The organism is Chryseobacterium capnotolerans (assembly GCF_021278965.1).
GTDB classification, from domain to species: Bacteria; Bacteroidota; Bacteroidia; order Flavobacteriales; family Weeksellaceae; genus Chryseobacterium; species Chryseobacterium capnotolerans.
Genome location: NZ_CP065589.1, coordinates 4,730,062 through 4,787,732, shown reverse-complemented (window position 1 = coordinate 4,787,732; position 57,671 = coordinate 4,730,062). Strand labels below are relative to the sequence as shown.

49 protein-coding genes and 2 pseudogenes (2 of these 51 only partly in view) are annotated in these 57,671 nt (G+C 34.0%); 21 read left to right on the top strand and 30 right to left on the bottom strand.

Annotated elements, in window-relative coordinates:
- Together H5J24_RS22905 and H5J24_RS22900 are read left to right on the top strand one after the other, a co-directional pair.
- Positions 1 to 253, top strand: partial view of a hypothetical protein gene (locus tag H5J24_RS22905; RefSeq protein WP_068941004.1) — the 3' portion only. It extends 134 nt beyond the left edge of the window; the window shows 253 of its 387 coding nt (coding positions 135–387); the start codon falls outside the window, past its left edge; it ends in the stop codon at positions 251 to 253.
- A gap of 512 nt (positions 254 to 765) precedes the next feature.
- On the top strand, positions 766 to 1,635 hold the full coding sequence (locus tag H5J24_RS22900; RefSeq protein WP_068941000.1) for an ATP-grasp domain-containing protein: 870 nt from the start codon (positions 766 to 768) through the stop codon (positions 1,633 to 1,635).
- Between the two features lie 63 nt (positions 1,636 to 1,698).
- Here H5J24_RS22900 and H5J24_RS22895 read toward each other — a convergent pair whose 3' ends face one another.
- From H5J24_RS22895 to H5J24_RS22885, 3 genes are all read right to left on the bottom strand, one after another.
- Positions 1,699 to 2,160, bottom strand: coding sequence for a hypothetical protein (locus H5J24_RS22895; RefSeq protein WP_068940998.1), 462 nt, complete (start codon positions 2,158 to 2,160; stop codon positions 1,699 to 1,701).
- Between the two features lie 217 nt (positions 2,161 to 2,377).
- A complete protein-coding gene (locus H5J24_RS22890; protein ID WP_232815896.1) occupies positions 2,378 to 2,878 on the bottom strand; it encodes a hypothetical protein in 501 nt (166 codons plus the stop codon).
- Between the two features lie 52 nt (positions 2,879 to 2,930).
- Positions 2,931 to 3,203 (bottom strand): universal stress protein, encoded by a 273-nt coding sequence (locus H5J24_RS22885; protein ID WP_232815895.1) that lies wholly within the window; start codon positions 3,201 to 3,203, stop codon positions 2,931 to 2,933.
- A gap of 229 nt (positions 3,204 to 3,432) precedes the next feature.
- Here H5J24_RS22885 and H5J24_RS22880 point away from each other — a divergent pair, with 229 nt between their 5' ends.
- Positions 3,433 to 4,551: a sensor histidine kinase gene (locus tag H5J24_RS22880; RefSeq protein WP_068940987.1), complete on the top strand. Its 1,119-nt coding sequence runs from the start codon at positions 3,433 to 3,435 to the stop codon at positions 4,549 to 4,551.
- Complete coding sequence (locus H5J24_RS22875; protein WP_068940985.1) at positions 4,548 to 5,312, top strand: LytR/AlgR family response regulator transcription factor; 765 nt, start codon at positions 4,548 to 4,550, stop codon at positions 5,310 to 5,312. The genes H5J24_RS22880 and H5J24_RS22875 overlap by 4 nt, the downstream gene beginning before the upstream one ends.
- 235 nt (positions 5,313 to 5,547) lie before the next feature.
- Here the strand turns inward: H5J24_RS22875 and H5J24_RS22870 are convergent, their stop codons facing one another.
- The gene (locus H5J24_RS22870; protein ID WP_068940983.1) at positions 5,548 to 6,138 is read right to left on the bottom strand and encodes a porin family protein; all 591 of its coding nucleotides are present in this window, start codon (positions 6,136 to 6,138) and stop codon (positions 5,548 to 5,550) included.
- A gap of 305 nt (positions 6,139 to 6,443) precedes the next feature.
- On the opposite strand from H5J24_RS22870, the gene H5J24_RS22865 reads away from it, so the two are divergent.
- The 7 genes from H5J24_RS22865 (at position 6,444) to H5J24_RS22835 (ending at position 16,074) form a co-directional block, all read left to right on the top strand.
- Complete coding sequence (locus H5J24_RS22865) at positions 6,444 to 7,562, top strand: efflux RND transporter periplasmic adaptor subunit (protein ID WP_068940981.1); 1,119 nt, start codon at positions 6,444 to 6,446, stop codon at positions 7,560 to 7,562.
- A 29-nt stretch (positions 7,563 to 7,591) separates the two neighbouring features.
- The gene (locus H5J24_RS22860; RefSeq protein WP_068940979.1) at positions 7,592 to 10,750 is read left to right on the top strand and encodes an efflux RND transporter permease subunit; all 3,159 of its coding nucleotides are present in this window, start codon (positions 7,592 to 7,594) and stop codon (positions 10,748 to 10,750) included.
- The gene (locus H5J24_RS22855) at positions 10,737 to 12,152 is read left to right on the top strand and encodes an efflux transporter outer membrane subunit (RefSeq protein WP_068940977.1); all 1,416 of its coding nucleotides are present in this window, start codon (positions 10,737 to 10,739) and stop codon (positions 12,150 to 12,152) included. Before H5J24_RS22860 ends, H5J24_RS22855 begins: the two co-directional genes overlap by 14 nt.
- A 283-nt stretch (positions 12,153 to 12,435) precedes the next feature.
- On the top strand, positions 12,436 to 13,011 hold the full coding sequence (locus H5J24_RS22850; RefSeq protein WP_068940974.1) for a DUF4840 domain-containing protein: 576 nt from the start codon (positions 12,436 to 12,438) through the stop codon (positions 13,009 to 13,011).
- A gap of 94 nt (positions 13,012 to 13,105) precedes the next feature.
- Positions 13,106 to 13,672, top strand: coding sequence for an RNA polymerase sigma factor (locus H5J24_RS22845; RefSeq protein WP_068940972.1), 567 nt, complete (start codon positions 13,106 to 13,108; stop codon positions 13,670 to 13,672).
- A gap of 39 nt (positions 13,673 to 13,711) precedes the next feature.
- The gene (locus H5J24_RS22840; RefSeq protein WP_232815894.1) at positions 13,712 to 15,067 is read left to right on the top strand and encodes an outer membrane beta-barrel protein; all 1,356 of its coding nucleotides are present in this window, start codon (positions 13,712 to 13,714) and stop codon (positions 15,065 to 15,067) included.
- Between the two features lie 44 nt (positions 15,068 to 15,111).
- A complete protein-coding gene (locus H5J24_RS22835; RefSeq protein ID WP_068940968.1) occupies positions 15,112 to 16,074 on the top strand; it encodes a T9SS type A sorting domain-containing protein in 963 nt (320 codons plus the stop codon).
- A gap of 153 nt (positions 16,075 to 16,227) precedes the next feature.
- On the opposite strand, the gene H5J24_RS22830 is transcribed toward H5J24_RS22835, so the two are convergent.
- From H5J24_RS22830 to H5J24_RS22790, 10 genes are all read right to left on the bottom strand, one after another.
- On the bottom strand, positions 16,228 to 16,635 hold the full coding sequence (locus H5J24_RS22830) for a Crp/Fnr family transcriptional regulator (protein ID WP_232815893.1): 408 nt from the start codon (positions 16,633 to 16,635) through the stop codon (positions 16,228 to 16,230).
- On the bottom strand, positions 16,556 to 16,894 hold the full coding sequence (locus H5J24_RS22825; RefSeq protein WP_232815892.1) for a universal stress protein: 339 nt from the start codon (positions 16,892 to 16,894) through the stop codon (positions 16,556 to 16,558). Before H5J24_RS22825 ends, H5J24_RS22830 begins: the two co-directional genes overlap by 80 nt.
- A 173-nt stretch (positions 16,895 to 17,067) precedes the next feature.
- A complete protein-coding gene (locus H5J24_RS22820; RefSeq protein WP_068940962.1) occupies positions 17,068 to 17,829 on the bottom strand; it encodes a siderophore-interacting protein in 762 nt (253 codons plus the stop codon).
- 12 nt (positions 17,830 to 17,841) lie between these two features.
- Positions 17,842 to 18,003, bottom strand: coding sequence for a 3,4-dihydroxy-2-butanone-4-phosphate synthase (locus H5J24_RS26290; RefSeq protein ID WP_390881144.1), 162 nt, complete (start codon positions 18,001 to 18,003; stop codon positions 17,842 to 17,844).
- Positions 17,984 to 18,217: a 3,4-dihydroxy-2-butanone-4-phosphate synthase gene (locus H5J24_RS26285; RefSeq protein ID WP_068940960.1), complete on the bottom strand. Its 234-nt coding sequence runs from the start codon at positions 18,215 to 18,217 to the stop codon at positions 17,984 to 17,986. The genes H5J24_RS26290 and H5J24_RS26285 overlap by 20 nt, the downstream gene beginning before the upstream one ends.
- A gap of 223 nt (positions 18,218 to 18,440) precedes the next feature.
- Positions 18,441 to 19,982, bottom strand: a complete 1,542-nt coding sequence (locus tag H5J24_RS22810) for a Na+/H+ antiporter (protein WP_232815891.1) — start codon at positions 19,980 to 19,982, stop codon at positions 18,441 to 18,443.
- 269 nt (positions 19,983 to 20,251) lie between these two features.
- Entirely contained in the window at positions 20,252 to 21,091 is an 840-nt protein-coding gene (locus H5J24_RS22805) for an aspartyl protease family protein (protein ID WP_167386961.1), read from the bottom strand.
- Between the two features lie 22 nt (positions 21,092 to 21,113).
- Complete coding sequence (locus H5J24_RS22800) at positions 21,114 to 22,784, bottom strand: ABC transporter ATP-binding protein (RefSeq protein WP_068940956.1); 1,671 nt, start codon at positions 22,782 to 22,784, stop codon at positions 21,114 to 21,116.
- A gap of 48 nt (positions 22,785 to 22,832) precedes the next feature.
- Complete coding sequence (locus H5J24_RS22795; protein WP_167386960.1) at positions 22,833 to 23,885, bottom strand: SagB/ThcOx family dehydrogenase; 1,053 nt, start codon at positions 23,883 to 23,885, stop codon at positions 22,833 to 22,835.
- A gap of 2,081 nt (positions 23,886 to 25,966) precedes the next feature.
- Complete coding sequence (locus H5J24_RS22790; protein WP_082811033.1) at positions 25,967 to 28,330, bottom strand: outer membrane beta-barrel family protein; 2,364 nt, start codon at positions 28,328 to 28,330, stop codon at positions 25,967 to 25,969.
- A gap of 471 nt (positions 28,331 to 28,801) precedes the next feature.
- On the opposite strand from H5J24_RS22790, the gene H5J24_RS22785 reads away from it, so the two are divergent.
- From H5J24_RS22785 to H5J24_RS22775, 3 genes and pseudogenes are all read left to right on the top strand, one after another.
- Positions 28,802 to 29,770 carry a hypothetical protein gene (locus H5J24_RS22785; RefSeq protein ID WP_232815890.1) on the top strand — a complete coding sequence of 323 codons (969 nt, stop codon included), beginning with the start codon at positions 28,802 to 28,804 and terminating at the stop codon, positions 29,768 to 29,770.
- Between the two features lie 104 nt (positions 29,771 to 29,874).
- Complete coding sequence (locus tag H5J24_RS22780; protein ID WP_068940883.1) at positions 29,875 to 31,677, top strand: glycosyl hydrolase family 28-related protein; 1,803 nt, start codon at positions 29,875 to 29,877, stop codon at positions 31,675 to 31,677.
- Between the two features lie 194 nt (positions 31,678 to 31,871).
- Positions 31,872 to 32,747, top strand: a pseudogene (locus H5J24_RS22775) (YifB family Mg chelatase-like AAA ATPase); the annotation flags it as partial.
- Positions 32,748 to 32,934: 187 nt separating this feature from the next.
- Here H5J24_RS22775 and H5J24_RS22770 read toward each other — a convergent pair.
- Genes H5J24_RS22770 through H5J24_RS22750 form a run of 5 tightly spaced genes read right to left on the bottom strand, consistent with a single transcriptional unit; the run spans position 32,935 to position 38,279 of the window.
- Positions 32,935 to 33,846, bottom strand: a complete 912-nt coding sequence (locus H5J24_RS22770; protein ID WP_089690371.1) for a hypothetical protein — start codon at positions 33,844 to 33,846, stop codon at positions 32,935 to 32,937.
- Between the two features lies 1 nt (position 33,847).
- On the bottom strand, positions 33,848 to 35,629 hold the full coding sequence (locus tag H5J24_RS22765; protein WP_232815889.1) for an ORC-CDC6 family AAA ATPase: 1,782 nt from the start codon (positions 35,627 to 35,629) through the stop codon (positions 33,848 to 33,850).
- Entirely contained in the window at positions 35,626 to 36,816 is a 1,191-nt protein-coding gene (locus H5J24_RS22760) for a metallophosphoesterase family protein (protein WP_089690369.1), read from the bottom strand. Before H5J24_RS22760 ends, H5J24_RS22765 begins: the two co-directional genes overlap by 4 nt.
- A gap of 3 nt (positions 36,817 to 36,819) precedes the next feature.
- The gene (locus H5J24_RS22755; RefSeq protein ID WP_089690368.1) at positions 36,820 to 37,656 is read right to left on the bottom strand and encodes a DNA adenine methylase; all 837 of its coding nucleotides are present in this window, start codon (positions 37,654 to 37,656) and stop codon (positions 36,820 to 36,822) included.
- Positions 37,657 to 37,715: 59 nt separating this feature from the next.
- Complete coding sequence (locus tag H5J24_RS22750; protein WP_089690367.1) at positions 37,716 to 38,279, bottom strand: recombinase family protein; 564 nt, start codon at positions 38,277 to 38,279, stop codon at positions 37,716 to 37,718.
- A 194-nt stretch (positions 38,280 to 38,473) separates the two neighbouring features.
- Between H5J24_RS22750 and H5J24_RS22745 the strand changes: the two genes are divergently transcribed.
- Positions 38,474 to 39,322 (top strand): nucleotidyl transferase AbiEii/AbiGii toxin family protein, encoded by an 849-nt coding sequence (locus tag H5J24_RS22745; protein WP_232815888.1) that lies wholly within the window; start codon positions 38,474 to 38,476, stop codon positions 39,320 to 39,322.
- Here H5J24_RS22745 and H5J24_RS22740 read toward each other — a convergent pair.
- Both H5J24_RS22740 and H5J24_RS22735 read right to left on the bottom strand, forming a co-directional pair.
- Complete coding sequence (locus H5J24_RS22740) at positions 39,303 to 40,031, bottom strand: type IV toxin-antitoxin system AbiEi family antitoxin domain-containing protein (RefSeq protein ID WP_232815887.1); 729 nt, start codon at positions 40,029 to 40,031, stop codon at positions 39,303 to 39,305. The two genes, H5J24_RS22745 and H5J24_RS22740, sit on opposite strands and share 20 nt — an antisense overlap.
- The gene (locus H5J24_RS22735) at positions 40,009 to 40,158 is read right to left on the bottom strand and encodes a hypothetical protein (RefSeq protein ID WP_232815886.1); all 150 of its coding nucleotides are present in this window, start codon (positions 40,156 to 40,158) and stop codon (positions 40,009 to 40,011) included. The genes H5J24_RS22740 and H5J24_RS22735 overlap by 23 nt, the downstream gene beginning before the upstream one ends.
- Before the next feature lie 490 nt (positions 40,159 to 40,648).
- Here H5J24_RS22735 and H5J24_RS22730 point away from each other — a divergent pair, with 490 nt between their 5' ends.
- Complete coding sequence (locus tag H5J24_RS22730; RefSeq protein WP_232815885.1) at positions 40,649 to 42,373, top strand: hypothetical protein; 1,725 nt, start codon at positions 40,649 to 40,651, stop codon at positions 42,371 to 42,373.
- A 563-nt stretch (positions 42,374 to 42,936) separates the two neighbouring features.
- Here H5J24_RS22730 and H5J24_RS26280 read toward each other — a convergent pair.
- The 4 genes from H5J24_RS26280 to H5J24_RS22715 are packed head-to-tail and all read right to left on the bottom strand — an operon-like array spanning position 42,937 to position 46,492.
- Entirely contained in the window at positions 42,937 to 43,335 is a 399-nt protein-coding gene (locus H5J24_RS26280) for a TniQ family protein (RefSeq protein WP_429831923.1), read from the bottom strand.
- On the bottom strand, positions 43,335 to 44,219 hold the full coding sequence (locus H5J24_RS22725; protein WP_232815884.1) for a TniB family NTP-binding protein: 885 nt from the start codon (positions 44,217 to 44,219) through the stop codon (positions 43,335 to 43,337). The genes H5J24_RS26280 and H5J24_RS22725 overlap by 1 nt, the downstream gene beginning before the upstream one ends.
- Positions 44,194 to 46,023, bottom strand: coding sequence for a Mu transposase C-terminal domain-containing protein (locus tag H5J24_RS22720; protein WP_232815883.1), 1,830 nt, complete (start codon positions 46,021 to 46,023; stop codon positions 44,194 to 44,196). Before H5J24_RS22720 ends, H5J24_RS22725 begins: the two co-directional genes overlap by 26 nt.
- Positions 46,016 to 46,492, bottom strand: a complete 477-nt coding sequence (locus tag H5J24_RS22715; protein ID WP_232815882.1) for a hypothetical protein — start codon at positions 46,490 to 46,492, stop codon at positions 46,016 to 46,018. Before H5J24_RS22715 ends, H5J24_RS22720 begins: the two co-directional genes overlap by 8 nt.
- Before the next feature lie 277 nt (positions 46,493 to 46,769).
- On the opposite strand from H5J24_RS22715, the pseudogene H5J24_RS22710 reads away from it, so the two are divergent.
- The 3 genes and pseudogenes from H5J24_RS22710 to H5J24_RS22700 form a co-directional block, all read left to right on the top strand.
- Positions 46,770 to 47,447 (top strand): annotated as a pseudogene (locus H5J24_RS22710) (ATP-binding protein); the annotation flags it as partial.
- 581 nt (positions 47,448 to 48,028) lie between these two features.
- Complete coding sequence (locus H5J24_RS22705) at positions 48,029 to 49,618, top strand: non-ribosomal peptide synthetase (RefSeq protein ID WP_228407583.1); 1,590 nt, start codon at positions 48,029 to 48,031, stop codon at positions 49,616 to 49,618.
- Positions 49,619 to 49,713: 95 nt separating this feature from the next.
- Positions 49,714 to 51,144, top strand: a complete 1,431-nt coding sequence (locus tag H5J24_RS22700; protein ID WP_232815881.1) for a thioester reductase domain-containing protein — start codon at positions 49,714 to 49,716, stop codon at positions 51,142 to 51,144.
- Positions 51,145 to 51,231: 87 nt separating this feature from the next.
- Here the strand turns inward: H5J24_RS22700 and H5J24_RS22695 are convergent, their stop codons facing one another.
- Entirely contained in the window at positions 51,232 to 52,455 is a 1,224-nt protein-coding gene (locus tag H5J24_RS22695) for a spondin domain-containing protein (RefSeq protein WP_068940879.1), read from the bottom strand.
- Positions 52,456 to 52,640: 185 nt separating this feature from the next.
- On the opposite strand from H5J24_RS22695, the gene H5J24_RS22690 reads away from it, so the two are divergent.
- Complete coding sequence (locus H5J24_RS22690; protein ID WP_068940876.1) at positions 52,641 to 52,922, top strand: hypothetical protein; 282 nt, start codon at positions 52,641 to 52,643, stop codon at positions 52,920 to 52,922.
- A gap of 17 nt (positions 52,923 to 52,939) precedes the next feature.
- Here the strand turns inward: H5J24_RS22690 and H5J24_RS22685 are convergent, their stop codons facing one another.
- Both H5J24_RS22685 and H5J24_RS22680 read right to left on the bottom strand, forming a co-directional pair.
- Positions 52,940 to 53,416 (bottom strand): YdeI/OmpD-associated family protein, encoded by a 477-nt coding sequence (locus H5J24_RS22685; protein WP_068940874.1) that lies wholly within the window; start codon positions 53,414 to 53,416, stop codon positions 52,940 to 52,942.
- 76 nt (positions 53,417 to 53,492) lie between these two features.
- A complete protein-coding gene (locus H5J24_RS22680) occupies positions 53,493 to 55,700 on the bottom strand; it encodes a S46 family peptidase (RefSeq protein WP_068940872.1) in 2,208 nt (735 codons plus the stop codon).
- 86 nt (positions 55,701 to 55,786) lie between these two features.
- Between H5J24_RS22680 and H5J24_RS22675 the strand changes: the two genes are divergently transcribed.
- A complete protein-coding gene (locus tag H5J24_RS22675; RefSeq protein WP_068940947.1) occupies positions 55,787 to 56,221 on the top strand; it encodes an META domain-containing protein in 435 nt (144 codons plus the stop codon).
- Between the two features lie 108 nt (positions 56,222 to 56,329).
- Here the strand turns inward: H5J24_RS22675 and H5J24_RS22670 are convergent, their stop codons facing one another.
- Complete coding sequence (locus H5J24_RS22670; RefSeq protein WP_068940870.1) at positions 56,330 to 56,740, bottom strand: hypothetical protein; 411 nt, start codon at positions 56,738 to 56,740, stop codon at positions 56,330 to 56,332.
- A gap of 6 nt (positions 56,741 to 56,746) precedes the next feature.
- Positions 56,747 to 57,671, bottom strand: partial view of a beta strand repeat-containing protein gene (locus H5J24_RS22665; RefSeq protein WP_068940868.1) — the 3' end only. 1,625 nt of this gene lie beyond the right edge of the window; the window shows 925 of its 2,550 coding nt (coding positions 1,626–2,550); its start codon lies beyond the right edge, outside the window; it ends in the stop codon at positions 56,747 to 56,749.

Genomic DNA, 57,671 nt, shown 5'->3' with positions numbered 1-57,671 from the left:
AGGAAAATTTCAAGATGAATATTTGGATATTGACTTGGATAATTCTTCTCAAATATCCTTTGATCTTTTACAAAAAGACGCAGATCCACAATCTTGGAAAAAGCTCTTAAAAGAAATTATTCATAAAATTACTAATAATGTATATCCGGATGAAGATTATTTCTTTGATTTTCAAGGAGATGTTGTGTATGAAATTAGAGAGGATGGCATTGTTAAGAAAAACAAGGTTGATGAATTCCTAATAGGAGTATAAGTTGTCAAAATATTATAAAAAAACGTTGTTATCGATGTTAACAGATAAAGAAATGCTAACCATAACAGAACGTTTTATAAAAAAAATAGTAGATAAAAGTATTAAGCCAATGCTATATGGTGATGATATTATCAAAAAGCCCTATGGGAATATTTATCATTTTAATTCTAAGAAATATATTTTAACTGGAGACTTTAAATATGCATTAATGGGAGGGAGGTTCATTTCTTGTTGAAAAAGCAGAAGGTAGAGTTGTTAATCTTGTAACTTTAGGTGAATTGGAAGATCAGTTAGAAGCATATAAAAATAATGCATTGGGACCATGTATGACAAATTATTGGTACCCAGACGAAGATAGATTTGATTATAAGTAATTAAACTATGCTATAAAAAATTGTAAGTCCATGAACCCTAAATTAACTGTATCCCAATAAAATCCCAAGATCTGTATCTACAACTATCTCCCTATTCTTCGCAACTTTACGATAAGATAAAATCATAATAACAGAAGCATGAAAATCACAGTAGTAGGCTATAAAAAAGAAGCGAGACTTTCACAGGGAGTGGCGAATGATGAAGATACAGAACTCATCAGCTTTTTAAAAGATAAAGGATTGGATGTAATCCCAACCATTTGGAACGATGAAAACGTAGATTGGAGCAGTTTTGATGTCGCGGTTATTAAATCTCCCTGGGATTATCATAATCACTTGAATGAATTCCTGAATTGGCTTGATCATCTTGAACAGCTGGGAGTTAAAGTTTTAAATCCTGTAGAAATCATCAAGTGGAATTCTGATAAGCATTACCTGAAAGATATTGCCGATAAGCAGCTTCCGGTCATCGCTTCAGAATATGTGGAAAAAGGATCTTCTTTTAGTCATCAGTTCTTTGATCTTTTTAATGCAGATAAACTTGTAGTGAAGCCTTGTGTGAGTGCTGGTGCACAGAATACAGTAACAATAAGCAGAGATAATTTTGATGAACGTTCTAAAGAGATAGACCAATTTCTGAAAGAGCAGGATTATATGGTACAGCCTTTTGTAGAAGAAATCAAAAACGGGGAATGGTCATTCCTGTTTTTCAACGGAAAATACAGTCATTGTTCATTAAAAATACCTAAACAGGGAGATTTCAGGGTACAGCATTATCATGGTGGAAGCATCAGCTTTCCCACGCCGAATCCATTGCATATAGAGCAGGCCGCGGTGTATTTAAAAAGCTTACCTCAATCTACACTGTATGCGAGAGTAGATGGTGTATTAATCAATAATTCATTTCATTTAATGGAACTGGAGCTTATTGAACCCTATTTATTTCTCAATGGCAGCAATGAGTTACAAGAAAACTATTATCAGGCATTAATAACTCAGCTTTCCTGATAGTTTTTATATTATTATATTAAGGATGGCCTTCTACGTCGACAGCGTAGAAGGCTTTTTTAGTTATTTTATAACCTCATATTTTGAAACCGGAATAATTGCTGTATTTTCTGGTGGATCAGTCGTATTGGAGAAAGTTAGTCCTTGTGGGTTGGCTTTCAGTATAAATCCTCCGTCTGAAAAGCTTCCGTCAGGATTATTATTTTCTATCCTATATACAATATTTCCAGACGTCAACTCTTCATTCATCTCACATTTAATTTCCTTAATCTTATAATTGGTGACCTTTTTATCTTGTTTATTGGGCATTTGAATAGTCGTTCTGATAGAGGAATTTGCCGGATCGATAATAATTTCAGTTTGAACAGGCTGTTCATAATGATCGAAGGTTAATATAATTTTATCAGAAGTAAGTTTCAGCTTTTGCAGGCATTGTTTACTGATCTTTTGTGCAGTCAAAGGAATGCTTCCGATGAACAGCAGACAGATAGTAGGGAGTCTGTAATAAAAAGAATTAGATTTCATAATACTTTGTTTTACAATAAAAGTACAATTTATATCAAAATAAAAGTGGTCGTTTTAATCCGGATGTGATCTTTCTATTTGATTTGCAGAGAGTATGGGGTAGAAATCAAAATAAGACCGAAGAAAGCTCCGGTCTTATTAAACAAGATTAAGTGTAAAATTTAACCTTAAAAGGCAAAAAAGGATAATTCAAATGTTGATTTTTATTGATTGAGCCTTAATCTATGTTTAGGGGGATTGATAGTAATGGAACTTTATTTTTATAGGCCATGATGGCTGTTTTACTTCGATGGAAAAGAGATTCCACAAGATTATACCGATAAGGAACCATCGTCAGCAGATCTGCATTAGCTAGTTTTACTTCTTCCTCAATCGCTTTGGTGATTTCAATAGACTGAATCATCTTAAAGCTGTATTTAATATCATCTAGGTCATAGCCGGAATTCAGATCAATGTCATGAATAACCTCCGTAAAATCTTCTACACGCTCACCTACATTAAATACCTCAATCTCAGCATTGAACTCATTAATAAAAGAATAAATGTCATTCATTGCAGACCATGTTATGGATTTATGGGTATCATAGGCAAAGAGAACTTTTCGAATGCCTGTATACTCTATATGCCCCGGAATAATTAATATCGGCTTTTTAATCCTGTGAATAGCCTTGATGACATTATTTCCCAAAAGTCTTTGCTCAAGAGTCTTTTCTGCCATTCCCATCACGATAAAGTCAGCATTAGTAGTCTGTATACTGTTGTTAAGTTCCTCAATGAAGCTCCCCAGAAGCCAGGTGGTATGCTGTTTTTATAGCATATAAACTACCGATTTCCGAAGCTTTATCTGTAAGTTTCTTTTGGTTTTTAAGGGTCTGTTCATAGAAAAAATCAGCAGAAGCCTGAGCATTCAGAGCATGAATAGAAACGCTTTGCAGATTGAACAGAATAATATGATATTGGTTTTCTCTTGCCATAGAAGCCGCATAATGAATTGCATTTTCAGCTTCCTGGGAAAAATCTGTGCAGACAATTATTGTTTTCATTGTACCGGTTTTAATACTACAAAATTAGAGAAGAGATGGAAGCGATGTATTAAAAATATTGTGATGTTGTATAAAATGATGATGAAATGTATTTTTCAGGTGATGAAACGTCATCTTCATTTGAACTCGTCTATTTTACGTTTCAGGTATGGTTTTGGCGGTCTCGTTGAAAATAGAGAAAACTCTTCTGAAATCTATTTTTATATTTACATTCACAAAGTCCCGGATAATGAATAGGATTGCAACCATCAGAAAAAATTTAAGACGAAGTAAAAAGTTCCTTTCCACAATGAAAAGGAGGCTGGTAATCTGGGCTGTAGCGGTGATTGCTTTTTGTGGCTTCTCTTATCTGATTGATCCATTTGATCCGGTTTGGCAGGAATATTTGAACACTCCGCTAAAGATGATTATTGAAGACGCTTCATGGGTGTTTCTTTTTTCAGTTATCATATCGGAGGTAAGTATCCTTATTGATGCGTCGCTCAATAAACTGCTTCCCTGGAAAGACAGAACGATCAAGCGATTGTTGATACAGGGATTTCTTCAGATTGTAGGTAGTGTCCTGATTGTGATGATCATTAATGCCATTGTAGACTGTACCTCAGACAACTTACCTGAAATGGACTCCCGGAAAGAATATACCTTATTAGGACAATGGGTAGCCACAAATATTGTAATATCTCTTATTATAAGTGGTTTTAATACGGTAGATTACCTGCTTCAAAACTGGAAAAGAACTGCTGTGGAAGCAGCGCAGCATAAATTAAGAGCTTCTAAGCATAAGCAAGCAGCTATGGCCGCTGAACTTCAGGCCCTTAAACTGCAGATAGATCCACATTTTATCTTTAATAACCTAAGTGTACTTTCAGAGCTTATTCTGGAAGATCAGCAGCTGGGATATGAGTATTCAGAAAAATTTGCCCGGGTATATCGATATCTGCTGGTCAATTCCAAGAAAGATATCATTGCTGTAGAAGAAGAATTGAAGTTTCTGGACTCTTATATTTTTCTGATTGAAAAAAGAATTGGGGAAGGTGTTGTATTTAAAATTGATATCCAGGAAGAGTACAGATCCATGTACACGCTTCCATTATCTCTGCAATTGTTGGTAGAAAACGCAATCAAGCATAACCAGACCTCAAAGGCTAATCCATTGGAAATTCATGTGTATACAAACTCGGAAAAAGAGCTGGTGGTTGCCAATACCTTTTTACCGTTACTCAATAAGCCGGATTCTTCAGGAGTGGGGCTTACCAATATTATTGCCAGATATGAGATTCTGGGCTATACAAAACCGATTATAGAAAAAACAGAAGATAAATTTATTGTAAAACTCCCGTTGATATGAAGATTAATAAAATTTTAATAGTCGAGGATGAAAGACCTAATGCAGACCGGTTAAAAAGGCTATTGCTAAAGCTAAGACCACACATTGAAATTCTTTCCGTAGAAGATTCAATAACTTCTACGGTGAATTGGCTGGAAAATAATGTCGTTCCGGATATCATTATGATGGATATTCGTCTGGCAGATGGTCTAAGCTTTGAAATTTTTAATAAACATGAAGTTAAAAGTGCTGTGATTTTTACAACAGCATATGATGAATATGCAGTACAGGCCTTCAAATATAACAGTGTAGACTACCTTCTGAAACCCATAGAAGAAGAAGAACTGGACGCCGCATTAAAACGGTATGAAACCTTTATGGAAGCGGTTCCTGTTGTAGGATCAGCCATTGAAGGGTTGCTCAATTATATCCAGCCTAAAGACTACAGAAAACGATTTCTTATCGTTCATCGTGACGGATATAAAACCGTATTGTCAGAAGACATTTTATACTTTTACACGGAATTGGGAATCAGTAAAGCTATGCTGAATACCGGAGTTGTAGAAAATATTCCACAAACACTTGAAGAACTTGAGAAACAATTGGATCCAAAGTTTTTCTTCCGTGCTAACAGGCAGTTTATCATTCACATAGATTCTGTAAAACAGATCTTTAATCATTTCAACGGAAAGCTCAAACTGGAATTGAGAAAACAGCCTGAAATGGAGGTGATCGTAAGTCGTGAAAAGGCTTCCATTTTCAAGTCCTGGATGGATTATTAGTGAGAGGAAGCTGGAGGCTGGAAGAGGGAAGTTCTTGAATGGATAAGACAAATGAAGATCATTTTTAATTAATGCTTTTTAGAAAGGCTTTAAAATCCTTTTATACCTGTCAGAAGTTGTATGCACTATAGTAACTTCCTGCCTCCCTCTTCCAGCTTCCAACTCTCTCATTACAAAATCCCCTCACGAATTGCTCATGAAGGGACCATATGAAGAAAAAGCTATAAATTAAAGATTATAAAGGAATAGCATATCCCAGAGAGATCGCAAAACCTCTGTTTTTCACATCTACCCCTTTCTCATCAGAGATATTATTTAATCCTAAATTATATCTGCCATCTATAATCACTTTTCCTGGCCCGGCAGGAATGGCTGCTCCGGCACCCATCTGCATTCCAAAATCTATTGATTTGGTTTTACCATATGCTGCTTTCATTTTATCATTTTTTCCCATAAGAAACCCAATAGAAGGACCTGCATTTACATACAATGGACCGAAACTGTATTTTGCTAATACCGGAATTTCTAAATAATTAAAATTGTACGTTTCGCTTCCAATGCTATTTTTAAACTTTGTTCCTTTGCTTATGAAATTAACCTCGGGCTGCACAGAAAAGTTTTTGATACCTGTTTGAATATTTACCCCTAAGCCAGCTTGAAAGGACGTCTTTGATTTCTCACCATTCACATTTTTAATGGATTGATTGGCAATATTGATTCCGGCTTTTGGAATTAGCTCTATTCCTGATTCCTTTTTCGGTGTGGTAGTTTGAGCCTGTACTCCTAATCCTAATACGATCGCTGTGATTGCTAAAAACTTTTTCATTTAATAAAAATTTAAATTATTGACTTATTTTTTGATGTTTTGATACTGCGAAATTAGAAGAGGAAATAGCCTGATCTTAGAATTTTAAAAGCGAAACGTATAAATTAAAACCCCAACCGTATTTTTGAAATACTAAAGCGAAAAAGCCCTTTTTTACCGATCTGAATCACCGAAATACCCCCTTTTCTTTTCATTTTTGGTATGATACGTTTCATCTGCGATTAACTACGCTTCACCAGATTTTTGCACATATATCCTTATTATATGAACTTATTTTGCTGTTGTAAAATTTAAAAACAAATGTTATGAACTATAGAAAAGGATACCTGGCACTTTCACTTATGGCTGCCGCAGTACTGTACTCTTGCGGATCAGGAAATGCTCAGGAAAATGCACAGCAGATGCAGGCCCTTCCTACCGATTTCATCCAGGTGAAATCAGGAAATGAAGACGTCACGACGGGATATCCGGGAAGCATGGAAGGACAGGATAATGTGGAAATAAAAGCACAGGTGACAGGATATCTGGAAGCGGTATACATCAAAGAAGGACAGTTTGTTAGCAAAGGCCAAATATTGTTCAGAATTAATCCATCAGTATATAATGAGCAGGTGAATACCAATGAAGCAGCATTAAAGTCTGCCTTGGCAGCCCAGGAAACCGCAAGACTGGAAGTTGAAAAACTAAAACCTCTTGTAGAAGGAAAAGTAGTTTCTGATATGCAGTTGAAAACCGCACAAGCAAGTCTTAAAGCAGCATCAGCACAGGTGGCTCAGGCACAATCTTCCTTAGGTTCTTCAAAGATCAATGCTAATTTTACCTACATTAAAGCTCCTGTGAGTGGCTATATAGGAAGAATCCCGAACAGGGTAGGAAACCTCATCAGTCCGTCTGATTCTTCACCATTAACAACACTTTCTAATATAAGCAGTGTAAATGTTTACTTCTCTATGAATGAAGCTGACTTTATTGCCCATAGCAGGGCCGCAGCTTCAGGGGAAAATACTGAAAACGTAGAACTTATTTTAGCAGATGGCTCTAAGTATGGCTTCAAAGGTAGATTGGAAAACGCCAGTGGAAACTTTGATAGAAATACCGGAAGTATTCAGATGAAAGCAGTTTTCCAGAATCCGGATAAATTATTAAGATCAGGAGGAACAGGAAGGGTGTTGATCCACAATGCATTAGATGGTGTAGTAAAGCTTCCGAAAACTTCTGTAAAAGATATTCAGGATAGATTCTTTGTCTATAAACTTGAAGGAAAAGATAAAGTGAAAATGACGCAGATTGAAGTATCAGGAAGTACTTCTCAGGATTACTTTGTGAAGAATGGAGTGAATGCAGGAGACAAGATCGCTATCAACAGGATAGATGCCCTTACAGATGGAGCGCTGGTTGTGGCTAAAGTAGCTCCTTCGAAATAATTTTATAATCATTCTTAGAAAATTCGAAAATGTTAAAAAAGATAATAGACCGTCCGGTACTGGCGACGGTAATATCCCTTATCATTGTCATTTTAGGGATCATAGGATTAAACCAGCTGGCAGTGACCCGGTTCCCGGATATTTCTCCGCCTACTATTACGGTTTCCGGATCCTACCCGGGAGGAAATAGCGAAACGGTGATTCGTTCCGTAGTAACGCCGCTGGAAGAGCAAATCAACGGGGTGGAAGACATGAGTTACATGAAATCCACGGCAAGTAATGACGGGACATTTACCATCTCAGTGATATTTAAACAGGGAGTAAATGCCGATCAGGCTGCGGTGAATGTACAGAACAGAGTACAGCAGGCCACACCAATATTGCCTCAGGAAGTGATAAGAATGGGTCTTACCACTTCAAAACAGCAGAACAGTATGGTTTTGATTTTCAATATCTATACTGAAGATAATAAGCAATATGATGAAACCTTTCTTCAGAACTATGCTAATATCAACCTTATTCCACAGGTAAAAAGGGTAAAAGGGGTTGGACAGGCACAGATCTTCGGAATTAAAGATTATTCCATGAGAATCTGGCTGAATCCTCAGAAAATGGCCTCTTATGGATTGGAACCTTCTGATGTTTCCAACGCGATTGCTGACCACAGTTTAGAATCTGCTCCCGGTAAATTAGGAGAAGAATCTAATGCTGCATTAGAATATGTAATCCGATATAAAGGGAAAAAGAACAAGCCTGAACAATACGAAAATATAGTCGTTAAAAATGACGGAGCCAATGTGATCAGGCTTAAAGATGTTGCCAGAATAGAATTTGGATCCATCAATAACAGCGGCGATAACCTTTCTAATGGTAAAAATGCGGTTACTGTGGCCATTATGCAGACTACAGGATCCAATGCCAATGAAATTGAAATAGGAGTCAATAAAGCGATTGATCAGCTTTCAAAATCTTTCCCTCCAGGGATCAAATACACTAAAGTGATGAGTACCAAGGAAAGATTGGATGAAGCGACAGGACAGGTGAAATCTACTCTGATAGAAGCATTTATCCTTGTATTTATTGTAGTGTTTATCTTCTTACAGGATTTCAGATCTACCATTATTCCGGCCATTGCAGTTCCGGTAGCGATTATTGGTACTTTCTTCTTCCTTTTAGTATTAGGATTTACCATTAATGTACTGACGCTATTTGCCCTTGTATTGGCAATCGGTATTGTCGTGGATGATGCCATTGTAGTAGTGGAAGCAGTTCACAGTAATATGGAGGGTACAAATCTTTCAGGGAGAGATGCAACGCACAAAGCGATGGGTGAAATTACAGGAGCTGTTATTTCCATTACATTGGTGATGTCTGCGGTGTTTATTCCGATTGGGTTTATGTCAGGTTCTGCAGGATTATTCTATAAGCAGTTTGCCTATACATTAGCCATTGCGATTATCATTTCTGCAGTAAATGCTCTTACTTTAACACCAGCTTTATGTGCGGTATTTTTGAAAAATCACCATGCAGAAGAAGGCGGAAAGAAAAAAGGATTCGGACAGAGATTTGCCGTTGCCTTTAATGCAGGGTTCAATAATATGACGGAACGGTATGCGAAAGGAGTAAGATTTTTAATTGGACGTAAATGGATTGCAGCGGGATTGGTAGCCGGAATTGTAGGGCTTTCAGCATGGCTGATGACCAGTACAACCAAGAGCTTTGTTCCGATGGAAGATGACGGATTCTTCATCTATTCATTAAGTATGCCTCCAGGAACCGGATTAACTAAAACCACAGAAGTTTCCAATAAGATCAATGCGATCTTAAAAACAGTAGATGCTGTTCAGGAAAATACATCCATTACAGGATTTAACCTGTTAAGCAACAGTGCCGGACCGGCCTATGCAATGGGATTTGTGAAACTAAAACCTAAGAAAGAAAGAGGAGCGGTTCAGGATATTGACGAGATCATGAATATGGTTAACGGAAAGCTGTCTGTGATCAAAGAAGGAAGTGTAATGAGTTTCAGAATGCCTCCGGTAGAAGGATATGGAGTAACAAATGACGCTGAGATTGTCCTTCAGGACCGTATGGCCAGAGATCCACAGGTTCTTAAAGCAAAAGCAGATGATGTGATTGGGCAGTTGATGCAGGTTCCGGAAGTGGCGTATGCCTATACCATGTTCAGAGCAGATTATCCACAGCTGGAGCTTGAAGTGAATGAAGATAAAGCCAAGCAGTTAGGGGTTAGTATTTCCAATTTATTAAACTCTATACAGACCTATTTCTCAGGAGATCAGTCTCAGAATTTCTCGAGATTCGGAAAATTCTACAGAGTGAATATTAAAGCAGACGGTGTTTTCAGAATGGATGAGCAGGCGTTCAATGATATTTTTGTGAAAAATAATAAAGGAGAAATGGTTCCCGCCAATACCCTAATCACTTTAAAAAAAGTATATGGTCCGGAATCTGTTCAGCGATATAATCTTTATAATTCATTGAACATTAATGTGGTACCAAAACCGGGAATCAGTAACGGAGCCTTAATGGATAAAATTGAGCCAACCTTAAATAAGCTTCCTTCTGACTATAGTTATGAATGGACAGGATTAAGCCTGGAAGAAAAATCAGCAGGAAGCCAAACCGTTGTGATCCTTGGATTATGTTTACTGTTCGTGTATCTGCTTCTTGCAGCACAATATGAAAGTTATATTCTTCCATTGGCGGTCATGCTTTCCATTCCAACGGGAATTGTAGGAGCATTCTTAGGAATCAAAGCAATTGGGCTGGATAACAATATCTATGTACAGGTAGGATTGATTATGCTTATCGGTCTTTTGGCGAAAAACGCGATCCTTATTGTAGAATTCGCGGTCCAGAGGCGAAAATCAGGACTTTCTATTCTGGATTCGGCACTGGAAGGAGCAAAGGCGAGATTGCGTCCGATCATTATGACCTCATTAGCCTTTATTGTAGGGATGATTCCGCTGATGATTTCTACAGGAGGAATGGCTTCAGGAAATAAATCCATCAGTGTAAGTGCTGCCATAGGAATGTTGAGTGGAGTTGTATTAGGAGTATTCGTAATTCCTGTTCTGTATATGTTCTTCCAATATCTGGATGAGAAATTTTCATCCAAAAAGAAGTATCCTGTAATCCAAAATCAATTGACAAATGAGAATATTTAATATAAAGAATTTCCTTATTTCAGGCGCAATGGCATCAATACTGGTGTCCTGCGCCGTGGGGAAACCTTATGCAAGAACAGATCTTCAGATGCCGGAAATTTACAAAGAATCTGTGCAGGTAACAGGAGATACCGTAGTGCTTCCATGGAAGACGTTCTTTAAGGATCCTAAGCTGATCGGCTTAATAGACAAAGCACTGGCTAGGAATAATGAAGTAAATGTTGCACTGAAAAATATAGAACAGCTTGATTTGATGTACAAGCAAGCTAAGTTATCCCTTCTTCCAACACTCGATCTTAGTGCCGGAGCAAACAGAAGCTGGGCTTCCAAAAATACGCTTAACGGATCATTGAATGAGCAGTTTGTAGGAACCACCCATATGGATGACTTCAGTGCCAATCTGAGACTTTCATGGGAAGTTGATATCTGGGGGAAAGCGAAGATGCAGAAAGAATCGGCAGCAGCAGAATACTTTGCCCAGAAAGAAAATTTAAATGCTGTAAAAAGCAGAATCATTGTTCAGGTAGCCCAGGCTTATTATAATTTGATAAGTTTAGATGAGCAGATGAAAATTGCAGAACAGAATATTGAGCTAAGCAATAATACTCTTAAAATGATGGATCTTCAGTTTAAGGCAGGGCAGATCAATTCATTGGCGGTACAGCAGTCGGAAGCACAGAAGAAAACGGCTGAACTCCTGATTCCTCTGGCCAAGCAGAATATATCCATTCAGGAAAATGCTTTGAGTATCCTTTGTGGTGAATATCCGGCGAAGATTGAAAGATCTGGAGACCTGAAAATGATGATTCCAGGAAATAAACTTTCAGAAGGACTTCCGGCACAGTTGTTAAGCCGAAGACCGGATCTTAAGATGGCGGAGTTCAATGTTATCAGTCTGAATTCAAAAACAGGATTGGCAAAAGCGGCGATGTATCCAAGTATCAGCCTGAGTCCGCAGATTGGAGTAAATTCAAATAAATTCAGTTCATGGTTTGATGTTCCGGGTTCTATTACTAAAGCAGTGGCAGCAAACCTGGCGGCACCTATTTTTCAGAAGAAACAATTGAAAACAGCTTATGAAACGGCATTAATTGAGCAGGAAAAAGCAGCAATCAATTTTAAACAGTCGGTGATGACAGCGGTTGGTGAAGTTTCTGATGCCATGGCTAAAACTCAAGGGACTTCTGAGAGGCTGCAGCTTTTAGAGCAGAGAACCGCCATTCTTGATAAAGGAATTGGGGATGCTTTGAAACTGTATAAAAGTGGAATGGCAACTTATCTTGAGGTGATTACAGCCCAGAATAATAAGCTTCAGAATGATCTGGAAGCAATCAACGTAACGTTGGAAAGATTAAATGCTGAGGTAGATCTATATCGTGCACTAGGTGGAGGTATAGAGTAGATGCAGATGAAAAGAGAAGAAAGGAAGTTATATAATGTAGCTTCCTTTTTTTGTTATATACGTAAATGCTTGATTAAATATCTATATGATGGCCTTATAAATTTCAGAACAATAATCATTTTTATTGAAGAAAAATTATTTGGATTAAAATTTTAGTTCATTAAATCAATGAGTTATGAGAATTTTTTATTTTTTTTTGAATAATGCATGCAAGATTTTCGGAAAATGAGATTTATATCAATGAGTACTCAAAATAATTAATGTTTAATGAAAAAATAATGCAATGAAAAAATTTACAGTATCTCAATTTTTAACAGCTATTCTAATTGTATTAACAGGGGTTACTTTGTATTCGTGTAGTGTGGACAGTCCGGAAATTATCCCGGTAAAACTGGAAGATATAAATGGAAATTATAAAGGAAGACTCATTACTATACAGGGAGAAAGCAAAACGGAAAAAATAAAGAATTTTAAAGCAAAAAAAGATACGATTATGTTTTCAGAATTTCCAGTGGAAGAGATTGTGAAAACAGTAGTAAAAGACCCGGTAAAAGCAGAAGAGGCTATTAAAGCATTAGGAAAGGTAAAGTATGAAATTAAATATACCGCTTCTATCAATACAGTGAACAATGTAATCGAGCTATCTCTAGCTCCCAAACCTATGGAGCTGCTGATTCCTGTAGATGGGAAGACTAAAAAGACAGAAGTGACATTGAATGCTAAGCAGAAAGGGTTTTATGTAGGGATGGATGGTTCATTGCGATTTGCTTTGACTGCTGAGAAAATTACCGTAGACGGTACAGTACTTGCCCCTTATGAAGCGATTAATTATAATTTTCCGTTCTGTGTAAAATATTAATTAATGGTTATTACTATAAATAGATTGTATTTATACGATGCAATCTATTTTTGCTTTAAAATTTTAATCAATATATCGTATACTGGAGCAGTACATGGGAGAAAGTAAAGAACAGATTTTGGTAAACCGCCTTCTGGAGAAGGAGGAAGCCGCCTGGAAAGAGCTTTTTGGAGCTTATTCAGGGAATCTGACCTATGTGTGTTCACGATATATTGCAGAAAAAGAAGATGTGCATGATGTACTTCAGAATAGTTTTGTTAAGATGTTTCGTTCTATAGAAGCATTTGAATACAGGGGAGAAGGCTCTCTTAGAGCATGGATTACCCGTATTACAGTAAATGAGTCTCTGAAGTATATCAGGCAGAAGGGAGACTTTAAGTCTTCCGTTGAAGTAGAAGATCTGCCCGATCTTCCGAATGAAGAAGAACCTGATTTTGAGGAGATCCCGAAAGAAGATATTATGAGATTAATTCAGTCTCTTCCAGATGGGTATAGAACTGTTTTTAACTTATATGTCTTCGAAAAGAAAAGTCATAAGGAAATTGCATCACTGCTGGGTATTGGAGAAAATTCTTCAGCATCACAGTTTCATCGTGCAAAAGGGCTGCTGGTTCAGAAAATAAAGGAATTTAAAATGTCAAAAAAAGCACAGTATGAATAACGAATGGCTCGATAACCTGCAGAAGCAGAATGGAGAACCATGAAGATGAGGTTCCGGGAAGGATTGTGGGATGACATCAGGGATGAATTATTCTCAGGAGGCAGGGAAAATAAACCTATTACGGGCTTTATTCCTTCAATTGATACTGAAAATAGAGAAGAAAAGGTAAAAGATATAAATGCGGGAAGCAAATCCTGGTTGTACCGTATTGGTGGTATTGCTGCGGCGGCTGTTTTGATCTTTATGATGATGAAAATAGTGCCGGAAGAGAATCAGAATAAGCATTCACAGAATCCGTTAGATTTTAACAAAAATACAGATACAAATCTGCCTTTGAACAATATAGAACAAGAAAAGAGTGGAAAGATTTGGAAAAACTCAAAGGCAGATATTTCTTTAGAACAGAATGATTTTAATACAATAGGTCATTTTGCTAAAAATATAAAACAGGCAAAGTCTGAAAAGACAGGGGGAAAAGAATCCGGAAATGATGAAAAAGTTCAGGATGTTATGCAAGCAGATCAATTAGAGCAGCCGATCTTGATTCCAGATGAAAGTAAAACCAAAGAAAAGCCTTTGGTGAATGATAAAGTAAAGAATGAAGAAGGGGAGAAGAAAGTAAATGAAGTGGAACAAGAGCTGCCGGAAAAATATGCGGATAATACTAAGACGAAGCATATAAAGTCTAAATCGGAAAAGAAATGGATGCTAAGTATGCTTACGGGGAATGCCTCTTCCAATTCTGCAGAACAACAATTCCATGGTTACGCGTCTGTGAGTGGCAAGCCGTTGAATTTTGAACAGGTATGGAGCGCTTCCGAATATATAAATGATCCTCTGACGCAAATATTATTAGCTAATCAAAGTAAGCCGGTAGAAGCAAGGATCAGGCATAAAGTACCGGTAACATTTGGACTGTCGGTATACTATAATCTAGGCAAAAGATGGGGCGTAGGAACAGGAATAAATTATACAAAACTTGCTTCTGAGCTTCATTCAGGAAGTGATGATAATTATATTAAAGGAGAGCAGAAGGTTCACTATGTCGGAATTCCTGTTCAGGTTAACTATAATGTTATACAGAAAGGAAGATTTACAGGATATATTACAGGAGGAGCTTTGGTAGAAAAGCCCATATCAGGAAGTATTACAACGAGTTATGTAGTAAATGATGAAGTAAAAGAAATTTCAGAGGAAAAATTGGATCATAAACCACTGTCGTTTTCAGTAAATACGGCAGTAGGACTTCAGATGAAGTTGGTCAATAGGTTAGGGGTTTATGCGGAACCGGGAATTGGATATCATTTTAAGGATGAAAACTCTCCTAACACGATTTATAAGGAAAACCCCCTGCATTTTAATGTAAAATTCGGGATCAGATTGTTGATTGATTAATGCTGATGACTTTACAATAGAAATCAACTTAAATGTCAATATATATGAAAACAAAACTGATTTTTTTAACATTTTTATTGTTTAGCCTTCTGAATATAAAAGCGCAGTGTAATCCTGTCATTACCAGCCCAAGATTAGGGGCAATGTTCGCAGATAAGATCCTGTTCTGTGAAAATGAAGATGAAATACTGTCCACTACAGAAACTTATTCTACTTATCAGTGGTATAAACAGGAATGGACCTGGCAAAGCCCTAATAATAATCCTTGGGAAGCAATTCCAGGGGCTACCTCACAACAATTGACCATTAATGGAAATGACCAGTTGTATTATTTTAAGGTAGCCGTTACACAAGGTGATTGTGCCGCGGAAAGTGGTGCAGTGATGGCAGATGGATATGTGTATGGCTTACCTGCGATGATGTCCACTTTTGTTCCGGGAACTTATGAGATTGTAGATGGTGGAATAGTGCATGTATGCAATGAGGCTCCAGTGAAGTTTGATAATGTATTTCCCGTAGTATATGGTCCTCATACATGGTTCAAATGTGTTCCGACAACTACGGCTCCTTTTACCGGGGATCCTTGCGTGATTCCTAATGTGACGGGAGATACCTATACTGCTTCTGAACCAGGAGAATATGGTTTCTATGCCTGTACGGAATATTGTCCTACTCAGTGCCAAATGTTAGACCCCTTTGCTTTCGTAAAACTAGAGTATAGTAATTGGAAGTTTTGTGGAAACTTAGGAACAGGAGAAGTGAAGCATAAAGAAAATACATTAAATATCTACCCGAATCCTACGGCACAATTCCTTTATATCGGAAAAGAATCTGAGGAGTATAAAGAAGTTACTATTATGGATATGTCCGGAAAACTGGTTCTTCAGAAAAAGGACCATCAATACAAACAAGGTATTGATGTAAGCCATTTAGTTCCCGGAAATTATATCATCGTTTCCAAAAGCACCAAAGGAGAGGTCTATAGAAATAAATTTATAAAGAAATAAAGGATTAAATAATCTTTTCGTTAGTTTTTAATAGTGGTTAAATCGGCACAATCTGTTTTGTGCCGATTTTATTTTGTAACATTTTATATTGATATACAAAACCAGACCCAATGATGAGTCTGGTAAAAAAATAAAGATGTTAGTTGGTTATTTTTATTTGTAGAGTCTTCCTTTCAGTCTGCTTAAAGATTCCTGCGAAATGCCCAGATAATTGGCCACCATTCTGTTAGAAAGCCTTTGTACTACGGCTGGATTCTGTTCCAGAAGCTGTTTATATCTTTCCGTGGCATCCATGGTTAAAAAGCTCATCAGATGCCGGGTATTATTCACATAAGCGTTTTCCAGATAGTAGATGTAAAACTTTTCCCAACCCGGAACCCTGCTTAAAAGGCTTTGAAAATCTCTGAAATAAATATAAAGAAGCTCAGAACTTTCCAACGCCTGAATATACTCTTCAGAGCCTTCACCGGTAATATAAGATTTAGTGTTTTTCGTGGTTGTAGGGAAGGACCAATACCGGAGTAGTAGAGTGGCGGATGATGTATTCTGCGGTACTGCCACTGATGAGATGATCTAATCCGGTTCTTCCATGGGTGCCTACAATTAATAGGTCTGCACTGTTGTCAGCCATAAACTGAATGATTTGTTCCTGCGGATCACCATTAAGAATTGTCGTTGAATGTTCTACCAAACTAAATTTTTCGGTAACCTGTTTAATTTTAGCCATTTGCTTTTCCATCGAGTCATCATCTTCTATCGAAGTATTGGCTAGTGAGGCATTCAGAATAGCTGTATTATTCCTTACGAGTAGCAGCTTCACTGTAGCATTTAAAAAAACGGCCAGTTCAAAGCCCCAGGAAGCAATTCGTGGAGAAAAATACTTTCATCCAGGGCGATGACAATAGATTGAATGTTCATAGTTTATATTTAAATCGTGTTGCAAAATTCCATTATCGAATGAATAAAAACTTTGACGTGGGTTAAAAAACGATCCTATGATGATTGTTTTTTATGTAATCCAGCTTGGTCTTCCGATTCACCAGCCTTCCAGTAAGATACAGCATGCAGAGCGCGGGAATCAAGAGTTGCATCAGCTTTGAAATAATCACGAAGTTCTTTTACCGTAGAATATTCCGCAGCGACATACACATATTTTCTTTGCTCATCTTCAGGAAATTTAAACTGTTTGGCCGCTTCTGCAAGTTGGCTTCCTTTTTCCGGTGTCGGATTGTAAAGCCATTCAATATCTACATTGGCTGCAGAGCAGGAAAGTATTTCATCGTCTTTTCCGAATGTTTCCATCAATACTTTAACATTTACTCCTTCAGGCAGCTGTTCTACAATTGCGCAGATAACAGGTAGGGCAGTGGCATCACCTACCAACAGATAAGCATCTGCTTCAGGAACTAAAGGTCTTGTACTTTCTTTCATTCCTATGCCTAAAAAATCTCCTTCCTGTACGTTTAACGCCCATGCTGATGCAGGTCCGTTGTCCCCGTGTGCTACAAAATCAATGCTCAGTTCTCTGTTTTCAAGATGAATTTTTCGGTTGGTATAGGTTCTTACAATTCCCTGTGTATCTGTTTCATCTGCAGGGATAAATATCTTGTTATTTGAACCAGATTTTACATTAGTGAGCATTTCTGCCTGATTGTCATTAATATTGAAAGTAACCCTGATAAAATGGGGGGTAATATACTCTTTATGTTTCACATGAAACACTGAGCGTATTTTTTTTGTTTCGGTTGAATTCATTGTGGTTAAATTTTATTGTAAAACATTTTCTGCTAATAAGTTATCCGAAGTGTGCATTTGTCTGTATTCGATGATATCTTGTATGGATAAAACCATTAAATCATGCTTTAATGCAAATACTACAATCTGTGGAAACCTGGACATGGTTCCGTCATCATTCATCAGCTTTTTCATGGGTAAGACAAAGGCAGACTACACCGCTGCAATACCGGATCATCTGGATCATATCTTCTTCATTCATGTGTTCTGCGGAGAAAATAAGATCACCTTCATTCTCTCTGTCTTCATTGTCAATTAGCAAAACACCTTTGCCAACTTGTAGGTCTTCTATTGCATTTTCAACTCTTGTTTTGGAATCTGCGCCAAATATTTTTAACATATTTTCCATAAGTAAATATTTAAATTGTATATAAGAACCAATGACTATCTGTCTGTTGTTAGTGCTGTAATAGCCAGGTATTCGTATTTCTTATCCTGTATTTAAAATTGGTAATGCAAAGTTGGACATGCCGGAAATGAAAAACTTTGACTTAGGTTAAAAAAGGAAGATCAAACCTGATTTTTATATCCTAATGTTTCCATTTCATGATAAACGGTGGTTGCCCAAAAATCTAATTCCCACTCTTTTTGCGGATCACTTCAAGTGAATATTCACCTTTGTAATAATTTTTAATAAGTTCCTTCCGTTGAAATTCTATAAGCTGAAGTTCAATATTGAAATAGGCTTTTCTCCATTCTATACAGTCTATAGGCTCAGTTGTGCCGGTTTGGTAGAGTTCGGTTTCTTCTTTCTTTAATTTTTCGATCATTCCTGACACGATGCCTTCAGTGATGGAAGGCTCTCTTTTTTTATTCTCCAGAAAGGAAAGTGATTGATCGATTAAGAGAATATTCAGTTCTTTTTCATTCTTTTCTTCTTCTTCAGCCGGCTTTATAAGCTTTATCAGGTGAGGCAGCGTAAAACCTTGAATGAGTAAAGTGAAAATGATGACCACAAATGTTATAAAGAGAATGGTGCTTCTTTGAGGAATTACAGTACCATCATTATCCTGCAAAGGCAGGGCTAATGCAGCAGCTAAGGAAACAACACCTCTCATTCCGGACCACGATAAAATGATATATTCTTTTTTGGCCTGTGAAAAGAATCTAGTCTCTTTTTTGACTTTATTTCCTGAAAATAAAGGAAATGTAAAAATGATAAACAGTCTTATAACGATAAGTATTCCAAAAATAAGAAGACCATACAGGATTAAAACTGGCAGTTCAGAATGAGGAATGTCTGCAATGATCTGTGGAAGCTGCATTCCCAGGATCAGAAAAACCAAACCATTCAGAACAAAGACAATAACATCCCAGAAGTGGCTCATCTGTATTCTGCTGTTAGCACTGAAAAGTGAAAAGGAATTCCATGACAGAAACATTCCTAAAACGACAACAGCAAGAACTCCGGAGCATTCCAAATGTTCAGCCATACTGTATGTGGCAAATGGTAATAAAATAATGACAAAGGTTTCTGCATTGCTGTTTCCGTTCAGAAACCTATGAAGTTTCAGGAATAGATATCCTATAACCAGCCCAACGATAATTCCTCCTAAACTGATGGTTACAAACTGAAATCCTGGTTTCCAGAAAGAAAAAACGCCGCTTACAATGGCTATTAATGCACATTTATAAGCAATTAAGGCTGATGCATCATTCAAAAGGCTTTCTCCCTCAAGAATGGTAACCAGTTTTTTGGGTAATGGAAGTCCTTTGGTTATACTGGTAGCTGCTACAGCATCAGGAGGTGAAATGATTGCCCCTAAAATAAAAGCTAACGGCCATGAAAAACCGGGAATGATACTGTGGGCAATGATGGCAATGATAGTTGTTGTCAGAAAAACCAATCCTACAGCCAATAGTGATATTTTGGAAAATTCTTTTTTGAATTCCGGAATAGATGTATTCCAGGCTGCATCAAATAAAATGGGTGGTAAAACAACATAAAAGATCATCTCCGGGCTCATGTCTATAGATGGAACCAGCCTTGTAAGGCTTAATATAAGCCCTGCTGATAAAAGTAAAAGCGGAAGTGCTAATTTGAGCCTTTCTTTTACTGAAATAATGACGATGAGAATGATAGAGATCCATATAATGTTTTCAAGTTCTGCCATAAGTTTCTTTATTGTACGGCAAAATTATTGTGCTGACAAAAGCAAAACTTTGATCTGGATCAAAAAACGAAGAATCTGAGAAAATATGATTTTAGGGAAAGTATAAAAGTTTAATAATCATTTGTTTATTGGTGATGTTGTACATGGCTTAGGGTTGTTGTAATTTAATTTTCATCCTCATCATTTCAACATCTCTTTTATTAAACAATATGTCATAAGAAAATAGAAACTTCCTTATGACATTATATAATGATGTTGAATGGGTGTAATTATTCGAGAATATATATTTTCTTATTTTTTATACTGATAACAATTTTATTACCTAACCAATTGATGCTTGTTTTACCCTCATAGATTAAATTTTCTACAAACATCACATTCTGGTCTTTTAAAGTAGCGTATTCATTTGAAATTTGGGAAATGCTGCCTTTGTAGATTTTTGTTTTCACAGATTTATTGAATTCACTTTCTTTTTCAATAATCTGCATATTTTTGGTGTCGAGGTTAAGGGTGGAGATTAATTTATCACTGAACCAGAAGGAGTTATTGCCTGCTCCGGAGTCTAGTAATACTTTTATTTTGTATTTATTATTTAAGGTGACATAGGTAAAGATATCTAATGTATCATCCTGTTGTGTAGAAAGGAAAATATCAATTGATTTTGAATAAGATTGGGGAGCCTTGTCAGAAAAACTTATTTCCTGAGCTTTGAAGTCAATCACAAGATCTTGTTTTTCAAATGTTTTTAATGAAATCAATCCGTCAATTCCGGGTATTTTCATATCTACAGTTGAGAAAGGGATATTTTTAAAGCTATTTTTTCCTAAGATGGTTTCCTTGCTTGTAAAAAGAGGAATATCAATACGCTCTCCGGTTGCTCTGAAGCCTGTGAAGAAATTATAAGAAGATGGTTTTTGAGAGAATTTAGCTGCAAAATCATTAAAAAAAAGATTGATTCCAGCTCCGGTATCCAGTATGAAATTTCCTTCTATCCCTTCTATTTTTGCGGGAACAATAATGTGGCCCGAAGGTAAGGTTTTGAATGGTACATTTTGAGAAAATGCCTGAGTAGTCATTGATAATAAAAATGCAAAAAGTATCTTTTTCATAATCTTATAATTTAATTTGGGTTTATATTGCTTCTGAGAGCACATCTTGCTGCTCAATATTTCCTTTATCTAATTTAAAAATGTGATCTGCCAATTCAAGAGTTTCTAATCTGTGAGAAACAATAATAATGATAGATCCGGGGAAAAGGAGACGAATGGTTTTAATAATTTCATTCTCCAGTTTTGCATCCAATGATGCTGTAGATTCATCAAATATAAATACAGATGGAGATCTGTTAATTGCTCTTGCAATAGATAGGCGCTGTTTCTGTCCGTCTGAAAATGTTCCACCACTGAAAGAAATGAGGCTGTCTGGTCCTTTTTCCAATTTTTTTATAGCATCTTCCAGCTGAACATATTTTATGATTTCATCAAGCTCAAATCTGCTATTATCAGTTCCATACTGGATATTATTGCGTATGGTATCATGAAATAATTGGTTTTCTTTTTCTATCAGGCAATATTCATTCTGCCAATACGTATTTTCTTTGATATTTTCATTGTTGATTAATATCTGACCTTCCGTTGGCTCTGCAAAACCACATAACAAATTAATGATAGATGATTTTCCACTTCCGCTCTTTCCACTCAGGATATAGGTTTTTCCATAGTCGAAAGATAAGTTTATTTCTTTTAAAATATCTGTTCCGGCATGATTAATAGATATGTTTTGAAAGATAATTTCATGAATACTTTGTCTCTCAGGCTCTAATGATTCATTTACTGTTTTTTTTGTTTCATCAAAATACTCTGAGACCCTTTTCATTGAAATAAGTGATTTCGAGAATTGATTATGAGTAGATACAATCTCAACAGTAGGAGTAAACAGTCTGTTAAGGTATTGTATGAAGGCAATAAGAGCTCCTACACTCATCGTATTTTGAAAAACCTGATATCCACCATAAGATAACACTAAGACAGGGGCTAAGGACATGAGCAGGGAAGATGCACCGGTGTTGAGACCGCTTACAAATGTACCTCTTGAATGTTTTCCAACGAGATCACTATGCTGTTTTTTGATATTAAGCATTTCAAAATGGTTGGTTCCATAGCTTTTAATCACTCTGATATTCTTTATTCTTTCTACAAGATAATTATTGAGATGTCCTTCCAAATGTTGTATTCCTTTAAAATTCTTTTTTATATGAGGGGCAAAAGCCTTAATCACCAGAACAACGGCAGGAAGAAGGATGAGACTTAATAATGTAAGTTTGTAATCCAGTATAAAAAGCATTATGACTACTCCGATCAGAATAATGATGTTTTTTATTGATCTGATCAGTAATGAAGAAATTGTCAGCTGGATATTATCCACATCATTCATCAGGGTAAATACCAATTCTCCAACTTTTGAGTTCTTAAAGAAAGATACATCTTTATTTAAAATATTGGCAAAAGCTTCTTCCCGGATGTCTGAAGAGATCTTCTTGCTTACAGTAGTAGACATTACATCAGAAATCAAAGAGAAAATGACCTGAAGAACATATATTCCTACCAATACTCCTATCAATATCACAAGGTCCTGATAACTTCCCTTAGGAAATACATCATCAATGATGACTTTCAGCATATAGGGTGTTACCAATGTCCCAGCACTTGAAATAATCATCAAAACAAAAAGAATAATTTCTTCTTTAACGTAAGGGTTGATATATTTTAAAAACCTTTTTAGCAGTTCTTTTTGTGAATTCATATTAATTTATATTTTGATTAATAATTTTCACAGATGCTATCGGAATTTTTAGTTAGAACTATACTCATCTACTTTTTTTCTCATGATTGAGTGCATAGATAAATAATCCCCTTTTCCGTAAGCTGTGAAAAAAACAGGTATTTTTTTGATTCCGTCCATTTTACAGAACTTTTCTATAGCAGAATCTTTGAATGCACCCGTAATCCAGGTTTGTAAGGACTGAGATACAGCAATCAATTGAGACGTTTGAGAGAAGTGACCTGCTTCTAATAATACAACTTTAAAGTTTCTCGGAGTTTTATATTTCCATGCTAAAACTTCAAGATTAGCAGCGAAAAAGATTCCAAATGAACATTTACCACCGAAAAACTGACCCGCTAAACATTCTCTTAAATCCTGATAAGAAAACTCATCGGTTACCTTACATAAAGAATGGGTTTCAGGCTCATACCAATAAACTCCTTTTTCAACTCCTTCAACATTGAATACCGTAATATAAGGCTCAATAATTTGTAAACTTCCTCCTGAAGGGCTGCTTCTTCTTCTAAAAGGTTTGTATTCTTCTTCTTCACCGTGAATATAACCGAAGGTGTAAAAAAGCATGTTGCTCAGCTGTTCAAGACTTGCTTCTGTATCTTGAAATTCTCTGATTGTTTTTCTCCTTTTTAAAGTATCATAAAAGTCTGTTTGTATTGGAGTAGGTTCTGGTAATTTGTATACCGTTTCATAGTCTTCTACCTGGCCTCTTCTTGGAAATTCCTGTTTCTTTACTCTTTTGCAGATATCAAGATACTGGCTGGCCCATTCTTCTTCTGTAGAATCTGACATTGATAAAGAGGTATCTTTAGTAATGTAGTTGAACATATGAGCATAATAATGCAAGTAAGGTTCCTCCAGATTGTTGTTTTCGGTTAGAACATCAGCTGTAATAAGATCATTGATAATTGCGTTCTCTGCAGTAGGGTGCTCTTCAGTTTGCGAGTAATCAATAAGTGTTTTAAGGTATTCTTTTCTTACACTGTACTCTTTTTTGTCTTTATAATTAAATAAAATGGGCTCGTTGTTTTTAAAGTATACAAAGAAATTATGTGAGATATTCATAGTATTAAAGTTTTTATTAAAGAAGGAGTGATTAATCATGAGTGAAAAATCACTCCTTCTGTTGGTGTTATTGTTGAGGATAATCTGGTAAGTAAGTACACATCACGTTAATATCGAAAAAATCGTGATTAATAGGATTTTCTATTTTAGTCATTGTTAAATTTTTTTGATTTTAGTATTTAATTTAGTTCAGTTAATTTTTCACTGTAATTATCCACAGATAAGATTGAAATCAAAAAAATCGTTGTCGATAGGTTTGTCTACTTGAGTCATGTTTTAAGTTTTTGAGTTTAATAATTGTTTTAAAAGTTCCTTTGTTCTGTTGTAATTATTTACAGATAAGGTTGAAATCGAAGAAATCGTTGTCGATAGGTTTATCTACTTGAGTCATTTCTTAAAGTATTAGAGGTTAATAATTGTTTTAAAAATTCCTTTGCTTCGTGTTGATTATCCACAGATAAGGTTGAAATCGAAGAAATCGTTGTCGATAGGTTTATCTACTTGAGTCATTTCTTAAAGTATTAGAGGTTAATAATTGTTTTAAAAGTTCCTTTGCTTCGTGTTGATTATCCACAGATAAGGTTGAAGTCGAAGAAATCGTTGTCGATAGGTTTATCTACTTGAGTCATTTCTTAAAGTATTAGAGGTTAATAATTGTTTTAAAAATTCCTTTGTTCTGTTGTAATTATTTACAGATAAGGTTGAAATCGAAGAAATCGTTGTCGATAGGTTTATCTACTTGAGTCATTTCTTAAAGTATTAGAGGTTAATAATTGTTTTAAAAGTTCCTTTGCTTCGTGTTGATTATCCACAGATAAGGTTGAAGTCGAAGAAATCGTTGTCGATAGGTTTATCTACTTGAGTCATTTCTTAAAGTATTAGAGGTTAATAATTGTTTTAAAAGTTCCTTTGCTTCGTGTTGATTATCCACAGATAAGGTTGAAATCGAAGAAATCGTTGTCGATAGGTTTATCTACTTGAGTCATTTCTTAAAGTATTAGAGGTTAATAATTGTTTTAAAAATTCCTTTGTTCTGTTGTAATTATTTACAGATAAGGTTGAAATCGAAGAAATCGTTGTCGATAGGTTTATCTACTTGAGTCATTTCTTAAAGTATTAGAGGTTAATAATTGTTTTAAAAGTTCCTTTGCTTCGTGTTGATTATCCACAGATAAGGTTGAAATCGAAGAAATCGTTGTCGATAGGTTTATCTACTTGAGTCATTTCTTAAAGTATTAGAGGTTAATAATTATTTTAAAAATTCCTTTGTTCTGTTGTAATTATTTACAGATAAGGTTGAAATCGAAGAAATCGTTGTCGATAGGTTTGTCTACTTGAGTCATTTCTTAAAGTATTAGAGGTTAATAATTGTTTTAAAAGTTCCTTTGTTCTGTTGTAATTATTTACAGATAAGGTTGAAATCGAAGAAATCGTTGTCGATAGGTTTATCTACTTGAGTCATTTCTTAAAGTATTAGAGGTTAATAATTTTTTTAAAAGTTCCTTTGCTTCGTGTTGATTATCCACAGATAAGGTTGAAGTCGAAGAAATCGTTGTCGATAGGTTTATCTACTTGAGTCATTTCTTAAAGTATTAGAGGTTAATAATTGTTTTAAAAATTCCTTTGTTCTGTTGTAATTATTTACAGATAAGGTTGAAATCGAAGAAATCGTTGTCGATAGGTTTATCTACTTGAGTCATTTCTTAAAGTATTAGAGGTTAATAATTGTTTTAAAAGTTCCTTTGCTTCGTGTTGATTATCCACAGATAAGGTTGAAATCGAAGAAATCGTTGTCGATAGGTTTATCTACTTGAGTCATTTCTTAAAGTATTAGAGGTTAATAATTGTTTTAAAAATTCCTTTGTTCTGTTGTAATTATTTACAGATAAGGTTGAAATCGAAGAAATCGTTGTCGATAGGTTTATCTACTTGAGTCATTTCTTAAAGTATTAGAGGTTAATAATTGTTTTAAAAGTTCCTTTGCTTCGTGTTGATTATCCACAGATAAGGTTGAAATCGAAGAAATCGTTGTCGATAGGTTTATCTACTTGAGTCATTTCTTAAAGTATTTATGGTTAATATTAATTTGTTCGGTCTACTTCTTCCAGTTTTATTTGCTTGTTGTTTCCTTTTACTTTACTGTTTCCAAATTGATAAGTAACACTGATGTTAAAGGTTCTTGCATCATAATAATTATCAGAATACGTATAGTAATTGGTGTAATGAGCCTTTCCTCTGAATTTCATTCCTTTTAAGATGTCCTGGATGGTCATGTTTACTTGTAATTTCTTTTCAAAAAGAGAAACTCTAAGCCCTGATGAAAGATTGTATATGTTTTCAAAATCAAAGTTTCCTTTGGTGTGAGGTAAAAAATTCAGGAAGTTTAAAAGAAAAGAAAACGTCTTACTTGAATTCAGGTGAACGGTATTGTTCACAGAATAATATAAAGAGTTTGAACTCAATCCTTTTACCTGGTCAATAATTCCCTTGGATTCTATATAGGCATAATTTACAGAAGCATACATATCCCATCTTTTGAAAAATGTGTTGGAATAGGTTGCATTGATTCCTAAACTATTTTCATCATAATTATTGAGATATTTTACAACCCGGTTGGTTCCTTCAAGGTCAACTACCTGCCCGAAATTATCAGTACTCATTTGATAATATGCCGTTACAGATAACTTATTGTTAAAGATGTATCCAAGTTCAAAGTTATTACTGAAAGATGGCTTTAGGTAAGGGTTTCCAATTACATAAGCATACGGATCCAAATAAATAGTGGTCGGGTTTAGCGCTCTTGCACTAGGACGTGTAATTCTTTTAGAATAGCTTAGGGTAAGTATATTCTTTTTATTTGCTTTATAAGTAAGATAAACACTTGGGAACCACTTTCCATAGGTGTTGTCTACCTCAGTGCTGTTGCGGGCCACTCCATTCAGAACAGTATATTCATATCTAAGGCCGGCTTTACCCTCCAGTTTTTCTGTGAATGACTTAGAAAATGTTATATAAGATGCCCAATTATCTTCGTTATAATCAAAAAAATTACTTCTATTGTTGTCATACATTGGTATATCATTATTATTAATAAAGAAATCTAGCCCGGTATTGGTGTTAAAATGGGTATACTTTCCACCAATTTCTCCAACAAATGATTTGAAAGGGAGGTATAAATCCACTTGACCAGAATAGATTTTGTATCTATAGTTTGAATTGATCTGATAATTTATACTGTTGGCATTAGATTCAGATGCTAAGGAAAAAGGATTATCGTTTCGACTATCAAAAAGATTTCCGCCCAAATATAATTTTTTGCCTAAGCTGTCTAATTTTCTCTCAAAATAAATATTCAACTGATTGTTTTTTGTCTTACTTATATTATAAGAGTTTGAAATTACGGTAGAATCAAGAGTATTTCCTTGATAATATTTTGATAAATTTTTGGAATCACCATCAGTGTCCGTGTCTGAGAAATTGTAGATAGCTCCAATAGATGTTTTATCATTGATTTTATAGTCAATACTATAATTGATATTGTATCCTTTAGTTTTATCCAGTCGGTTGTTTTGCGTTTTCAAAATATTCCCTGCATAAATAGATAGGTCCTCAGTGGTTGTCTTTTCATTGTCGAATTGGGACACTCTTAAAGAGGTATTGACCTTTTTAGACTGATAATTCAATGAACCATTATTGGAATAACCATTTCTGGATCTTCTCAGATAGCTGGTGGAGATATTTCCACTGAAGCCCATGCTTGAATTCTGTTTCAAAACAATATTGATGATTCCACTGTTTCCCTGAGCTTCATATTTTGCAGGTGGAGTAGTAATGACTTCAATTCTCTCAATATTTTCAGATCGGATGGTCTTCAGGTAAGAAACAAGTTCTTTTCCGGAAAGATTTACAGGTCTGTCATTAATCATAATAGAAACTGCACTTTTACCTATAATTTCTATATTTCCTTCGTCATCCGCTTTTACCATTGGAGTTGCTGCTAATACATCTAATCCGTCTACCCCTTTTGATGCAATAGAATTCTCTGTATTGAATACAAAACGGTCTATTTTTCTTTCAAAAGTTTTCTTCTTATTAACAACCAAAACTACTTCCTTAATTCCGGATACTTTTTCTTTTTCTATGGCTATAGAAATGTTTTGTGAAGCATTATTCAATAAAAATTCCTTAGAAGAATTAGTATATCCACTTGCAGAGGTAATCACATTATAAGTTCCGTGATTAAGTCCTTGTGTGCTGAAAGCTCCATTCTCATCAGTAATCTTTTCTGCAATAACATTGGTCTTACTATCAGAAGAATATATTTTTACTAACGCAAAAGGAACGGATTGCCCTCTTGTATCGGTCACTTTACCATTAAGCATATTCTGTGCATTTATTGCTGTTGCACTAAGAAGTGCGATACACAGGAAACTTGATTTTTTCATTATTTTCTGATTTCTATGCCTCAAAATTATAAAGCACAGAAAGAGAAAAGAATTATTTTCGACGAGATGGATGTTTTATCAGATGAAAATTAAAAAAAAACCGTTAAAGGCGTTCATCGATTAAATAGAGGGATAAAGGGTTTATTATTTAAAAGAATTAAGTGATAGAGGAAGTTAAAGAGCGGTTTGTAAAGTCAATGAATCGTAAAGCGTAGTAAATTTATGATGGGAATATTCCGGCGTTATATTTACTGACTCTATGTTCTGGCTATTTCCACTTGATTTTGTCTGGATTTTTTAATGAGGTGCAGGCTGTCAGATAATAAAAAGTGTTTTAGATCTGACCTGTAAAATATTCAATATTCCTTTTTTATTGATTATTCAATAATGAAAAGGCTCCATATTTATTCTAAAGTATTAATATTGACTAGGTTTCTTTCCTGTTTTTTGCGATATTTATCAAAATATTTAATGATGAAATTGAATTTTAATAAATTGTTTTTACCCTTGATGGTATTCTGTACGCTATGCGTGTATGCTCAAAAAAATGCTGAAAATATTGATGGGGTGTATCAAACAAAGGGCGCTGCTTTAGTAATCAATAAAAATAAAACGTTTCTGATCATAGCTTATGGTACTTTGATAAAAGGGACATGGACTATTGAAAAAGATCTTCTTTATGTGAAGCCTAAAAACCCTGAAGCCAAATTTTATGTATATGCCCGCAAAAATCCTGATATAAAATCAGGAATGCGCGTTAATTTTACAGGAGATGGTATCGGAAATAGTAATATTGTAGTAGGGGAGTTTCCCAATACAATGCAGCTTCTTTTTAATGATGATGCCAATTGTCTCAACTATCCTAATGTCTATATCTTCAAGGAAAAATTGTCTGCCATTACATTGTTGGAAGAGAAGAATTATGAAAATGGGTTAGAAGTGGATATCCCAAAATTGATGTATAATTTTCCAACGGGTGATTATAATGATTTTATTGTTCAGCATATGCAGGATAGTCTGTATCACCATGATTTTGTTTTTAAAATTTCAAAAAAAGGATTGTCAGATATGAATGGAAGCTCAGAAGAAGTTATTAAGAAATCTACTGTAAAAGAAGTATTTTCCAATGAAAAAGAACTGGAATTTATGAACCAATCTTTCAATATGGCTTTTGATACAGAGTACAAGCTGGTAAATAATGCTTATAATACCAATGATGATATGAATGAGAAAATTGATCTGAAGTACTATAAATATGACAAAACAAGGAATGTATATGTAAACCCTGCTGTACCCGCTAAGCAATTAAACTATAAAAGTGAAGACTACCATGATAATGATGTATTGATGAAATTTGACAGAATTACAGGTACTTCGCAGCCGTTGATCTCTGTAAAGAAGTCTGGAAAATCTCTGTTTGTTGCCAATTGTAATAACTAATAATTAAAAAGATTTTGAATACCTGCTTTTCTTAAAGTTCTCTTTTTATACGTCAAGTTTTGTCGTAGCCTGTATTGATATTTGTAATAACAAAATAACAAAATATGAATACAATAGAACAAAACGATCCATTTACGGGTGAATGGACAGTCTTTTTAGAATCTTCTGTTACTTATAATGGAGTACCCATTACTCTTGCGATGTGTGATGATATTATATACAAGAGTATAAACAATGTATTTTATAGAAGGGTTTTAATTAAAGATACAGTAAATGTAAAATGGTTTGGTGCTGTAGGTGATTCTGTAACCAATGACACACTATCATTTCAGAAATCGGTAGATTTTTTAAGTACAATAGGTGGAGGTAAATTATTAATACCAAGTGGCAGCTATGCCGTTGATCATATTGATTTTAGGACTAAAACCTACTCAAATATTGAGATTATAGGAAATAATTCGACACTAATAGGATTAACAAAACATAGAGCCTCTGTAGATGCAGCAGATGGAATTTTTGCTTTTGAAGCTTGTGTATCTAATCAGTCAGACGACTCAAACTCAATAAAAAATATTAAAATTAGCGGGCTCAATTTTTTCACATTGAATATTAAACCCCCAGAACCAGAGCCAGGACAAGAGCCAAAAGTTGATGAGCTTTCTCATCACATTGCGGCACACGGAGTAAGTGATTTTACTGTTGAAAACTGTACATTTACAGGGTTTTTTGGAGATGGAATTGCTATATGTAGAGGCTTGTTTCAGGATGGATATAGAAATGCCTATAATAAAAATGTTACTATAAAAAACTGTAAATTCGATGGGGATAACAAATTTAATCGACAAGCTATTTCAATTTACCATTGTGATAGATTTATAATCGATAACTGTGATTTTTATAGAACGACTGAAGTTGGAATGCCTGGTGCAATAGATATAGAATCCGACGATCCCAATTTAACGATTACCACTAATGGATTAATAACTAACTGTTATTTTAATGATATAGGAGGTATGGGAGCAATTTGTATTTTTTCAAAAAACAGATCTATTATTGATTTTCAACAGAATGAAAGATTAAATTATCAAAGCTTTAAAATTGATAATTGTAAATTTGAAGACGTTCATACCCCATTAACAGTGTATGGTAATTATGAGCCATTAACAAATGATGATAAGGATGATAATGGAGTGTATAGTATAGTATTTCAAAACTCAAATGTTTTAAAGGCCAAAAGAGCGATATATTTTAATGCTGCTTGCAGAGTAAAGGTCTCCAACGTTATTTTTAAAAATATTCATAATGATTCTCTGTCAGTTTGTGATGGTGGAGCATATAAAGTTTTATTTGAACAATGTGAATTTGATACTGTTAATAACCCTGCGGGTCTTTCTTTTGTAGGTGGCGGAAAATATATAGATTTTATAAAATGCATCTTTAAAAATTTTACGACCAATGTAATAACTTTTAATGTGTCAAAACCAATTGGTACCATAAAGTATAATCAGTTCTATAATTCAACGAATCCTGGTATGTGTCTTTTAACTAATCCAAGTGTTGATAATCTCAGAAATGCAATAATTGAAGGAAATGAATATCTTGGGAATATCCCTGAAATTGATTTCTATTCAATTATGAATCAAGGGTATTCATATAATTACGATACTGCTGTTATGATACCGTCAAATATTTTGTATCACAAAAGTGAATTTGAAAGTGAAGGCGTTTTTCCAGAAGCTTATCTTGGGAATACAAAAGGATTAGTCAGAAATGAAAGATTAGAAGATTACAATAATAAACCTGTTGTTTATCAGACTTTTTTACCGTATGACCCATTAGGTGTAAAGTGGACAAGGCAGGCACTTAATGATAATACATGGACAAGTTGGAAAAAATTAGAAAATTAAATTATTTTTAATTTAAGAAATATAATAGCGAAGATATATGTATTCTTCGCTATTTTGTTTTACCAATCTATATCCTGACTTTATTGAATATCACTATTTATTTTTATTGAGATCCTTTTTCTATAGAAAATTATCAGCATAACTGCCAGATTTTTAAAATAGTATATTAATTATATTTACTTTAAAAACACACCATGCTGATCAAAATTTATGGCAGTGCCATTCATGGCGTTGCGGCCCAGATGATAACCATTGAAGTAAATGTAGATACCGGCGGAGTAGGATATCATTTAGTAGGACTTCCGGATAATGCAATAAAAGAAAGCAGTTACAGGATTTCTGCTGCCTTAAAAAATGTAGGTTACAAGATTCCCGGAAAGAAGATCACCATCAATATGGCTCCCGCAGACCTGAGAAAAGAAGGTTCTGCATATGACCTGAGTATAGCTGTTGGTATTCTGGCCGCATCAGATCAGATTCTGGCCGAAGAAATTCAGAATTATATCATTATGGGGGAGCTTTCATTGGATGGAAGCCTGCAGCCTATTAAAGGCGTCTTGCCAATAGCCATTCAAGCTAGGGAAGAAGGTTTTAAAGGAATTATTCTTCCCATTCAAAATGCAAGAGAAGCAGCTATTGTAAGTGATCTTGACGTATATGGTGTAGAAAATATAAAGCAGGTTATTGATTTTTTTAATGAAGGAAAGCCTATTGAAAAAGTAATATTAGACACCAAAAAAGAATTCCAGGAAAGAATTAATGACTTTCCCTTTGATTTCTCAGAAGTGAAGGGACAGGAAACCGCAAAAAGAGCAATGGAAGTTGCCGCCGCAGGAGGTCATAATATCATTCTGATTGGCCCTCCCGGAAGCGGAAAAACAATGTTGGCCAAAAGGGTTCCGAGTATTTTACCTCCATTAACCTTGAAAGAAGCGCTGGAGACTACAAAAATACATTCTGTAGCAGGTAAAGTAGGAACAGAAGCTTCATTAATGACCGTTCGTCCCTTTAGAGCTCCGCATCACACAATTTCAGACGTCGCACTTGTCGGTGGGGGATGTCAATTACAAAAGAAAATGATAATTTACAATTCAAGATGATAAAATAACAATAGATGAAAATTACTTTAGTAATTTTCAAAAGTTATTACTTACTGCATTTTTTAATCTGTGGAATTTGTCAATAGTAAAAGAGAATGGAAAGCTCTATTTGATGATAAAAAATGGAAAGCCCACATTTTATGTTTGGTATTTAAATTTAATTATTAGAGAAGTATAAGTCATTAATAATATAAAAATTATTATCTAATGGTTCTCTATCATATTCATTTATATCATATCCAGAACCAACTCGCCATATATCTATTTCAGGATATTTTGCGGCCATTATCATTGACACTAAAGCAAATGGCTTAGGGCCTAAAGGTGCTATAATTATGCTATAATCTTTTTTTAATGTCTGATATAAACCGTTCAAAGATCTTTCTAAATTAAGCAAATCTCCAAAAGCATATGTGGTTATTTGGTTTTTTCTTTCACTGATTATAGTTTTGTTGTTTTCTTCTATTTTTTTTGAAAACATTGAATCCAATGAGGGTTTAGTATAAAATATATGACAGAATTTAGGATCTAAATGTTCTATTATACCCTCTGCCTTATTTTGCTCATATCCTAAGCAGACAATTAATGCTTTAGGCTTATCAGTTGGAATTACATATTTTCCAGGTAATGGTGCTATATCAGAATTGGGTTTAGGTGTAAGAGGCTCTGAATATTTAGAAGGTGTATAGGAAAATAGCACACGGATATTTTTTTGTTTAAGATTTTTCTTTGACAAGTACAGTATAATAGAATAATACCATGATTTAGTCATACAAGAATAATCTACAAGTAAAGTAAAATTTTCCTTATTATGGTTAGTGAAAATATTATCGAGAAGATAATAAATTTGATTACAATCTTTGATAGTTTGTAATTCAAAATTATTTGATATTGGTTTAAAATCGTCTTTGAAACGAAACATTATTGTTTTTTTTATTTCATTTTTATCTTTTACCTTATCAAATAAAGTTAACATCCTCTTTTCGTGGTTTCCAGCTAAGATTAAAAGATCTATTGATATTCCATTAATGTTATCTATATCAACTTGTTTTCCATATTTTATTTCCATATTAATCAAATAGAGTTTTTTGGTTAACTTGTTTAATACCCCTCAAGCATTCTGAAAGTTTAACACTAGGGTAGCTTCTAAGTGGAAGGTTGTATAAAAGACTCAGTAAATAAGCAAGCTTAAATTTCTTTCCACGAATTCTAAAATCAAAATTATCATCTTTTGAATCTACCAAAATTATTGCACCTTGGGAGATAGCTTTTTCTAAAAGAAAAATAATATCATCTGTTAAAAGTATTTCTTTGCTATCAACTTCAAATGTACCTTTAGGATCCATTGAAAATTTTTCACCTAATACTTGGTCTTTAAAATATAAACCTACTTTTTCCATAATATCAATTAAGGAATATGAGGTGTTATTACCAATAGGTATATTAGCAATAACATTTTTAAATCTTAGAGCAGCACTATGAAGTTCATCAAATTGCAAATTTTTTTCAGCGCCACTTTCTGACGATTTTAATAGTATTGAAGTTATAATACCTATTAACCATCTTGGATTTCCATCACAAATTTTTGATAAAACCTCAAGTCCAAAAAATAATTCGTTTCCCTTTTTTCTACTTCGATAGGTTACTTTATTGTTATTTTTGCTGATCTCATCGATGTAAAAATCTCTAAAATATACGATGGGTTTAATTTTTCGGAATATAGTGTCTTTAAGTTTTTTATCGTTTATTACAGGATTGTTGGGATCGATATTTCTGTCCTTTAAAAAATCATTGAAGGAAGGATCTTTTTTAGCTAATTCAATAATCTTTTTGAAAAATGAGGACCCTTTAGTATATAAGTTTGAACTATTATAAACTTCGTTTGATCCAAAGAAGTCTATGCCTTTCTTACCGGGAAATTTTTTTCTCAAAAGAGAAGTAATTATCTGGCTTGAAAAAGTCTCATTATCACCTGAATTCCACATTTTAATAATTTGCATATCATTTCCAGATGTAGCCGGATACTCAGATTGCAATAACTTTTCTAATTCTAGGGATAGTATTGGACTTGCACTTAATTTGTATAATAAAAATTGTTTTCTACTTCGCAGAGATCGAAACAGCTTCTGCTGTAACCATAGTGGGGCAAATTCTAACTCATCAAAGCATAGTGCCCATTTTTTTCCATCGTTTAGATTATAAATTCTTTCAAAAATTGGAATAATTGCTTCGACAGAAGTCTCAAAATTTAAATTGAAATATGATGGATGTGGAATAATATCCCCCTTTTTATAATTAAAAATTACTTGCTGGACTAGCTGATTAACTTCATCTACCCTTTTATTTAAAGCTTCTTTTATATAAACAAGCTTTGGTATAACCTGAGTTAACTTCCAAGCCTCTATTAAAGCTTTGCAAAGTTCAATTTCTTTTGATTCATCATTAAGTTCATACTCATCAATGATATAGGAAAATGTATCACAGAGAGAGGTAAATACATTACTATTCACTGAAAAATATGAAATAATCTGATCAAAATTTTCGAATTTTTCTAACTGAGAACTGTAGGTGTGATTTTTAACATCCCAATATATATCTGTTGAAATATATATAGCATAAAATGGAATGCTTTTTCTAATCTTACTAGCTCGTTTATCTCTCCATGAATTTAAGGCAGGAATTGTAAGCATTTTCATTAAGGTTGTTTTACCGCAACCTCTCGCTCCTAATATCACAGAGTGTCCGTTTTGTATTAATTTTTCAAAATTTGCAGACCATATGAAAGAAGCACCTACTTCATTTGGATTTAAATGCCTTGCATTATAAGCAGGATATATGTCATCTATTCTCATGAGTATAACTTTGCTAGATTATATACTTGGGTTGGCTTAGCTCTTAAACTTTTATCCATATGAATTTGTTTGTCAGACAATAATTTTTCAAGATTTTTTCCTTCGTCTGGTAATAAATGTATTAAGTCAGGAACCTGCTTTACTAGATCATTCCATGTCATTTTTCCTTCGCTTTTCATTATATTATCTATACTTTCTGCAAGGTCTTCAATATTTTTTTCACATCCAAATCCTGCGTATGATGGAAATCCACTTTCATCGTCTGGCTGTCCCCAGCCTGAATTTGGAAAGAAGGTCCAAGAATCAATTTCTCCTTTACAAATTTTATCTTTTTGTAGTGTAATTAAATGAAATGAATTTCTAACACTTGTAAACATTAGATTACTATGAGAAGAAAAACTACCTGAAGCAAATATTGGCAATCTATGACCGTGTAAAGTGGTATTATGATATCTAATTAATGGGTGATGTTTATGACCATGAATGAACAAATCAAATTTATATTTACCTAATACATTTAATAGTGAATCAGCGTTTTTAATTTTGTCTTCTTCACCAAGATTTAATATGGAATGATCAATTGGGTGATGGTGACTCATAGCAATCTTTATTTTGTCATCATCATTTGAAGAAAGGTGTTTTTCAATGTATTCAATCATAGCATCACCAACTTTTCCACTTTTAGAGGATTCTTTATTATAATGAAAATGAGTACTATTAATTAAAAGTATTCTATAAATATCACGCTCTATAATGACACAACCTTTGGACCAAAAAATGTCTTGTGCTGTTTCATCTTCAATAGGAAATCCTCTTTTTATTCCTTTTGCTACATCTAATGTATAATTTGAATTTTGGGCATATACGTCTACATCATGATTCCCAACAGTAGCAATTATTTCTTTAGAGTTTAATGCTCTGTGAATTTCTAATGAGAAACCCCACCCGGAAATAAAACCTTGTTGATTTGCCTTGTCGGTAAAATCACCAGGGCACAATGTTAAATCAACTTTATCTATTTTATTATTATTTATTTTTTCCAATAGATCATCTACAGGATGATCATTAGAGGGTACTCTAAGCTTGTCTGTTAATAAATAAGATTCATCATTACCTTCACCTGTTTTTCTTTTTGGATGGCAATGTAGATCACTGATAATTGCTAATTTAAGTACACGTTTCTCCATACTTCAAAAATTGTAAATGATAAGTTCGTTATATATACCTCTTGTTTTTGATCTTCCTCCCACTATACTCGGCCGTGAAAGAACTGTAATATTTGCTATGCCATTATAAAGATCCTCAATTGAATGATGGCTAGCATTTGTAAGTATAAAAAACGCTTCTCTACTGATTATTTGTTCAATTATTTGTTTCAATCTCTCTTGATCATCCCAGGAGAAAAGTTTTTGGTTATATTCAATAAACCCGTTATTTTCATGTGCTACAGTATAAGGGGGATCAAGAAAAACTAAATCGCCTTTTTTAACAGATAGCAAAGCTTCTTCAAATGATTGTGTAGAAAATTTAATTCCTTGTAATAGTTTGCTAACATTCCTAAGTAAATCTTCAGTAACAAAATCTACATTAGGTCTGTGTCCATAAGGAACGTTATAGATTCCATTAGCATTAACTCGGTAAATTCCGTTAAAAGAAGTACGATTCAAATATATAAATTTGGCCGCTTTTTTTGAATTTATTCTAGGGTTATAATTCCTTATTTTATAATAATCATCTTTACTATTTTTAAATTTCTTTAAACAATTAATTACATCTTCAGGACCGTCCCTAAGTTGTTCGTAAACGTTTATTAATTCCTTATTAGTGTCGGATAGATAAAATTCTTTTTGGTCTGTAACTAAAAATTGTTTTATGAAGAAAAATACAGATCCACCTCCTAGGAAGGGTTCGTGATAATTATTAAATTTATGAGGTAAAAATTTCTGAATGTGATCTTTGACAAACCATCGTTTTGATCCTGTCCATCTTAGAAAATTTGATATCTGTATTTTTTTTTCTTTAGTCATGTATGTAGAAGGTATCCTTTTATTTTGTTTTAAATTTATTATTTACAATAGGATTATATTTAATTTTGTTTCTCAACACGATAAAATGTTGCTTTGCTTATTCCTGCCTGTCTACAAGCCTTATCAATTGAAATTTTTTTATTATCGTACAGATGTTTTGCATATTGATATTTTTCGATACTTGATTTGCTAGAGCCTTTTGGCCTACCTAAAAGTTTTTTTCTTTTTCTTGCTCCTTCCAATCCAGATTTAGTCCTTTCACTAATTAGATTTCTTTCAAATTCTGCAACTGCACCAAAAATCTGTATAATAAATTTTCCATTTGCTGATGTTGTGTCAAATGCAGGTTCAGTGATACTTTTAAAAAGAATTCCTTTTTCATTGAACTTTTCTATTAAGTCAATCATATTCTTAAGAGACCTAAAAATACGGTCTGTCTTGTACACTAATATTATATCATCTTTTCGTAGATAAGAAAGCATCTCATTCAGCCCGGTTCTATCTTCACGCACCCCACTGGCAATATCTGTGAAAATTTTCTCACATCCTTTTTCTCTCAAAATTTCAACTTGCGTAGAGATATTTTGATCAGAGGTAGAAACTCTAGCATATCCAACAATCATAATTTTAGTTTAAAAAAGGTTTATTTGCAAAACTATTAAATAAAACGGAAAATGAGACTGTTATTAAACAAAAAAATATAATTGTTTAAATGTTTCATAAAACGAACGTTTTTCGTTACAGTGGTCAATATTAATTTTAATTAATATCTTTAGTTTTTTATCATTATTTATCAATGAAATATTATTAAATAATCATGGACATAAACAAAATTAAAATGTTGACATTAAGAGCCTTAATGTCAGAAGAGTTTCTTATGCATTCTTTAGTTCTAAAAGGAGGGAATGCTTTACAACTTGCATATGAAATAACAAACAGAGGATCTATAGATATTGATTTTTCGGTAGAAAGAGAATTTACAGAAGAAGAAATAAAGAAAATGCCTATGGTATTAGATATGATACTTAATAGAGTATTTCGTGAGGAAAATTTAAAAGCGTTCGATATTAAATTTGATTTAAAACCAAAGAACAATGTTATTCCGGAATGGAAAGGTTATATCATATTATTTAAGCTTATTAAGCTAGATAAATTTATTGAATTTGGGGATGATATGGATAGCATTAGGAGAAACGCTATTTCTGTTCATGATAATAGTTCCACACAATATTCGGTGGATATTAGTGCTTATGAATATGTAGAAACAGCAACAACAAAAGAGGTTGAAGGTATTCTTTTAAGAGTCTATACTTTGGAAATGATTCTTCTGGAAAAGATTAGAGCATTGTGTCAAACTATGCCTGAATATAAAGAAATTATACCTAGTGCCAAAGAAAAACAAAGAGCTAGAGATGTATATGATATATACACCATCTATAATCAAGCAGAATTAAAGTTAGAAGAAGATATTCTGAGGGAAATTTTCAAAGCGAAGAAAGTACCTTTATCATTAATTAATAAATTGGAAAGTTTAAGAGAACATAACAGAGATGATTGGAATAGAGTTATACAGACTGTTTCTGCGGATGAAGAATTAAAAGATTATGATTATTATTTTGACGAACTATTAAAAATAGCCAGTCAATTTAAAAACCTTTCGGAATAAATAGCTTCCACTTGCTATTATAATCTTTGTGCAGGATATTATATGTTAAATAGAAATCAATGTCTGAATCCATATCAAGAAATGGTTCATAGTCTTTTTCATTATATCCTGCTTTTTCTAAATAAAAACCAATGACTTTATGATATGGATAAGTAAAATCCATTTCTACATAATAGTCATATATTTTCTTTGTATCTAATTTATCTTTAGCTTCTTCAAAAGATTGGAGAACTTGAGTAATCCCACCAGCATAAAAAGGTCTTACAGAAACATCTATTAATGTTCTTTCGATATTTGAGACTAAATAATTATTTCTAAAAGTTTCTACTCCTAAGAGATTGTGGTTTTGACCATTAATGAAGTTAATTGTAAACCCTTTATATTTTCTTTTATCCTGAGTTATTCTGGGTGTCTTATTAAAGGCAGTGTCAACATTTTCTTGAATTAAAAACGTGTCATTTTGATGACGTAATCCTTTTCTCTCCCAAGTTAAATATATCTGCTTAGGAAGTTGTATTGTTAAGTTATGTATCGATAATGCAGAGTAGTGACTAAAAAAAGCAGATCTAGATCGAGTTGATGCAATATCATATTGATCAATTTTACTATCTTTTAGATAATAGAATTCAGAACTTGATTGACCTTGAAGTCTACTTTGAACTATATATTGTTCAAGAAGAAATTCTTTAATTTTTTTTTCTTGAAGCACTTTTTATTCCTTTAATTTGTTTAATTGATGAGACTAATCTTTCAAATTCTTCTGTGGTAAACACTTTATAAGCATTATCTTCTAAAGCATCTTCAATTTCAAAAGTATATTTTTCGAATTTAGCCATATATTTATTATATACTAATTGCATATATGCAATTAGTATGTTGCAAAGTTATATTTTTTTTTTTGACAAAGTCAAATTTTATGTCCGTTTAAGTAATTAATTGCATATATGCAATTAATTACTTAGTGTGAAGTTACGCATTTTTATTTAGAAAGTCAATGATAACAGTGATAGTAATTAGGAAAAGAGAGAGAATTATTTTTTTTTAATATAAGAATTTCATATATGCAATTCTTATGAAGCGAAGTTACGTTTTTTTTTTCGACAAAGTCAATGATTATGAATGAAGAATAAAAAAAAAGACATTATTTAACCCTCAAAAATTAATTTCTTTATTATACTAATTGCATATATGCAATTAGTATGATGCAAAGTTAAAGTTTTTTTTTGACAAAGTCAATAGTGTTATGATAATATTTTATCAAACACAATTTTTTTGAATGACTCAATATTTTTAATATTTTTATCATTACCTATTGTAATTCACAAGATGTTACCAAAAATTGCACAAAATCTACCCATAAAACTCCGGCTTCGTGCGTGGGTTTACGAAGAAGCAGACAAAATAGATTTCAAAAATAAATTTTGGTTTATTTCATGGCTTGGTAGAAGCTATTATATCAATGATGTAATTCATAGAGAGGTTTATATTACTCTTTGTAATAATACTTTTTTTAAGTTCCAACGAAATTTAAAAACATTCTGTATTCCATTTCGAGAAGAATATACAATTAGATATAGACAGGGTAATTACTATGACTATTTAGGGAACTTTCTACAATCTGCTCATAATCATGAAAAAATTAATATTTTACATGATGTTCTTATTAGTCGAATAAATAATGGAACCATTTTAAATATTGAAAATAATTTAGGAAATGGAAAAACATTTTATCCGTTACTTGAATCCCATACCTATGGAGATGTACCATGTTATCATGTTGATATTGATAATGCAAAATTTATAATACCCTTTAATGTAATACAGTCTTATTTCTATTCATTATCATCTCTAACACTTTATTACTTGATATATGGAGTTTTTATTCCTGGTATTGTAAAACCATATAAATTTGATGATTATGCAGTTGTTGCTTATCGGTCTTCTCTTATAAATAAAGCGGAAGCAAGAATATTAAGCAAATTTCATTTCTTGAAGAAAGGAGATATTAAAAGATTGTATAATATAAGACGAAGTTTTCTAAAGGAATTATTTGATAAACAAAAGAATAATGAAGATTTAATGTCTTATATACTTTATTCATTGCCCTTTCAAAAAGAAGCAATAATAAAAATGGATCTTCATTATCATCCTATTGATAAAGCTGGGTTAATTAATATGGTTTATGCTATTGATAATGTATCATTACCCTCGGATAAAGCATTGTTTGAACTTGAGAATTTTATTTTGGATGATCAAGATGCTGCATTGATTGTTGAAGATGAAAATACGAATGAAATAGTTCAGGGAACAAGTGTGGGATATAATCATAATAATGATGGAGATATTGTATCAGATACACTTTACACTAATAATGAAGCTATTCAGGATGTTATTATTAGTGATGAAGGACCTAAATTTTTGGAATCCCCAAACGTTGCAGATGCTATACCAACAGTTATTAAAAATAATACAAATTTTGAAAATAATTTTGTTAAACATATTAAAGATTATGATGAATCAATATCAAACCATAGTAATGATAGTGAAACAGGTCTCGTAAATTTTATCTCTGGTATTTCTGAGAATACTGATTATATGCGCATAATTTTATCTGCCTTTGACCTTTTAAAAGAATATAATGAGTTTGCTTGTGATTATATTTATTTAAAAAGACAGGGTACAAGTGTCTTTTCTTATGATCCTCTAAATTTTACAGAGAATGGATCTATTATATTGTTTAGAATTAAATATAAAGATCAAGAATATTGTATTATTGCGAGTAATAATGAATCAAAGAGAATAGGAATTATAAAGCACATCGGAGAGGGAGGTTTTGATTCAGAACATGACGAGGGTTTAAAAAACGGTATAATAAAAGTAAGAAGAGACCATAAATCTAATTGGTCATTATTAAAGATATCAAAATTAAAGATTTATAATTTTGTAGTTGTAGATGCACTTAATAAAATTAAAAGAGATACTTTCGAAGATAGTGTGGAAAGTCTTTATAATCGAATAGCTACAGCAATCAAAGATCTAACAGGGAAATAATCCAGTAATCTAGATCCTGTTTGTAAATAGTAAGATATGATCTTGTCAAGTTAAGGTGCTGGGGAATACTTTTATCTACGGCAAAGTCTTTAATAAATCTATAAATGAAGGGTAAAGTTTCTTTTCTTTCTTGTAAAGACCAGAAGCCAGTTTCCTCTTTTATGGGCGAAAGATGTAGATTGTATTCATTCGCTAAAATAGTAGTAAATTTCTGATTAAACTTATTTTTTCTAGTTCCCCTAGCGGTTCTGCATAATAAAATAAGTCCATTGATAAATGAAAATGAATAATTTGTATAATGGTTAAATCCATTATCTAAAGTGCGATTTATAAAATTCTGATATTCAATTTCTAAGGATGTAGGTTGTATTAATTCAAAAGTAGACAAATCCATTTTGCAATACCAGCATAATGAAAATCTAAAAGAAAGATCGGGAATGGACTGGTTACCGCTATTATAAATAAGATGATATGAAATTGGCTTTTGACAATTAGGACATCTGTCAATTAAAGAGGATTTACATTTCATACATATGATTGTAGAAAATAATCTCCATTCTTTTTTATAGTAGGGGGTTTGATGATAGGCATTTGGGACAACACATAGTACCAAATCTTTTTCTATTCCTATTGTTTAGTCCTAAACTTAAGATATGTCCTTTTCTATTAGAATAATTATTAAAATAAATGTCATTATAGGAAGTGAGGAATAATTTATCGATTCTTTTTTTAGATAATGGGGTGTGATTCAATAAGAAATTTACTACATAATCAGGCTTAAGGTAGTCAATATCTCTTCCAAAAATTGGCGCATTGTGTCCAAAATTATTTTTTATAAATGTTAGTGGTTTTACATAATGACTAATTGCCAGTCTACAATACCATGAACTAAAAAGTTCATTAATTTCCGGATTAATATATGCCGGAAATATATTTTTCTTGAATTCTTTAATATAAACCATCAAGCAAAATATCTTTTTTTTCTGTCTTGAGGTGAAATATAATCAATATTCAATATAATCTCTTTGGTTATTTTTTCTTCTCCGCTTTTGATTGCTTCAATACTGCAAAGTTCAAGTATTCTAGCCACTTCTCCAATAAGGCCATCACTCATTACCAAAAGTTTCATTGTTATGGAATTTTCTGTGAGCATAGATTCTTTTTTTAGAGGGATTAATGCCTCAAAGCTTGCTAAAAGGCGTTTAAATTCCATATCATTTGACCATTTAGGGACAACCCTTGGCTCAAAGCGATTTGCTAACTGATGATCACTTTGTATAACATTGAAAGCAAGCATTGTTCCTGCACATATGATAGGTATCTGTAAGTCATTTGACAAATGTTTGATAACATTTAAAAACTTTCTTTGCTTTGTTGGAGTACCAGCCAATACGTGATGGATTTCATCTATTATTAATGCCTTAGTTTGTAGTTCTGTTAGCATTTTTTTGACGCGTAAGTACCTTAAATCCAGTTTTTCAGAGGTCTTATATGGAGCAAATATATGTTCTAAAATAGCATTATAAAACCTTCTTTCGTCAGGCTCAGGTGGGGCTTGTACCATAATTACAGGGTTTATTACATTTCCTGTCTTTTCGTCATAAGATGCTCCATATTTTTGATTGAATTTATTGAGAATAGCTGTTTTTCCATTATTAGATTCTCCTACAAGTAAAATATTGGTCATTCTAGTACTTTTTGGATAGATCAGTAACTCATCCATTCTATTAATAATTTTAGTTGCTTGGCTATATCCAATCCATTTCGGAAATCTACAAGATGTAATTCTTTCATGTTCAGTTGATCTCTCAACAAAATCTCTAGTATTTTTTGTTAAATGCTTCATCGTCTAAATCTTCAAAAGGTTTAATTATCTCATTGTTTTCAGGTATAAAGTCATTCACGTCTATATTTGAAGTATTCATTTCCTTTCTATAGTCAAGGGATTGGTACTCTTTTCTTTTTCTTTTTGTTGTTAAAATAGACTTCTTTTCGATAGTTGTTAACTCTTTGAATGCTTCAAAAATATTTTCTTCGTTGATTTCTTTATTTCTTTCCTTAACTCTCTTAAGAGAATCTCTGTACTCCCATAAAGAAATTGGGGGATAGGTGGCATTTCTGAATGGAATGTCATAGTATTCTTCTGTTGCTGGATCGAGAAAATAAATTAAGCTGATATCTCTTGGATCTCTCTTAAAAATATAGCCTTTATTGTTATCTTTTTTATGAATATAAGGTCTCAAAATATCTGCGTAATAATATAAATGATCGATAACCACCCCATATTCTTGAATAGAGCGTACAACATAAGGCATAAAGTCTAATCTTGTTCTTCGGATATCATTTATTCTGGGAAGGATACCTCGACCTGGGATGTTTTCATTGCCCATTATTCCATCCTCATATTTTTTTAGTGGCGATACCCCAAGTGAGGAATGAGTTCTTGTGTGATAGATCTTAGTAATATAAGTTATTAACCAGCGTTCAAGCTCTGTTAAGGTTAATGATGAATTCTCTTCACTTTTATAGTTTTTTCTTTCTTGTTCATTTGAAAAAGTAGTTCCCGGAAGATTATGTATTTCTGTTGCAAATGTGCCGAGCAATCGTTCTATGTGTCCTCCATAATGAGGTGTTGCTACTGGTCTGTATTTTAAAGATATTCCATAATTATCACATGCATCTCTTAACATTTTGCCATGAAATTCTTTAGCATTATCTAGGTGTAAACAATCCATAACACCCCAACACGGCCAATGTGCTGAAACTCCGATTCTTTCTAGCCAAAGTTCTTTGGGAAGAATTGAATTTGAAATACACAGTCCAGTCCCTATTGCTCCTGGTGGATCGTAAGATAAATAAAGTCCAATAACCATTCTGCTATATATATCTATAGCAACAGTAATCCAAGGTCTTTTATAGGCTTTCCTCTCTAATTCATCAACCAATATTATATCTAGTAAAGTATGGTCTATTTGTACTATTGATAAAGGAAAGCTTGCTTCATCATAGCTTGATTTTATAGGTTCATATTTATAACGAGCTTCTTTTATTCCTAATCTTTTTTTTATTTTTTCTTCATCAGATATCCCTTTAATCCTACTTCTAATAGTATTGTCGTGAGGAGAGGGAATGTCTAAATCATAACATGCTATTTTAACTTCCGTAATAACTCTTGTTATTGATTTCCTATTTTGATTCAAATAAACTGAATTTATTTTGTCAGAAATGATTTCCTCTTGTTTATTTGTAAGTCTACTTTTGCCTCTTCCTCCAGTTTTTCTCTTTCCGGCCAAAGATGATACGGTTTGACCATTATCATAAAACTTCAACCATCTATATATTGTAGGTATACTAATATTATTTTCAAAAGAAATGCGATTTATCAAGGAAAGATCTCCTCGATTTGAAAGGATGGGCTTTATAATATTAAACCTGGTTTTAGCTTTTTCCCAATCTTTATCAGTTAGTATCTCCATCGGAGTACTACTTAAATCTGTGAATGGGGTTATATCTTTTATGGATACGGTATGAATTATATTAGAATTAACCTCAGTAACAGATACTTTAGATGTACTTATTATCTTTACAATAATACATTCTTTGTTATCATAAATGACCTTTTCCCCTTTAGAAATATATGTTCTATTCATGTTTATCCCAAATTATAGTATTAAGCGATATTTTTTCCTCTTTATTAAAATTAAGTAAATTACTATTAATTAGGTACCATGTAACGTAAAGAATTTCTGCTTTTCTTTCAAAAGTTTTTCCTACCTCTTCTAATAATTGATTAATAGTCAGCTTTTTAAATTTGTCAACTATTGTAAATACAGTGTGGATATCCATATCATTAATAAACCTGCCTTTGTTATAGTAATTACTTAAAAATTTATAATTAAAAAGAAGATTAGAATCTATGTCTTGATGCTGTAGGATTGAAAAATTGATGTTATTTTCTTTAAGTATTTTTTTAATTTCTGATATTTCTGAAGCATCTTTATTTCCAATATTTAATATGATTAATTCTTCTTCTTCATTTTTATATTTTACATAAAAGTCAGGAATGAATTCTTTAACCAAATTCTTAAAAAAAATAGTTAATCTTGAAAGGCTGTTCACAATATTTTACTACATCATCATTTTTTTCTAAAACGTGCATGTAATCTTTTGTTAGCTGTTGAGTTATTTTCTTTTCAGAGTTTTTCTGAATAATGATCGAATCTGTATTTATGAGATATTCTGTTAAATCAATCTCATAAGTCTTTTTTGAACTTATTATCACCATGTTTTGTAATTTTAGCGGTGTAGATTGATTAATTAAGATCAGATTTATCACGTTCTTTTGGAAAGAAAGACGATTTTTGTTCAAATTTTATCATCTACTTTACAAATTTACAGGGGAAGTTATCCTCAGCCGGGAGAAATTTCGCTGGCTCATAATGGCGTTTTATTTCTGGATGAAATGCCGGAATTCAAAAGAACTGTGCTTGAGGTCATGAGACAGCCTCTGGAAGATAGGGAAGTAACGATTTCAAGAGCCCGGTTCACCGTTAATTATCCCGCTAGTTTTATGCTGGTGGCGTCAATGAATCCAAGTCCGAGTGGATTTTTTCCTGATGATCCTAATAATACATCTTCGGTTTACGAAATGCAAAGGTATATGAATAAGCTCTCCGGGCCGCTTTTAGATAGAATTGATATTCATATAGAAGTTCAGAAAGTAGAATTTGAACAGCTTTCAGAAAAAAGGAAAGGAGAAAAAAGTAAAGATATCCGGGAGCGGGTTTTGAAAGCAAGAGATATTCAGAATGAACGGTATAAAAATCTCAATATCAGCAGCAATGCTCAGATTGGTCCAAAAGAAATTGAGGCATTCTGTGATCTCGATGAAACCTCATTCAACCTCATCAAACTGGCTATGGAGAAACTAAATCTATCTGCAAGGGCTTATGACAGAATTCTGAAAGTTGCCCGTACGATTGCTGATCTTGAAGAGTCTGAGAGAATCCTTTCCCATCATATTTCTGAGGCCATACAGTACAGAAGTCTGGACCGTGAATTCTGGAATGCTTAGTGAGAATGATTTAAGTTATTAATTATGTAAAATTTGGTTTCCTTGTTTCTTTTCTTATAGTACGGTTTTCTTATAATCTTATAGTATTTCGATTATTGATTTTGTAAATGTATTTTATTGTAAATCAATTTGTTTTTTTATAATAATTAAATTTTTCGTGTGGGAGAATCTTATAATTATGTAACATTTTATATTTTTATTATGTTAAATTTGACTAATGAATTATTAACCATAATTCATTATGTAGTTTAAATTGTTAATCAATAAGATGATTTTCTTTTAAGGCCTACATGGAAGAATTAAAACATTCTTTTTGAGAGTTATAAATAAAGCATTGTTTTATTTACAGTTCTGTTCAACCGGGCAGATCATCTGATCTTTATCTGCAACAACCGTTTACAAAGCTATTATCATTACACATTGAATTCATCATTGTGCCTAACCTTTGCACCTTGTTATTCCCTTAATTTTATGATTGAATAATAGGTCAGTGTCCATGTTTTCAATCAATTAGCTTTGAATGGTGTTGATAGAAAAAGTTCTAAGGAAAAGTAAGCTTTTAACCAAATCACATCATTACAATGTCAAATTCAACATCAACATTAGAAACCCAGTCATTGGGAACCGCTGTATTGCTGTCTTCCGCAGACAGAGAGAGACTTTTAAATGATTTCAATAAAACCGGATGGGATTATAAAAAGGAAGAAACTCTGGTATCCCTTTTTAGAAAACAGGTTGAACTTCATCCTGATCATGTTGCGGTTGTATACAAGGATCAGGAGATCACCTACAAAGAACTGGAACAGAAAAGTAACCAGCTTGCCAATCAATTAATAAACAAAGGCATTAAAGAAAATATGTTTGTTCCTGTGTGGCTTGACCGTTCTTTGGAGTGGGTTGTCGCTGTTCTTGGAATTGTAAAAACAGGAGCAGCATATGTTCCTATAGATCCGGCATATCCGGTAAAAAGGGTAGAATACATTCTTTCAGATACTTCTGCTCAAATAATGATTGCCAGCCAATATTTTGGTTCACAGCTTTCGGAGAATATAAAAACTGAAATTTTTCAGCTGAATACGATGAAAGATCTGGATTCCTTTTCTTTACAACAGCCGGAAATTGAAATTCATCAGGAAGCATTGGCATATACCATTTATACTTCTGGATCTACCGGAAAACCCAAGGGAGTAATGATTATCCATCAGGCAATTCAACATTTGGTAACATGGCATAACCATCACTTTCATGTGGATCATACCTCACATCTCACTATTGTTGCAGGTTTGGCATTTGATATTTCTGTGTGGGAAACATGGTCCGGACTTACCTCCGGAGCAAAGCTTTTTATTGCTGAAAATGAAGAAAGAACAGATACCTCTGCTTTAGTAGAATATTTCCACAAAAATCATATTACCCATGGCTTCGTACCAACAGTTCTTGTTCCATCTTTTATAGAGAAGACTAAAAATTATAATGATTTATCACTTAAATATCTTTTCACAGCGGGTGAAAAACTAAAACCAGTATTAACTACAGAATTGAGCTATGAACTCATAGATTATTACGGACCTACCGAATGTACAGTATATGCTACATTTAGGAGGGTTAAAGATGTAGAAGGTAAATATATCTCTTCAATAGGCAGGCCTATAGCAAATGCCAAAGCCTATATTTTAGGAAAGAATATGGAATTGTTACCCATAGGCGCTGTTGGTGAATTATATATAGGAGGTGACCTTTTAGCTAAAGGGTATCTTAATAATGAAGAACTTACCCATGAAAAGTTTATAGCTAACCCTTTTAAAAAGGAAGAAAAACTATATTGTACCGGAGATCTTGCCAAATGGCTTCCTGATGGAGAGATTGAATTTTTAGGAAGAATAGATAATCAGATAAAAATCCGTGGATTCCGGGTAGAATTGAGTGAAATAGAACGTACTCTGAGTCAACAGGAAGTTGTGCAGGAGGCTACCGTAATTACAAAAGATACAGCTGGGAACAATAAATATCTCATTGCTTTTATTGTATCTAAACCAGGTTCTGAAAAAGATAGTACCTCTGTCAGGAATCTATTGAAAGAAGAATTGCCGGGATATATGATTCCTGCCCAGATTATTTTTATTGATAAATTCCCCTTACAGCCAATGGAAAAACAGATTCTGATTTTTTAAAAAAACTGGCAGATAAAGAAGCAAAAGATCTGGTTTCTTTCGAGCCGCCCACTAATGAAACAGAACGGATTATTGCAGATATCTGGTCATCAGAATTGGAACGTCCAGTAATTAATATTACAGATAACTTCTTTGATATCGGAGGAAATTCTCTGTTAGTTGCTGTTGTAGCAGTAGCATTGGAAAGAAGACTGGAAGTAAAAGTATACCTGAGAGATATCTATCAGTATCCAGTATTGCAACAGCTCTCAGAAATGTTGATTACCAGGTCCAAAGAAACAAGAGAAGCCGCTCCAATAGAAGATATGGAACCTTATGTAGAGTTGCAGCAGGATGTATATCTTGCTCCGGGAACTGTATTTGCTGGAGGTTTTGATCCTAAGCAATTGGAAAATCCATCGGCTATATTTTTAACCGGAGTTACAGGATTTGTAGGAATTCATCTTTTACAGGAACTTTTAGATACAACAAATGCTGATATTTACTGTCTGGTAAGAGCTCAGGATGATTTTCATGCTAAAGAAAAAATTGACCGTTGCTATAAACAATTTGCTGTTCCTCAAAAAGAAGAACAAAAATCAAGAATTATTCCTGTAATTGGCGACCTGGCACTACCATCGCTGGGGCTTTCAGAAGAAATGTTTAAAATGTTGGCTGGAAAAACAGATTTAATTTACCATTCCGGAAGCTCAGTAAATTTTATAGAACCCTATTCCTATATGAAGGCTCCAAATGTAGAGGGGCTGAGAGAAATTATAAAACTGGCAGGGGCAGAAAGAACAAAATGTCTGGCACTGCTGTCCACGATATCAGTATATAGCTGGGGCCATATATTTACAGGAAAGACCGTTATGCTTGAATCGGATGATATTGCTCAAAATCTGATGTCGGTAAGCAAAGATATTGGCTATGTAAGGAGTAAATGGGTGATGGAAGCTGTAGCAGATTTGGCTGCAAAAGAAGGATTGCCATTGATCACTTACAGATTAGGGTATGCTATGTGCCACAGTGAAACAGGTGCAAGCGCTCCATATCAATGGTGGTCAGGCTTAGTGAAAAATTGTGTGGAATTCCAGTCTTATCCGGCCCTGACGGAATTGAGAGAAGGATTAATCACAGTAGATTATATGACCAAATCCATGGCTCATATTACTAAAAATAAAGAGGCGGTAGGGAAGAAGTTCAACTTAATTGCCAGTCCTGAAACGAACCTTACCTTAGAGGATTTCTTCGGACTCATGAAAAAGTATTATCCGTTTACATTAAAAAGCCTTCCTTATAAAGAATGGCGAAAACAATGGGAAGATGATAGTAAAAACCGATTGTATCCATTGACGAGTCTCTTTAGAGATAATATGCATGAAGGGTTATCCACTGTTGAGCTATATCAGAATACCTATGTCTGGGATTGCACCAATGTGCAGCAGTTTCTGAAAGGTTCAGATATAAAAGAACCGGTATTTGATAAAAATATGCTGGATTCCTATTTGAAGTACCTTGGTATTCCGCTTATGGAATCAATGTAAATTAAATCCCAGGCAGCAAAGCTGCGTGGGATTTTTGGAAAACCGAACTATTCCTTACAAATAGATCCAGGTTGAATCCAACAAACTTTAATTCACAGTTACTTTTATTACATTTTGCACAGCAGGAACCGGATATTGTGTTCCAACTTTAGAAATAGGCATACTTTCACTTTGTGGGATTCCGCCAAACAAAGCCTGACGATTTCCTGCACCAGGATATTGATCTACTCCAGTTCCTGAATCAAATAAAGAGGTTTTTGAACTAAGATCTCCTTTAAAATTAGCTTCGATATTTTGATCATTGGCATAGAACCAATCATTAGAAAAACCAAACATGGTTGCATAGGCAATCTTATCTCCCGGATCAGCTTTGAAGCTGGCCATTACCTTATTTCCTGGAGCCACAGGTGCATTACCTGCAACATAGACCCCTTTTATATTGGGTAACGATTTCAAACTATTCTGAAGTTTGGCCACATTCCCAAACTGGGCAATATCTTTCAATCCCATTCCGGCATCTGTTTTCCCAAGTTCATAAATAGGATTTTTATCCCCACGATACACAACGATCAGTGCAGGAGAAAGTCCCGTCATAATTCCTGTATTAGCCATAAGTTTTGCCTTCATTTTGTCAATATTTCCCATCTGGGCAATATCTGTGATCTCAGGATTGGATAATGCATTAGGAGTGAAAAATGGAGCACTGTTCAGGAGCTGCATACCGTTATAGTTAGATACGGCCCATACTCCCGGAGAAAATGGCGTCTGATTAGCTGTTCCGCCGGAAGTATTGTTAATGGTAAGAGTGAATTCAGATTTTACATCATCATAAGTCAGATTAAGTTTCATCAATTGCGAAGCTGTTACATTAGGAACCTGCATGATGGGCTTGCTCTCGGGCTGACCGGTCATATTGTCTTTAGTTCCGTTGTCCCATAATAATACGCTTGAAGAGACATCACCTGTGATAGGAACTCCATTAGAGTCAAAGAGTTTGATGCCTGGCTGTTGAGATGCAAAAAACCAATCTTTTGAAGCACCATACATCGTGGCAAACATAAGGGCCTGCGTTTTTCCTGCGCTGAACTTGAATGATACAGACTGCCCTGGCATGATCACCGGAGGAGTTCCTGATCCCTGAAAGCTTCCACTTTGTACAAAGTCTTTAGGAGCAACGATATTTTCGAATGTGATGGTTCTCTGATAAGAGTTGTCCATCATGTTGTTATCCGAATCGTCGCATGAAAAAAGCGTTAATGCAGCTGTTATAGCTGCCGCAAATACTGTGGTTTTAAAGAATGTCTTTTTCATAAAGTGATTTTTTTAAGTTGTAGTCAAAACTATAGTCGATCACTTTTAAAGATCCTGACAAAAAAATATCAAATATTTTAAAAATATTGAAATCAGCTAGTTTTATAAAGAGCTGTTTTGTAAATAATACGTCGAGTTCTGTCGCTAGAGATAAAGACTTTTGTCTCAGAATAAAAAAATAGAAAATGAATAAATATATGATATTAACTAAGGACTTTGTAGCTAATGAAAGTGTGGTGATAGATCTTACCTCATCAGGATTTGAAAATAGGCTGGATTCATTGATTTTTCAGAATCAACAAGGGCAGTCTGCACAATTTCTATGGCAGCCAGATCATGTAAAAAAGAGTGGGTATTTTAAAGAAGTCATGAATGACCTTGGAGTAAGGGTAGCTCATTATGACGGATTCCTGACTGTTACCAATGGAGGAGGAAAGCAATATTTGCAAGCAGAAGTAAAAGTGTAATAGATAAAGAAAGGTGATTATACTCCTTTTTTTCCTTCCAGAATCATCTGAATCATTTTAGCTTTTCTGCTTTCTCTTGTTTCAGGCTTTTTAGCTTCTTCAATCCATCGGATATATTCCTTTTTGTGGGTATAGCTCATTGTGTCGAATAATACTTTTGCATCAGGGTTTTCATTAAAGATCAAGACAATGTCATCTGCAATCTCAACAATTCTTTCTTCTTTATCTTCAATAAGAGAGACAGAAACCTCATCGCCAAAAGTTTTTCCAAGTTGCTGTCTGATTTCTTTGGTCAGTCCCAAAATATGACAGTCTGATTTCATTGTAACCAGACTTCCCTGGTATTCAGCCTTGTCATCAAATAGAGCTTTAATTTTTACCTGTCCTTTTTTGTTGAACAGCTTTTCTGTGGAAAATGGAAACTCTACAAAAGCAGCATTCATGTCTCCATTCTGTTTTATGATGGCTGTGAATAATATAGGCTGAGAACTCATTATTAATATTTTAATATTCAAAAATAAAAAAACCGTGAAAATTACTTTCACGGTTTCAAAAATATATCAGATAATATTATTTTTTCTTTGTTTTCTTAGGTAATGTTGTAGTACCTGAGTTTTTAGTTTTTGTATCAGCCGGAGTATTTGCATCTCTTACAAGCTTTAATTCATCAACTAATCTTCTTGCACCAGCAAATTTATCAATGGTCCAAAGAACAAAACGAACATCTACGTTGATTGTTTTCTGCCATTCAGGCTCGAATACGATATCTCCGCTTAATGCTTCGCTGTTTCCGTCAAAGGCAATACCGATAAGGTTTCCATCTCCATCAATTACCGGAGAACCAGAGTTTCCTCCTGTAATGTCATTGTTAGAAAGGAAGTTTACAGGCATGTATCCTTTTGCATCAGCATACTGTCCGAAATCTTTAAGGTTGTAAAGGTCAATTACTCTTTGAGGAAGATCGAATTCTTCATCACCTTTCTTGTATTTTCCAACAAGACCAGACATGTCTGTATAGTAGTTATCAGTAACTCCGAAGTAGTTTCTGTCTTCTCTGATAGGAAGTTTGTCTACTGTTCCGTAAGTTAATCTCATTGTAGAGTTGGCATCCGGATAGAATTTCTTCTCAGGCATAGCTTTCACTAAACCAGCTAAGAATAGGCGGCTGTTTTTTGCAAAATTATCATCTATCTTTACATATCTTTCAGTACTCATTTTCTGATCTGCGGTGATGCCGTTTGCTGCTTTCCAAAGTGGATCAGCATCAAGTTTTAATGCATCAGGATTCAATAAGAAGTTTGTTGCAGAAGTTTTGTTTGCAAAAATAGAAGAGTAAGCTAAGTTAGAAACTGTTTTAGCATCTAGCCCTAAGATAGTAGCAGAAGCCACTTCTGGATTTTTTACTCTAGCTTGGTAAAGGCTGGTCATTGCTGAAAGCATTTCCCCTTCCAATGGAGTACTGAAGTTTTCATAAGCCGCTTTAATCGCCGCTTCTGTTTTAGCCTTCATTGCTAATCTTCCTTGCATATCCTGAGCTGCATAAGTCTTTAGAACAGAACCTAATTGTAAAGCAAGAGAAATATATTTGGCGTTTCTAGAAAACTGAGTAGCATAGTTTCTTTCAACATTTCTGTCAGAAGTTTGTTTGTAATAAGCGCTGATATCATCTAAAATACCATCATACATAGTATTTCCCGGTTGAACTGCCCATGTTTTGAACTTATCCTCAATCCCTTTCTTATCAGTGATAGTTCCGTTTTTGTTAACAGCGTCAATCGTGCCTTGTCTGTTTTTCCAATAGTTAGCTACAGAAGCATATTGAGACGCATAGTTAAGCTGAGTCGCTTTATCTTTATCCATATACTTCTTCATTACATCCATTGCTGTTTTAGAAGCTTCAACCCAAGCCGGATAGTCTTTGTTTACCATCTGCTGAATTCCATAAGAAGTAAGGTAACGGTTTGTTCTGCCAGGGTATCCAAGGATCATGGAGAAATCACCAGGCTTAATTCCTTTAAGAGAAACCGGTAAGAAATGCTTAGGCTTCATAGGAACGTTACTTGGAGAATATTCTGCAGGATTTCCTGCTGCATCAGCATACACTCTGAAAACAGTGAAGTCTGCAGTATGTCTTGGCCATTCCCAGTTGTCAGTATCACCCCCGAATTTTCCTAATGATGAAGGTGGTGCCCCTACTAATCTTACATCTTTATAATCTTGGTATACGAAATAGTAGAATTCGTTTCCGTTGAAGAAATCTTTTACCACTACGGTATATTTCCCGTTTTCAGAGTTTTCTGTCTGGATTGCTTTAGTCTCAGCATCAATTACAGCTTTTCTCTCTGCTCCGGTCATATTGTTGTTTAGCTTGGATGTGATTCTTTGAGTAGCATCATCCATTCTTACTAAAAATCTTACATAAAGATCCTTTGCATTGAATTCGTCTTTCTGTTTCATTGCCCAGAATCCGTTCTTCAAATAGTCTTTTTCCGGAGTAGAAGCCGCAGCTACAGCTCCGTACCCACAGTGGTGGTTCGTGAATAAAAGTCCTTTATCAGAAACAATCTCTCCTGTACAGAAACCACCAAAACTTACAATGGCGTCTTTTAAGCTGGAATTGTTTACTGAATAAATTTCTTCAGGCGTTAGATGTAGACCCTCTTTTTGCATATCAACACCGTTAAGTCTTTTGACAAGCATAAGCAGCCACATCCCCTCATCCGCCCTCATCTGAGCAAAGCTCAGTAAGAAAGTGAATAGTAGAAATAGTCTTTTCATTTTATAAAATAATTTTTGTGTCGCTAATTTACTAATTTTTATGAGATTCAGCCCAGGATTGGTATGAAAATGGGATGATAATCAGCATGAAAAAAATATTATTTCCACTTTTGACAATATTATTCTTAGGGCTTGTGGTAAATTGTTCTGCTGTACCAGATAAAGATCCTTATTTACAAAGACAATGGATGCTGGTTTCTTTCGATGGGTTTTCTAAAGATCAGCTAATCGATCATAAAGCTGAAATTAATCTGACTGGAAAGATGGAAAAGGGGAAAATTTATGGAAGTGCATACATGGGTTGTAACCAGATGTCTTTTACTTCTGAATTTAAAAAAGAAGGAAAAGTGAAGATTTCTCAGGGAGTAAGTACTTTAAAAGGCTGTCAGGATATGACTCTGGAAACTTCTTTTCAGAAAAAATTTGAAACCATGACGAAATACTCTGTGGAAGGGCATTTTCTTACGTTGTCTGACAATCAGGGAAATATTATGAAATTTGTAGCTGCTGATTGGGATTAATGATTCGAACTTTAATAATACAAAAGTCCGCTGGTCAGCGGACTTCTTTTTGTTTGAAAAATCTAGTTTGGTTATCAGTTTTTGGGATTATTAGTTTTTTTAGGGCTATTAGTTTTTAGGAATTGTTTTTTTTATTTCTTCTAAAGTTGCAGTATTAGGGAGCCCAATAATTGTTTTTGTGTTCCTAGAATTTATAGTATTGTGATATGCCTGTCTGTTGGGAATTGTTTTTTTTATTTCTTCCAATGTTGCCGTATTGGGAAGCTGTTTTCCGGAGTCGCTGGAAGCTTTAGATTTTTGTTCCTGTTTTTTTACTTCCAGTCCCTGGTCAGAAGTTAATCCTGTATGCGGAGTTTGCTTTTCTAAATTTTCTTTGGCCTCCTGCATGAGTTTTGCTTCCTGCTCTTTTATTTGCTTCAGTGCCTGTGTCTGGTCTTCCATTGGAACAGACTGTTTATTCTCTTGAGCATAAATAAAAGTGCCCAGGAATAATAACGGGATGATATATGCTGTTTTCATAATGGCTTATTTTATATTGACTAGTACTTGAATTTTACCAACCTCTTTTTGACTGAAATCTTGAAGGGCTTTTCCGATGACCTGTCCTATTTTTACCTTTTTAAGATTGGCCTTCATGGCAACACCTGTTTGGGAGGATGTGACCAAAAGATCTCCCCTTTTTATTTTTCCGTTTTCAAGACATACCTTGGTAGGGATAACACCGATGACTCCCATTGGAACTTTACCGGAAAGATCCGTATCTATATGTTCTTCTGTCAAAAGTACACCAGGTTTGGTGGCGTATACTCCGGCTACAAGATTAGAGTAAGGGGTTGAAGATTTCTCTACTGTTCGGTCAGAATTTGTAGAAATGACCAGTATATCACCGGGTTCATATTGAGAAGCAGCTCCTTCTACATCAAATGCTTCGGCAACGTCTGCGCCGCTATTTTGTGTTCCGCCATTGAAGAACCCTGTTCCTGCTTTATTGATACGGGCAACATTTGCAGATGCACTTTGATAGATGGCGATATTACCGGATGGTCCCTGATGATTAATCAATAGAGTAGAGCCTGTACCGGTTGTCGTTACATGTACTACCGGTTGTCCATTAGCGTTGTTGAAGTTAGCAAATCTGCCTGCTTTACCCGTACCAAAGTTGGGGATGAAACCAGAGATGGCGTTACCAGGCCCGTCACAAGATGCCTCAATACCATCACCATTTCCCCCCGCATTAGCTGTAATCCCATTTCCATTTCCATCAGTCAGGGCTAATACTGCGGGACCATTTCCGGAAGCATTTGAAGCGTAAAATAGACCTGCATAACCACCCGTTCCTGAAGAGACACCATATATACCCGCTGTTCCGAAATTAGCAAATTGTGAATTGACTTCTCCTTTTACTGCAGCAGAGGTTCCGGTTACTCTATCAACCTTGAAGTTTCCAGCA

What these genes read in the sequence shown, in the direction of transcription:
- H5J24_RS22900 (WP_068941000.1), top strand. Translation starts at nt 766, where the DNA reads ATGAAAATCACAGTAGTAGGCTATAAAAAAGAAGCGAGACTTTCACAG.
- H5J24_RS22895 (WP_068940998.1), bottom strand. Translation starts at nt 2,160, where the DNA reads ATGAAATCTAATTCTTTTTATTACAGACTCCCTACTATCTGTCTGCTG.
- H5J24_RS22890 (WP_232815896.1), bottom strand. Translation starts at nt 2,878, where the DNA reads ATGGCAGAAAAGACTCTTGAGCAAAGACTTTTGGGAAATAATGTCATC.
- H5J24_RS22885 (WP_232815895.1), bottom strand. Translation starts at nt 3,203, where the DNA reads ATGAAAACAATAATTGTCTGCACAGATTTTTCCCAGGAAGCTGAAAAT.
- H5J24_RS22880 (WP_068940987.1), top strand. Translation starts at nt 3,433, where the DNA reads ATGAATAGGATTGCAACCATCAGAAAAAATTTAAGACGAAGTAAAAAG.
- H5J24_RS22875 (WP_068940985.1), top strand. Translation starts at nt 4,548, where the DNA reads ATGAAGATTAATAAAATTTTAATAGTCGAGGATGAAAGACCTAATGCA.
- H5J24_RS22870 (WP_068940983.1), bottom strand. Translation starts at nt 6,138, where the DNA reads ATGAAAAAGTTTTTAGCAATCACAGCGATCGTATTAGGATTAGGAGTA.
- H5J24_RS22865 (WP_068940981.1), top strand. Translation starts at nt 6,444, where the DNA reads ATGAACTATAGAAAAGGATACCTGGCACTTTCACTTATGGCTGCCGCA.
- H5J24_RS22860 (WP_068940979.1), top strand. Translation starts at nt 7,592, where the DNA reads ATGTTAAAAAAGATAATAGACCGTCCGGTACTGGCGACGGTAATATCC.
- H5J24_RS22855 (WP_068940977.1), top strand. Translation starts at nt 10,737, where the DNA reads ATGAGAATATTTAATATAAAGAATTTCCTTATTTCAGGCGCAATGGCA.
- H5J24_RS22850 (WP_068940974.1), top strand. Translation starts at nt 12,436, where the DNA reads ATGAAAAAATTTACAGTATCTCAATTTTTAACAGCTATTCTAATTGTA.
- H5J24_RS22845 (WP_068940972.1), top strand. Translation starts at nt 13,106, where the DNA reads ATGGGAGAAAGTAAAGAACAGATTTTGGTAAACCGCCTTCTGGAGAAG.
- H5J24_RS22840 (WP_232815894.1), top strand. Translation starts at nt 13,712, where the DNA reads ATGAAGATGAGGTTCCGGGAAGGATTGTGGGATGACATCAGGGATGAA.
- H5J24_RS22835 (WP_068940968.1), top strand. Translation starts at nt 15,112, where the DNA reads ATGAAAACAAAACTGATTTTTTTAACATTTTTATTGTTTAGCCTTCTG.
- H5J24_RS22820 (WP_068940962.1), bottom strand. Translation starts at nt 17,829, where the DNA reads ATGAATTCAACCGAAACAAAAAAAATACGCTCAGTGTTTCATGTGAAA.
- H5J24_RS26290 (WP_390881144.1), bottom strand. Translation starts at nt 18,003, where the DNA reads ATGAAAAAGCTGATGAATGATGACGGAACCATGTCCAGGTTTCCACAG.
- H5J24_RS26285 (WP_068940960.1), bottom strand. Translation starts at nt 18,217, where the DNA reads ATGGAAAATATGTTAAAAATATTTGGCGCAGATTCCAAAACAAGAGTT.
- H5J24_RS22810 (WP_232815891.1), bottom strand. Translation starts at nt 19,982, where the DNA reads ATGGCAGAACTTGAAAACATTATATGGATCTCTATCATTCTCATCGTC.
- H5J24_RS22805 (WP_167386961.1), bottom strand. Translation starts at nt 21,091, where the DNA reads ATGAAAAAGATACTTTTTGCATTTTTATTATCAATGACTACTCAGGCA.
- H5J24_RS22800 (WP_068940956.1), bottom strand. Translation starts at nt 22,784, where the DNA reads ATGAATTCACAAAAAGAACTGCTAAAAAGGTTTTTAAAATATATCAAC.
- H5J24_RS22795 (WP_167386960.1), bottom strand. Translation starts at nt 23,885, where the DNA reads ATGAATATCTCACATAATTTCTTTGTATACTTTAAAAACAACGAGCCC.
- H5J24_RS22790 (WP_082811033.1), bottom strand. Translation starts at nt 28,330, where the DNA reads ATGAAAAAATCAAGTTTCCTGTGTATCGCACTTCTTAGTGCAACAGCA.
- H5J24_RS22785 (WP_232815890.1), top strand. Translation starts at nt 28,802, where the DNA reads ATGATGAAATTGAATTTTAATAAATTGTTTTTACCCTTGATGGTATTC.
- H5J24_RS22780 (WP_068940883.1), top strand. Translation starts at nt 29,875, where the DNA reads ATGAATACAATAGAACAAAACGATCCATTTACGGGTGAATGGACAGTC.
- H5J24_RS22770 (WP_089690371.1), bottom strand. Translation starts at nt 33,846, where the DNA reads ATGGAAATAAAATATGGAAAACAAGTTGATATAGATAACATTAATGGA.
- H5J24_RS22765 (WP_232815889.1), bottom strand. Translation starts at nt 35,629, where the DNA reads ATGAGAATAGATGACATATATCCTGCTTATAATGCAAGGCATTTAAAT.
- H5J24_RS22760 (WP_089690369.1), bottom strand. Translation starts at nt 36,816, where the DNA reads ATGGAGAAACGTGTACTTAAATTAGCAATTATCAGTGATCTACATTGC.
- H5J24_RS22755 (WP_089690368.1), bottom strand. Translation starts at nt 37,656, where the DNA reads ATGACTAAAGAAAAAAAAATACAGATATCAAATTTTCTAAGATGGACA.
- H5J24_RS22750 (WP_089690367.1), bottom strand. Translation starts at nt 38,279, where the DNA reads ATGATTGTTGGATATGCTAGAGTTTCTACCTCTGATCAAAATATCTCT.
- H5J24_RS22745 (WP_232815888.1), top strand. Translation starts at nt 38,474, where the DNA reads ATGGACATAAACAAAATTAAAATGTTGACATTAAGAGCCTTAATGTCA.
- H5J24_RS22735 (WP_232815886.1), bottom strand. Translation starts at nt 40,158, where the DNA reads ATGGCTAAATTCGAAAAATATACTTTTGAAATTGAAGATGCTTTAGAA.
- H5J24_RS22730 (WP_232815885.1), top strand. Translation starts at nt 40,649, where the DNA reads ATGTTACCAAAAATTGCACAAAATCTACCCATAAAACTCCGGCTTCGT.
- H5J24_RS26280 (WP_429831923.1), bottom strand. Translation starts at nt 43,335, where the DNA reads ATGGTTTATATTAAAGAATTCAAGAAAAATATATTTCCGGCATATATT.
- H5J24_RS22725 (WP_232815884.1), bottom strand. Translation starts at nt 44,219, where the DNA reads ATGAAGCATTTAACAAAAAATACTAGAGATTTTGTTGAGAGATCAACT.
- H5J24_RS22720 (WP_232815883.1), bottom strand. Translation starts at nt 46,023, where the DNA reads ATGAATAGAACATATATTTCTAAAGGGGAAAAGGTCATTTATGATAAC.
- H5J24_RS22705 (WP_228407583.1), top strand. Translation starts at nt 48,029, where the DNA reads ATGTCAAATTCAACATCAACATTAGAAACCCAGTCATTGGGAACCGCT.
- H5J24_RS22695 (WP_068940879.1), bottom strand. Translation starts at nt 52,455, where the DNA reads ATGAAAAAGACATTCTTTAAAACCACAGTATTTGCGGCAGCTATAACA.
- H5J24_RS22690 (WP_068940876.1), top strand. Translation starts at nt 52,641, where the DNA reads ATGAATAAATATATGATATTAACTAAGGACTTTGTAGCTAATGAAAGT.
- H5J24_RS22685 (WP_068940874.1), bottom strand. Translation starts at nt 53,416, where the DNA reads ATGAGTTCTCAGCCTATATTATTCACAGCCATCATAAAACAGAATGGA.
- H5J24_RS22680 (WP_068940872.1), bottom strand. Translation starts at nt 55,700, where the DNA reads ATGAAAAGACTATTTCTACTATTCACTTTCTTACTGAGCTTTGCTCAG.
- H5J24_RS22675 (WP_068940947.1), top strand. Translation starts at nt 55,787, where the DNA reads ATGAAAAAAATATTATTTCCACTTTTGACAATATTATTCTTAGGGCTT.
- H5J24_RS22670 (WP_068940870.1), bottom strand. Translation starts at nt 56,740, where the DNA reads ATGAAAACAGCATATATCATCCCGTTATTATTCCTGGGCACTTTTATT.